Source organism: Bacillus sp. JJ1532, from assembly GCF_036965085.1.
Lineage (GTDB): Bacteria > Bacillota > Bacilli > Bacillales > Cytobacillaceae > Cytobacillus.
The window spans coordinates 1-57671 of the sequence record NZ_JBALOW010000070.1 but is presented as its reverse complement, the minus strand read 5'-3'; the positions used below and the strand labels follow the sequence as shown (position 1 = coordinate 57671).

The window sequence follows — 57671 nt, the reverse complement described above, 5'->3', positions numbered from 1 at the left end:
TTGAGCGATTTCTTCCGTTTTCTCGCGCATCCGTCCTGCTCGCCGATCGACCACGGTTCCTTCCTCATCGACAGTAGCAAAATTACATCGAAACACAACATCACCAGGCATGACATCCATACCGATTCCAAGCGCTTCAATAGGTCCGCGTCCGGGATAATCTTCAGGCTGATAACCGAATAAAATTAAATGTCCCATATCCGTTCCTACAGGAATGCCGGAAGAAATCAAATCCATCATACCTGTAATACCTTCTGCAGCCAGTCGATCCAGATTCGGTGTCCGCGCATATTCCAATGGGGTCTTATCGCCTAACAAAGAATGGGGACGATCCCCTACTCCGTCAGCAATTGCCATGATGACTTTTCTTTTTAACATAATATCCTCCTATTATCATTCAAGGTTTTCTTATCTATTATTTTATAATCCTAGTACTTTGAACCAAGTGAAATAGGCTGCACTGATAACGGAAGCACCAATAAAACATGTAATAACTGCATACTTTACTTGATCTACTATTGTAAAGTAATCTGTTGAAAAATAAATCGTATTAACCTTCGAATGCGGCGGAAGTGTAATCGTAAAGGTCATGGTCATTGCGGCAGCGAGTGCAAGTGGTACAGGATCCATACCTAAAGTTTTAGCTAAAGCAATGAATGCTGGAATCAAAATCGTTACCCTTACAGTTTTGCTTGTAAAGATGAGATGGCTGTACATACTAAGGAATATGACGACTACAGCAACCATGGCATGGCTCATCTTGTCAATCCCTAAACCGTCAACTACTTTACTGATCATCCATACGGCTCCACCAGATTGGTCTAATGCATTTCCAGCGGCATATGCACCCGCTGCGAAAATCATAAGCTCCCATTTAATGTTTGCATCTTTCCACTCTAGCATTCCCACTTTTGGAAGCAAGCAAAGGAGTGCTGCAATAACCGCAGTCTGTTCAGTACTAATTTCAAAACCAAACCAATCTTCATGATAATCGCCAGTCGCCCACAAGAGCACAGTAAGAATGAAGATGACCGATGCTTTCTTTTCATCTAGAGAGAAAGAACCTAATTTCTTCAATTCCCCCTTCAGCGTCCCCATAACATTTTCAAAATTACCTTCATTTTTAATCGAGAATAATTTTAACCCGATCATGAATGTGATTCCCATCGTGATGATGGCTGCAGGCATAGAGGCAAAAAGCCAATCCATATAACCAATATCTCCGCCCGCTTGCTCGTTGATGAAACCGACCGCAATAATATTACCTGAAGTAGCTGTCATAACACCTGAAGTAGCGAGGGCATCTGCTTGTAGACCTTGAAGCATCATAACTTTACCAAGTGGACTTTTTCCCGGAATAGCTTTATAGACTTCTAGCAAAATCAAGCAAATAGGCATCATCAGTGTAGCTCGCGCTGTCGTTGAAGGTACGAAAAACGCCAGAACAAAATTTATAATGACTAAAACAAGCAACGTCCTAGTCGGTGTTTTTCCGAATTTCGTGACCATCCACAGCGAGAATCTTCTACCTAAATTTGACTTCATCATCGCAGAAGTTAGAACGAATGCGGAAACCATTAACCAAATAACGTCAAACCCTAATGTCCCAAAAGCAACTTCCTGATCTTCAACTGCCCCTACTAAAGGAAGCAGCAGAATCGCAAGAAGCGATGTCAAGTATATTGGGATTGGAGTTGTTATCCAAAGGATCAAAGCACCAGTAAATATAGCAATTGATTTTTGCGCCGCAGGTTCCATCCCTTCCGGCGTTGGCATGAATAATAAAAATAAAACAGCAATAATAGCAATGGGAATTCCCCATTTCTTCATTCCTTCTTCAAAACGGCCTTTCTTCTTAATCGGTTGCTCACCCTTTTCTACTTTCGTTGAATTCTCCTTCATCTCGAATCCCCCTTGAATTAGTAATGTATCCGTTTTCAGTATATTCAAGCTATAACTATAATACAATTTGATTTAATTTTGATAATCATAAGGAAACCTTATAGTTAAACTAGTTTTTGAATGAACCCATTTTAAAAATTATTTCACTATAGGGTCGAATTCGTTTATATTACTCTCATTTACTATCATGGAAATGCTATTATTAAATTTGATATAATTTTTATAAATCATAAGGAAACGTTATTATTGGGAGAAGGTGATTAGTGATGAACTTAACGAAGCTCCAAACTTTTATCACATTATCGAATTGTTTAAACTTTACCGAGGCGGCTGAGCGGCTTTATTGTTCTCAACCGGCTGTAAGCATGCAAATTCAAAGTCTTGAGAGAGATTTAGGGTTTCCTCTTTTTGACCGAATAGGAAAAAAACTATACTTAACAAAACAGGGAGAGCAATTCAAACCATATGCAGAACAAATTATTAATCTCATTTCTTCATCCAAAGAGCATATTAAACAACTCGACAATTTAGCTCACGGAACATTATCTTTCGGAGCGAGCACTTTCGTTGGAGTATACCTTCTTCCAGCCATCCTCAGTGACTTTAACAAACAATTCCTTGGCATCAAAATCAACATGAATATTACATCCTCCAACCATTTAATACATATGCTGGAGACGAACAAAGTCGAGTTTTTAGTTCTTTCTGATCGCATACCAATTGATGAAGACCGTTTTCAATTCAATACTTTTTATCAAGATGAGCCTGTTTTAATCGTCAATAGCCAGCACAGACTTGCTGGGAAAACTGAGTGTACTTTAGAGGATTTAGTCTCCGAAACGCTGATCCTGAAGCCTAATAAATCAGCTACCAGAACTTATTTGGAAGGGGAATTTAAAAAATACGGATTCAATTCCCCTAATTATATGGAAATAGGAAACCTAGAAGCAATTAAACAATGTGTTATTCACGGTCTCGGTGTATCGATCGTCTCTAGCTTTGCCATTAAACAAGAAATCAAAAATGGATTATTAACCGTGGTCCCAATCCAAGGGGTAAAATTTATTAGGGGAATTAGGTACGTTTATCAACGCGGTATTCACCTTTCACCAGCAGCCATGAAATTTATTTCTATGTTGGATCAGAAGTCCAATTGAGATTTTATAGGGTGCGATATGGTGAACCGTCCCATAAGTAGGTGCGGTTTTCTTTTTGATGGCATTAATCTCGTAAAATAAACGAATAATTTGTCTTTTAGTAAACAGCGTAGTGTGTGAAATTGTACTACGTTGTTTACTACTATATGTCTAAGTATGGGAAAGCGATGTTCACGGCAGGAGCAATATTCTATAGCGGTATCTGGTACCTATATTTGTTTTTGCCATTATTTTAGGGGTAGAATAAATTTAATTCAGTGTCAGTAGCAGGCATTCTAGGAAGTTTGGCTAGTAATCTGTTGATATTTGGAACATATAAGGAAATGAATCCTAAAGGAAAAGTGGTATGTACTGCCTTTGGAGTAAGTGGAGCATTTATATTTGGTGGTCAACTTGGATTTGTGTCAGGAGTAGCACCAGAAATGATAGGAGCATTTATAATATCAAAGCTTACAGCCGGAATAATTAGTATAATACTAGCCGTATGGCTGTATGACCGTGAAAGTAAAGAATTTAGTTTTAAGGAAAATGGAGGTATTAGTAATGAATATCAGAGATAGGGTCGAAAAGTTAAGGCAGCTAATGAAAGAAAATCAAATGGATGCTTATATAATTCCCAGTTTTGATGCACATCAGAGTGAATATGTAGCAGAACATTGGAAATGTAGACAATGGATATCAGGATTTACAGGGTCTGCAGGTACTGTAGTTATTACATTAGAGGATGCTGGGTTATGGACAGATGGCAGATACTATATTCAAGCCGAAAAGCAGCTTGAGAGCTCAGGAATCAGATTATTTAGAATGGTGGATCCAGGGGTACCATTTTATTCAGAATGGCTAGCAGATGTTCTTAAAGAAGGAAGCATTGTGGGCTTTGATGGAAATGTTTTTTCAATTAATATGGTTAAAAAGATGGAAAAAGATCTAAAAGCAAAGAGAATCGTATTAAAAATGAATCAAGATTTAATTGGTGATCTGTGGGAAGATAGACCGGAGATTCCTAAAGGACCAATTTTTACCCATGACGTAAAATATGCAGGCAAATCACGAGAAGAAAAATTAAATGAAGTAAGAGAAGAAATGAAAAATAAAGGAGCAAATTATTATATTTTATCTTCCCTTGATGACATTGCATGGCTTTTGAATATAAGAGGGGACGATGTGTCTAACAATCCAATTGTAATAGCTAATGTAATCGTAGCAGAACATAAATGTTATTTATTTATTGATTCTTGCAAGGTTCCCCCTTTGGTTAAATTAGAACTGGAGGCTGAAGGAATCGAGTTAAAAGCGAATCATGAAATACAAACATTCTTGGAAAATCTTTCAGGCGGAGATTCCATTATTTTAGATACGAATAAAACAAATATCAGATTATATAATGCCATTAACAGTAATACAAAGAAAATTGAAAGTCCTGACATCACGACTAATTTAAAAGCTATTAAGAATGAAGTCGAGATAAAAAATTTAAAATGGTGTGAAATAAAAGATGGTTTAGCCATGGTGAAATTTATTAAATGGCTAAAAAACTCTGTAGATAAAGAAGAAATTACAGAGATTACTGCAGAAGAAAGATTAGAAGATTTCAGAAGGGCACAGGAAGGATATGTTGGACCTAGCTTTGATACGATAGCAGGTTATAAAGAACATGCTGCGATGATGCATTATAAAGCCAATAAAGAAACGCAATATACTCTTAAGAATGAAGGTCTTTTTTTAATTGATTCAGGCGGACAGTATTATGATGGAACAACAGATATTACAAGAACGATTGTTTTAGGAAAACTTACCGATGAACAAAAAAGAGATTTTACTTTGGTGTTAAAAGGATTTATTGCATTAAGCTCAGTAAAATATTTATACGGAACAACAGGCTCTAATTTAGATGTTTTAGCAAGACAACCAATTTGGCAGTATGGTTTGGACTATAAATGCGGGACAGGACATGGGGTAGGTTTTTACTTGAATGTTCATGAAGGACCACAAAGCATAAGGAATAATAATAATGTTATATTAGAAAAAGGCATGATTATTACGAATGAACCTGGAATATACCTTGAAGGTAAACACGGAATTAGAATTGAAAATATGTTGTTAGTAGTTGAAGACGAGAAAACAGAGTTTGGTCAATTTATGAAGTTTGAAGCAATCACGTATTGCCCTATTGATTTAGCCGGTATCAATAAAGATATGTTAACAGAGAGCGAAAAGCAATGGTTAAACAATTATCATCAAGAGGTATACACAAAGCTAGCTCCTTATTTAAATGAAGAAGAGAGAGTCTGGCTAAGGGAAGAAACTAGGGAAATTTAAATAGGTATTGCCGAATACAAATTCGAATGTAGCACCAATATTAAAATAGAACCGCACTTAGACTAGTCACGGAGAACCGTACCATAAGTAATTGAGGTTTTTTATTTAATAATTTAGGCTAATACCGTTTTTCCTATAAAGATAAATATATATCATACCTATGAGGTCAATATTCTTCGATGTGAAGATATTGTCCTTTTTTATTATTTAATAAGAGGAACATTTTTTTCACAGCTCCGTTAAATCTTAATGTGGATAAATAAATAATAATAATTACCTCATCTTATTCAAATAAAGCAACCTTTACTTTAATTGTAATTCTTCAAATACTTGGCTGCATACAAGTATTTATTCGCTCATATATTATATCAATGTATAAGGGGCACCAATCGCGAAAGTAGTATAGACAAATTGGGGGTATAAAATTGAATAACCAGGAAGAGTATTCTAAAGGCACTGCCAAAAACAGGAATGATATAAATATAAATAACAACTTTAGTCTATCTATTAATTTCGGTGATTCACTAAACTTATTTGCCTTAATTATAGGTTTCTTTATCATTAAAGGGATATCTAAACAATACAAAGTAAACAGGAAATTGCATAAAGAGAGTAAAGAAAAGAATGATTAATGGAGAACAGAAAAATCTGTTCTTTTAGCCATTTTCTCACTTAATGAATTAATAATAACTTTCCAGTCGCATTATTTTTAGAAATTAAGGAGGTAAAATGAAGAAAAAAACTACCAAGCTATTACTTAGTTTCTTAATAATTCTCTTGATCTGTTCAGTTCTTCTTGTATTGGTTTCCTCATTAATATTTTCCCCACAATATGTTTTTAGGACGATAGTAAATGGAAATTCAGATGTAATGGATTACAAAGTATTTCCTGAGCGGATTATTCAAAAAAGCTCTCAGCCCTATCATTACAAATACAACCTGGATGCATCTCTAAAAGTCATGCCAATAGACTATACATATAAAGGAAAAGGCAGAACAAAACCATTGAATACCATACTGGAGGAGACTAATACCACGTCTTTTATTATTGTCTACAATGACAAAGTAGTGCTAGAAGAATATAACAACGGATATGGTCAGGAAACGGTTAATACATCATTCTCAATGGCTAAGTCAATCGATTCGTTGTTAATTGGAATGGCGATTGAAGATGGTTATATTAAAAGTGTAAAACAGTCCATTGCTGATTATATAATTGAGTTCAAAGGAACAAATATGGAGAGGATTACAATTGAAGATTTACTTTTGATGCGTTCAAACATCAGCTATGAGGAAGGGAATATCTGGTTTGGAGATGATGCTAAAACGTATTATATGCCTGATTTACGTAATTTAGCGTTGACTCATAAAAATCTGACGTCAAAATACCAAGGTAAATTTCATTATAATAATTATCATCCTTTATTACTGGGCATTATTCTGGAGCGAAGTACGGGTAAACATGTATCGGAATACTTCGAAAAGGAATTTTGGAATAAAATCGGAGCTGAAAGTGATGCCTCATGGAGTCTAGATAGTAGAGAATCAGGTTTTGAAAAAATGGAAAGCGGTATTAATTTCAAAGCAATAGATTTTATAAAGATAGGCAGCATGTTAATTAATGGTGGTACGTGGAATGGGCAGCATATACTAAATGAAAAATGGATAAAACTATCTACACTTAGCGAATTCCCTTTAAATAATGGTGAATATAAAGGCTCATTCTTAGAAAATAGTAATATAGGATATAAATACATGTGGTATAGTACACCGAATCATAATGGTAGTTTAGACTTTTTTGCAATGGGAAAGTATGGACAGTGCCTATATATGTCTCCGGAAAATAATATTGTTATTTTACGAACGGGTAAATCGCCGGGAAATATAGATAGCTGGCCGGACATTTTTAAAGAAATATCAATAAAAATAGGTAAAGAATAGAAAATCAAATTTAAGTTGATAATGAAAAGTTTGTTATCCACAAAGTAAATAGGGTTGATAAATATACTAATGATTAAAAGTGTGGAGGAAACTCGTGGTATTTAGATTTTTAGGATTCGTATTCCTTTGGCGTACAATCATCTTTACTGTCACACAAAAGAACGACATATTATGGGCTATTTCTGCCTTGTGCTCAATTATTTTAATGCACTTTATATCCAAATGGCTAAGGTTAGGCGGTCTGTCTCAATTAGGGCTACAAGTGAAAAATGGATGGTTGCGTTATTTTCTTTTTGGTTGCTTAATAGGAATACTCTATCAAACACTTCGATTCAGCGTAATGTACAGCACAGGTACAATTAGAATACAATATCTATCTGTAGATACGAATGCACTCATTCTTTCGACTATTATTTTATTGATTTCAACAGCATATATCGGTTTTGCTGAAGAAATAGTATTCCGTGGTTATCTTGTAGGCATGTTACCTCATTCATCCATGTCCGTTGTATTCATTAGTGCAGTTTTATTTACTCTGGCGCATTTGATTGATGGAAATTTCGATATTTCTAGAATAGGCTTTCTTTTCTTTGCAGGATTGTTTTTTGCTATTTGTTATGTCGTGACTCAATCCTTATGGTTTGTGGCAGGAATTCATTGGTTTTGGGATTTTTCATGGTTTTACCTCGGTGCCGATGGCGGAGCCTCAAGTTCTAAAATAGTCGATGTAGCGATTAATAACGACATGTCGCCTTATTATGAATGGATGGATGTCCTAATGGTTCTTTGCTTGCTTTTACTTGTGCTATTTTTAACGAGAAAGTCCTTTTTATTACAAAAGACTTGAAAAATTGTATTTTTAATCGTATTTGTGGAAACGGGAATTGTGATTTTCCCTTTCTTACCGGGTGGGTGATTCTTTACTGTTTGCATGTGGTGCTCTTGCCGCGATGGGGGTAACTTAACATTTTTTTACTATTCATTATCTATTTTTTCGCAGTGGTAATTGGGGATATTGTAAATTATCATATCGGTAGTAAAGCAGGGACAGCCACAGCTTCAACTGCAACTTGCACATCATGTGGAACTGTGCTGCCGTACTCCTACTGCCCCTATAACTTTTCCGTCTTGGACAGAGGAATTCCTCCACCAAGAACGGAAAGTGTAAATTTTTTTAATAACCGTGCTTGGTTGGAAAGAGCTTAAAGTGTAATTTTGAATATTTTTCCTTTCCTCATAAATAACTGATTATCACTACTACTCGTATATTCTCCAATTTCTGTACCTAAACGACAATACATTGAAAATACCTTTTGATGACTTGATTTTACATATATTGTTTTAAAATTTTTTGATTTATAATACGGCATAATGATATCTCTAAACCATATTTGGCCATTCCCTCTACCTTCTTGAGATATATGAAAATAGTTAAATATCAAGACATCTTTATCATTTTTACTTATAGATATAGGCTCTTTAAAAAAGACTTTATAATCGATAATTCCGCTAGTAACAAGAGCAATTCCTAAATAATTTTTATCTTCCATCATTACATGGAAATCCATTTTCATATTCTTATTTTTTCTGACATTCTCAATTAATTGACAGCAGTGATATACTTCATTATAGTCATCCCATTCATTTTCCGCTTTAAGCAATAAATTTTGTATGATCGGAGTAAGATACTTACTATCAAATTGGGTTGCAACCCCAAAATTAATATCATTTATTTTATGAATAACCTCCATAGAATCTCCCCTCTCTATAAAAATATTTTAGCTCAGTAACTTCTACAAAAAAGAGCGTCAATCCTTCTTGGATCAACACCCCGATGCAAAGCAAATTATTAACATCTTACATATTTTCGTTTGAAACCAAGCTTCCCTCTATCAATTTCTTTTTGAATACTTTCATATGCGTTTAGGAAGCTGCTTTTTTTATTGTCACGTTTGACCTCTACTATACCTACGACCTTTGCGGTCTCGACTGCCTTTTCATGAAGCGGCAAATAGGAAATCCCCACGGTATATAGAAAATTATTCATAGCGGATTTCGTGCGTTCTGGCGAATCATGAATGGTATTTTTTACATTATCAAGCATATTGGAAATCTTACTTTCGGAAAACTCATAGTCTTTGCGATTTCCTAAAAGCCAGCAGTAGCAGCTCCAGCCCGCTGACATTCTCAGCTCATCACCGCTTGCAATCCACTTATCAGCAACGTCTTGTGCAATATCTGACTCAGATAAAGTGACTGCCACTACATAATCGGACAACATATAAAAATACGATGCATCTATCCAACGATCAAAATCTGACTCAGTCATGGCTTTTGGGTCTGCAATAATACCTGCAAAGTACATGGCATCATAGTTACCTGTCGCAAAAAGCTCTTCAGCTAAATGTTGATTTATTTTTATTTTCTTTGAGATTGGTTTCATAGCACCTGTAGCCACGCCAAAAACCGGCTCGTGAGCACCATTGGATATGTATATTTTTTTAGTTCGTTCCTTCCCAAGGGCTTCTAGCTCTTGCATAACTGTTTCAAAATCCATAGTTTTGCACTCCCTTTCTTCATCTTAATACCCATTTCATCGTAACCAACTAGTTTATATTCTTTTTCACGTCTTTCATACTTCTCAATTTTATCATTAATCGTATTCAAGTATACTGCTCATTTACATCAATTATAAAGGGTGCTATTCCTTCTTGAAGGAAAGCACCCGTCAGCCCCACTAATTTAGTTTTTTTCAATAAGAAGCGCTTGAATATCACGGCAATCTACAAAAATAGTTAAAGTGATTGTTTGACCCTCTTCTTCTTCTACACCTTCAAACTCGGCGCAGCAATTATTGTTGTCAAAGTTTTTAAAAGTTATATCTTCCAGCCTTACACCGCCTACAATGATGTCTACATCTGTGTTTTCTTCCAACATACTTAGTTGATCGCATATACATTTATCACATTTATTTCTAATCCCCATAGAAAAATTCACCTCTTTCATCACGAAAAATACTTGCATTTCAACATATGAAAGGAAGCATCTAATGGATTGGACAAAAAGGATCGAAAGCCTTTTTTAACCTAGGGATAAATTTATTGCTTAAAAAGTTTTTACTTTCTTCCACTGACCCCCCCAAGTTTAAGTACAAATCTTCACAATTACTTTTGCCCCGTCAATTGCGATATTACTTTAACTACCTTTGAGGCGGATTTTCTGTACGAAGGGGCGTTTTAAACCTTTTATAACTACCTTCATGGTCAACTGTCTATGCAGATGGGCGTTTAAACCTTTAAATACTCTCCTGCTTCAAAGCATCAATAATATTCTCTCTTTTCACTTTCGCACTGGAATATAGCATGGCGGCGCCAACAATTATAAATACAGCGGCGATGACGAAAATAATATCGATCCAAGGAAGCGTGAATTTAAAGCTGAAGCTGTTCATTAACGATTGATGAATGAGGTACATGACAACCACACTAATTGGCAGGCCATAAAGCAATGACTTGATTCCATAAAAAATGCTTTCATAATTAATCATTTTATTAAAGCCCTTTGGTGTCATTCCGACTGATTTCAGCATCGCAAATTCACGTTTTCGAAGGGAAATGCTCGTTGAAATTGTATTAAATATATTTGCGATTGAAATCGCCGTTATTAAAACAATAAAACCGTAAGTAAAGACGGACATAATCATGATCGTTTGTTCTTCCTGCTGTCTTCCTAAATAAATATTGAAGACATACATATAGCTCTCTTTCAATTCTTCAATTTTCTCTTGTGTTTCCATTGGATCTGAGCTTTTTAGAAACAGAGCAGTCTGTATATCCATCACATTATTTTCGCCTACAATCTTTTCCATCACATCTTCAGAAACGATCAAATTCAGTCCACCAGGCCCAGCAGGCATAACGCCCATTGGATGCTGACCTGTCAGTCCGGCAACAACAACTTGATTTAAATATTCTTCTTTTCCTGTTAACGTATCCATATAGTTCAGCTCAATGACATCGCCAATTTCCTTATAAACGGCCTTCATCTCTACAAACTTTTCCGCTTCATTGTCCTCGTATGGAATGGTATCAATGACAATTGCTGCAAATTGATCTTGATTCAATAACTTTTCATACTCCACACCAGCCGTTTGTGCATAGGAGCGAAGATTTTCTTCATCTAAAGATATTAAATTGATATAGTATGGATACTTTCCATCCTTTAATATACTTTTATCGTTTTTGACACTGTCCTTCAGTATATCCGTAATAGATGTTTCTTCTATCCAAGAATTCACATTTCTTATTTTCCTCGTAAAATTAGATTCTGTCACATTGTCCAGATTTGCAAACGATTGTATTAGCTTTACATCATCAGCAGACTCCTTTGAGTTCAATGACACTTGTAGATCATAATTTATACCATCCTGCGATAGAACGAGAGATTTCTTTAAATGATCAGTAAAAAATGAAACAGCTAAAAATAGTACAATGCTGATAATAAGTGAAAAGACGGTTGCCTTGTATCTTCGTTTATTCCTTTTTAAATTCTTTAGCCCTATTTCTGCTTCAAACCCAAATAGCTTGCGAATGAGCTTTGATGTTTTCACAGCCTTGCCAGTCAGTTTGACGTCTGAAGTTTGCCGAATGGCATCAATAGCAGAAATTTTCGAGGCTCTAATCGCCGGAATATACGTTGAAATAAAGATCGTCAAAATGGATACACCACAGGCAATGAAGATCGTCATTGGTGTAAGGGTCACTTCTAATTTCTGAGTAACTCCTAATGCCCCTTGAATAATGGAATTAATGAACAAAAAGGTTATGCTAAGCCCAGCAAGACCTCCTAATATTCCGATTGGGATGCTAATTACACCTATTACAAAGCCCTCAAAAAATACCGAATTCCTCTTCTGCCTTTTCGTTGCTCCAACACTCGACAGCATGCCTAAATGTCGGGAACGTTCTGAGACTGAAATAGCAAATGCATTATAGATGAGTGAAACAGAGCCAACGATAATAACTGTCATAATGACGGCCGATAAAGAAAAAAGCGTAGCATTTAAGTTGTCATTATTCGTTACCCCGTAATAGCGCAATAAATTATTATTAAAATAAACCTTGTTAATCTTGTTGTTTTCAGCGAATTCTTCACCATGAGCATATAAAGAGCGATTTACCTTTTTTAAAATGACCGCCGCATCTGTCTTATCCTCTGCACCTATTTTACTATCTTCTATATAGGTGATAATTGTATATCCTGGTGACCATGTTGGCTCCCATTCAGGCCTCTTCATAATGCCAACAACTGTATAGTTTTCTGTTTTCTTTTCTTCTAATGTTTCAATTATTTTTCCGTTCTCTGTTTGTAATGGATCGGTTTGAGATAGGACTAGTAAGCCTTCCTGATTAGTTATTTGCCTTTCCCCAGCTTGAAGCTTTATTTGATCTCCCAGCTTGTATTCAACCCGAGCATTATTCACAATTTCTTCTGAAAGAACAACCTCATTTTCTGCTTTTGGCAGCTTTCCCCTGCTTAACTCAATAGGGAAATTTTGCAGCCCTTCAGAATTATATGCTTTTATAAATAAATATGGTTTATTTTCATTTTGGCTCCCTGCCAAATAGGCATAGCCAAGATCCTTTGTTAAGATGACTTTTTTTGAATCTTCATCACTTTTTATCGCCTCTAGCTGTTCCTTATTTACGTCCTTATAAAGAACATGCCATTCTCCCTCATTTGCGATTGTCTGTCTTTTCATTAAATCTAAAAAGGAGATACCTAGCGTTGTCACGGCCATAATCATCGCGACAGAAATGATAACACCTATAATCGTAACTAAAGTTCTTCTCTTGTTTTGCTTTAAATGTCTAATTGTTAACTTATTGACAATATTCATGGTCGAATCACCTCGTCCTTGGCGATCCTTCCATCCTCTATAGAAATGACCCGGTCAGCCTGCAAAGCGATTCGTTCATCATGAGTAATAACAATCAAAGTCTGATTAAAGGTTTTATTAAACATCTTTAACAGATCAATAATTTCCCCGCTGTTCTTACTATCAAGATTGCCAGTCGGTTCATCTGCCAGCATAATGGCTGGATTGCTTATAAGCGCTCTGCCAATAGAAACCCTTTGCTGCTGCCCGCCTGATAGCTGATTCGGCAAATGGTTTAAACGATTTTGCAAGTTTAAAATTTTTACGAGCTCATCAAACTGCTTTTTATCAACCTTATGTTCATCTAGAAGCAACGGCAAAGTTATATTTTCTTCAACCGTTAGAACTGGGATTAGATTATAGAATTGATAGATCAGCCCTATTTGCCTGCGTCTGAAAATGGCAAGCTGTGTTTCATTAAGCTGATAAATATCAGTATTGTCCACTAGCGCTCTTCCACTCGTTGGTCTATCCACGCCTCCAAGCATATGAAGCAGTGTTGATTTTCCTGAACCTGATGGACCGATAATGGCTACAAACTCACCTTTTTCGACTGAGAAAGAAACATCATCAAGTGCTTTAACCGCCGTTTCCCCTTTGCCATAAATTTTAGACAGATTTTCTATTTTCAAAATTCCCATTGTAAACCCTCCATTATGTAACTGATGAGTTCATTTTATCTGTCTAAAATGACTATGGAGTGACTTTCAAGTGACAATTTAGTCACTTTGCGAAATGGCTTTATTAATGAATTTTGTTGGCGATCATACTCATGTTTTCGTCCCGAATAAAACCGGTTCGCAAGCATGGCATAATAATCACGAATATAGCCTCCTAAATTACTTGCTTGTAAAACTTTATCGTAAACTGTGTCCCTTTCTCTTTCTCACTTTTCACATCGATTGCACCGTTTTGAGTCGCGACAATGCTATGGGCCATAGCTAAACCAATCCCAACGCTGTCCTCCCCCGCATTTTTTCCTTTGTAAAAACGTTTAAAAATATAAGGCAGATCCGCTTTCGGAATCCCCTTGCCATTATCAGCAATGACAATCTCAGTAAATAAAGCATTCTCGGAAAAAGAGATGAAAATCGTGCCTCCATTTGGCGTATGCTCGATACAATTTTTCAAAATATTAATGAGTGCCTCTGCTGTCCAATTAAGGTCACCACAAAACGAAACATTTTTCTCGCCCTTTATCGAAAGAGTCTGTTCCTTAATATCCATTGGAATAAGCATAGGCTCTAGTGCTTTTTCTATTAGTTTTTCTACTAAGATCTGATCTTTTTTGAATTGAACAGTTCCGGCATCAATTTTTGATAGTTTCAATAAGGATGAAACGAGCCATTCTATTCTTTCAAGCTGTGTTTGGATATTGCGCGTGAATTCTGTTCTTTTTTCAATAGGAAGCTTCGGTTCACTTAATAAATCGGCCATCATAACCATGGAGGTAAGCGGCGTTTTTAGCTGATGGGAAATATCTGATATCGCATTCATTAAACGGATTTTATCCTGCTCTAATAAAGTTCCCTGGGAGGATAACATAAGCGTCACTTTATAAATATTGTTTTTTAGAATACTCAGCTCGCCTTCACGATTATCGCGAACATCTAGTGAATAATCGCCTCCGCTAATTTGCCGTAAATAACCGGATAGCTTTTCGATTTCTCGGTATCTCCAGCCTGTGAACCATAAGCTGACTCCCACTAGCAAAACAGAGGTTACGAAAACAAGAATTACGGCTGCAAAGGAGATAAAAGAGGCTGCGACAATGGCGGCAATGCTAATAGAGCACAATGTAAGTATAAGTACTTTCACTTCATTATTCCGAAGCAAGCTAATCACCAACCTTATATCCCAAGCCGCGTACTGTCTTAATAATCGTTGGATGTTGCGGCTGATCCTCAAGCTTCTCCCGCAATCTTTTAATATAAACCGTTAAAGTATTATCATTCACAAAGTCCCCTGCCACATCCCAAATCTGTTCTAATAACTGATTTCTTGTTAACACTTGTCCGATATGATTGAAAAAGATGAGCAGCAGACGATATTCTAATGCTGTCAAAACAACCTCATTCCCATTTTTATAAACCTTTCCTTCAAGTGTATTAATTTTGATGTTTCCCAGCTCAAGACTAGCTGTCGTGGATTGTTTATTGTACCTTCTTAGCACAGATTTCATCCTGGAAAGAAGCTCGCGAATACGAAAAGGCTTCGTTATGTAATCATCCGCTCCCATATCTAATCCCATTACGACATTCACTTCATCATCAATCGCTGTGAGAAAAATGACAGGAACATCGCTCCGCTCCTTCACTAGCTTGCACAATTCATACCCGCTACCATCTGGGAGAGATAAATCAAACAAGCATAAATGGATCTGATTTAATTCTTTTGTGATCACTTCTTTGGCAACTGCGGCATTGTGACAAATAATGGGGGAATAATTTTCTTGCTGAAGTGAATATTCAAGTCCCGATGCAATCGTCTTATCATCTTCTACGAGTAAAATTTTCATTCAGATGATCATCCTTACTCTAAAAAATTTGGAATCTATGTGATGCCTTACTATCATCATAAAGGCTAATAACCATTTAGTAAAATAAGGGAAACAAGGGGATTTCGAGTAGTATATTTACTTTTAAAGGCAAAAAGGAGGAACTTACGGCAATAAGAGGACTGCTCTTTTACCACTAAAGGCAAAAGCGGGGGCTGACGGGCAATGGAAAGGCAGCTCTTTTACCACAAATAGCAAAATTGGATGATTACGGGCAATGAAAGGACTCCTCTTTTACCACAAAAGAAAAAATACGGGGGCTGACGGGCAATAGAAGCGCTGCTCTTTTACCACAATTAGCAAAAGAGAGATTTGGCGGGTAATGAAAAAGTAGTTCTTCATTAAGTGTAAAGAGAATCCTTGTAGAAATAAAAAATAGAGCATTGTCATTAAACAACGCTCCATTTCGGTTACTCATTTTACTCACCAAAGTCCACATTGTGATACACTTGCTGCACATCATCTAAATCTTCAAGGGCATCAATCATTTTTTCAAATTTTGCTTGTGCATCTTCTGGCAATGGAATTTCGTTTTGGGCAAGCATCGTAATTTCTGCAACTGTAAATTCATTTACACCTGCATTTTTAAATGCTTCCTGCACGGCATGAAATTGATCTGGTTCCGCATAGACGATAACAGCCTCGTCTTCTTCTAAAATATCTCGTGCATCTACATCTGCTTCCATAAGGATTTCAAGCACTTCATCGGCTGATTTTCCTTCAAGGCCAATAACAGCAGTAGCATCAAACATATAAGCTACTGATCCGCTTACTCCCATATTTCCACCGTTTTTCCCGAATGCCGCACGCACATCTGATGCTGTACGATTCACGTTATTTGTCAGCGCATCAACGATGACCATTGAGCCGTTAGGACCGAAGCCCTCGTAGCGAAGCTCGTCATAGTTCTCGTCTGAACCGCCCTTAGCTTTGTCGATCGCACGGTCAATAATATGTTTTGGAACATTGTATGTTTTAGCTCTTTCCAATACAAACTTTAATGCCTGATTGGCTTCCGGGTCTGGCTCGCCTTGTCTGGCAGCAACGTAAATTTCGACTCCGAATTTAGCATATATACGGCTAGTATTTGCATCTTTTGATGCCTTTTTATCTTTAATATTATTCCATTTACGGCCCATATTGACCACTCTCTTTCTACTTTAAATCTACATAAAAAATATTAATACGAAATAGGTTATTTTTTCAATACTTTTTCTTTCCAATTTGGCAAATGCTACTTGTTTTCAGCATATATTATACCTCATATAATTTGTTTTTTTCGAGTATTTATGAGTAACTTACATATTAAAGGAATTCTAAATGAAATAGGGAATTATTTTTATATCAATGAATGAGGGGGATAAATATGGGGGAAAAATCCATTAATTATACAACTGAAGTTCCTACTCCTGACCGACTTTATCAGCTCTACCAGCTTGAAGGCTGGAATGACTTCTTGAAATTGCCGAAGGAGCTTTTACATAGGGCTATGGTTCAAAGCTGGTCAGTTATTAGTGCTTATGATAGAGAACAGCTAATCGGTACCGGAAGAATCATTTCGGACGGACTTATAAACGGATATATTTGTGGGGTCATCGTCCACCCTGACTATCGAAGCCAAGGAATAGGGGGAGAAATTGTCAAAAGGCTTGTAGAAAAGGGTAGAGCCTCAAATTTGCATATACAATTATTAAGCGAAGAAAAGAAAGCTCCCTATTACGAAAAGCTAGGATTTGAAGTTTTTACAGTTGGAATGAAATATAGCAGAGAATAATTAGATTTTGATTTAGAAACAGTTTTTAAGGACATGCTTTCGTGGGTTTTCCCTTTTTTGGAAAAAACATCTCGACTTAAGTGCGGAAACCTGGGCAAAAGTACTCCTGAAAACAGAGGTTAAATAGTCTGAATTTTCCTATTTACAATCCCTAAAGTCTGCGTTATGATAATAACACACTTTTTAGGGGGGCTAGGAATATGAGAAAAACTAAGTTACTTTCAATTGTACTGCTCTCTATATTTTTCTCGTTCCTAATTGCGCAATATCCCGGTGGACATACAAAATGGACAGCAGATCATGAACAACATGCTGTTATTTCATCTGATACGGTAGAAAGTTTTCTTTTAAAGGATGACATAAGAAAGTTTCTTTTTAAGCTGAACTTTAATATTGAAGCTCTTTGGCTTTTTACACTTGCTTTATCACTATTCTGCAGTAAATTAATTGGGTCTTCCCAAAGAGTCATGTTCTTTATTCCGATTTTCTATCAATCCAATTACGTGGTTTTTTCTCCTTCCTATTCATAAAAAAACGAAGGAGGAGAGTAATATGTGGATTCGCTTCTTATTAATCGGTTTATTTTCACTCACTGCATCAAGCTTGTTATTTTACCAGGGAGTCGAAATTTACCAAGCATTCACTGATTATTTTAAAAAGAGTTAGTTAAAAGGCCAGTTCCGTGTTGCTCAAACATTCCATGCACCCCGGAACTGGCTTTACTTATTAACTACTAATACTCAATGTCCTCAAAATCCTTTGGCTGTGGGACTGGTTGCTTTGACTCTGGATTAGTAAATTCTCTAATGAGCTGTTTCTCATTCTCTGCTTCTACATGAGTAATTTCATTTTCTCTTTGTTGCTCCTTCATAGTAATCATCCCCTTTAGATTTAATTAAACGCTTCTTTAAAAGGTTTCACTATTTTTGGAGAAACATGCATAATGCCTTAATGCCCATTCATATAAGTTCCTAATTTCCTCTAGTTTTCCTTTCTACTCATTATTCGAGCCTCTTCATCTTATTTCACTTTACGATTAAAATATTTTTCAATGTTAGTGTTTTAAGTCCGATCTTGCAAATTTCCAACATTGGGCTCTTCTATGTTAAGTTCTAAGCCCGAGCTCTCCAAAACACTTACATTGGACCATTCCATGTTAGTGTTTTAAGTCATATCTTTACAATACCCCAACATTGGGCTCTTCTATGTTAGTGTTTTGAGCCCGTTCCATCCAAAACCCCAACATTGAACCCCTCAACAAGCATTTAATTCTTTCACTTCAAACAAAAGAGGCTAACCAATTGGTTAACCTCCAAAGTCTTATCCTTAACTTGCTTTCCCTTCTGTCGCCATTTCCTTTTTCTCCTTCGAAAAAAACCATCCTCCTGCTGCGATCAAAATGAGGACAGTATAGAAAATGATTTTCCACTCCATGGAGTGTGCAAACGAAGAAGGGAGCACGGATAATGCCGGGTGAGAAAGTGTATAAACCGAAAGCTTAACCCCGACCCAGCCAACAATCATAAACGCTGCAATTTCTAATCCAGGCTTCTTTTGCAGAAGATTAACAAATACATTGGCCGCAAATCGCATAATAATTAATCCTATTAATCCTCCGGCAAAAATGACGATAAATTTTCCTCCGTCAAGTCCTCCAATGTTCGGAAGGCTTGTATCCGGAAGTGCTACCGCAAGTGCAACTGCTGCTAAAATAGAATCAATCGCAAAGGCGATATCCGCTAATTCCACTTTAAAAACCGTCATCCAGAAGCCAGCCTTTTTCTTTTCCTCTTGGGAAGATGCTTTTTCTTTTCCCTTATTCACGATAAGCTTTCTAAATATATGATTGAAGGCAATAAATAATAAATAAAGTGCACCGATTGCTTGAACCTGCCAGATATCGACTAGATATGAAATAGCAAATAAGGATCCGAATCGGAATATAAAGGCACCAGCCAGCCCATAAAATAATGCCTTTCTTCTTTCCTGCTCAGGAAGATGTTTAACCATAATCGCTAGCACTAATGCATTGTCAGCCGCCAAAAGTCCTTCTATCCCAATCAACAGCAGTAATACCCAGCCATATTCTAATAAAATTGATAATTCCATTGTTACTCCTCCATTTTTTCTATAAAGTGACCTACTTCTAAGCGATCGTTTTTTATTTCTTTACTTTATTTGCTAACTCAGCCTTCTTTTCAAGACGTTTTTCAATGATTTCCAATTGAACCTTATCTTTCATGATTTCTTCCTTGTTTTCCTTAAAAAGCTGTTCAAATGAAGTTTTTCTTCTTTTTAACATTTTATTTCCCCCTTTTTTATAAAGCATTTCCTTTTTTGCAAACAAAAAAACCTTTACCAGCAAGCGGTAAAGGTTTAATAAACAAATAAAGACCTTTACCGTAAATAGGTAAAGGTCTTGCTAACAACGATAATAAGTTGCCGACAATGCCGGGAGATCAGATCTCCGAAGTGACGACTTTGCCGTTAAAGCTACTCCCCTTTAGGAGAAACTATTTAATTAATACATTAATCATAATTGAAATAAATGGTTCTGTCAATTACTTTAACAACCTAATTATATTCCAATCCATAACGGCTAGTTTTCTTTTTCGTGATAATATGCTTATCATCAATACGCTTTTCGATTTCCTCAAGCTGATCTCTGTCTCTTAGAAGTTCTTCTCTATTCTTTCTGATTAAACTTGATAATGTTACTCTTTTTCTGCTCATTGTAATATCTCCCTTTATTCATGTTGTATGGTTCATAGAATGTATCCCCATTTATATGCATAGCCCTAAAGGCTGTTACTCAAACACAATTGTTTTATTCCCATGGACAAGAACACGATCTTCTACATGCCAAGCAACTGCCTCCGCGAGAACGGTTCTTTCCACATGGCGACCAGCTACTTTTAAATCCTCTGACGAGTAGCGGTGGTTTACGCGCAGAACATCCTGCTGGATAATTGGCCCTTCATCTAAATCATTTGTTACATAGTGGGCGGTTGCTCCGATCAATTTCACTCCCCTGTTAAAAGCTCTCACATATGGGTTGGCCCCAACAAAGGCTGGAAGGAATGAATGATGGATGTTGATAATTTGGTTCGGGTATTTCGATATAAAATTCGGCGAAAGAATTTGCATATATCTTGCCAGTACAATAAAGTCTACTTTCCCATCTAATAGCTCTAATGTCTTCTGCTCAGCTTCCTGCTTCGTTTCATGAGTCAGCGGGATATGGTAAAAAGGAAGCCCGTAACTTTCAACCTCATCAGCTAAGTGAGCATGATTGCTAATCACTAACGGGATATCCACTGGCAATTCCTTTGACTTCCAGCGCCATATTAGCTCCAGGAGACAATGATCCATTTTGGATACAAAAATCGCCATCCTCTTTCTCTTCTTAGAACTGCTAAGCTGCCAATCCATAGAGTGATTTTGTGCAATATCATGCAGATCCTGTTCAAGTCCTTCAATAGATGTGTCAAAGTTTTGTAAATCAAACTCAATCCGCATAAAGAATCTGCCTGCCTGCGGGTCGGTTGTATGCTGATCAAAGTGAACAATATTCGCTTGATGCTCTAATAAAAAATTGGAAATGATCGAAATAATCCCCGGCTTTTCTGGGCACGAAATCAGTAATACGCCTCTATTTCCTTTTTCTCTCGTTGTCATTGAAACACCTCAATTCAAAATTAAGCATGAATGGCTCTTCCATCTACTGCTAACGCAGCCTCCCCGATTGCTTCTGCTAACGTTGGATGCGGATGAATCGTTCTAGCAATGTCCATTGATGTAGCTTCAAGAACGCGAGCAAGACCTGCCTCTGTAATCATATCTGTCACATGCGGGCCAACCATATGGACACCGAGCAGCTTTTTCGATCCTTCTTCTACAACTATTTTCACAAATCCATCTGATTCACCGTAAACAAGGGCTTTTCCGATTGCACGGAATGAGAATTTCCCTGTTTTCACCTCGTAACCTTGCAGCTTTGCTTCTTCCTCTGTTAGCCCTACACTCGCAACCTCAGGACTGCTATATATACATTTTGATACTAGTGTTGGATCCAGCGGCGTTGGATTTTCACCTGCAATATGTTCTATCGCGATCATTCCTTCATGTGAAGCTACATGTGCCAGCTGTAATCCTCCAATGACATCCCCAATTGCGTAAATATTAGACTCATTTGTTTGATAGTATTCGTTTGTAACGATAAACCCGCGCTCAACGTTAATCGTCGTATTCTCAAGACTTATCGACTCGATATTAGGTAGTCGGCCTACAGAGACGAGAAGTTTGTCTGCAGAAAATATTTTCTCTTCGCCCCGATGCTCAGCCTTGATTGTTACACCATCTCCCTTTTCCAGGGACTGAGGAAGCACCTTAGCACCTGTAACAATCTTAACCCCTTTTTTCTTCATCAAACGCTGTACTTCCTTAGATATATCTACATCCTCTGTCGGAATAATTCGATCAGCAAATTCAATCACTGTTACTTCCAATCCGAAATCAACGAGCATCGAAGCCCATTCAATCCCAATCACACCGCCGCCAACAATAATAATCGACTTTGGCAATTCTTCCATTTGAAGCGCTTCATCCGATGTCATGACATACTTTCCATCGGCTTCTAGTCCTGGAAGTGTCCTTGGACGTGATCCAGTTGCAATTACTATATTTTTAGGAGCAAGAATGATTTCCTCTTCCCCATTATTCAAATCTACCAATATGTTTCTAGACTCTAGGATTCTGCCTTTTCCTTCATAGACATCAATTTTTCCTTTTTTCATTAAGTGCTGAACACCTTTAAACAGGCGGTCAGTAATCTCAGCTTTTCTTGCCTGTACCTTGGAAAAATCAAGTCCAACTTCGGGGGCTATTACACCATATGCTGCTGCATTTTTTGTCGTTGCATAAACCTCCGCGCTTCGAAGTAATGCCTTACTAGGAATACAGCCTGCATGAAGACATGTTCCTCCAAGCTTTCCTTTTTCAACAACCGCAGCTGATAAACCTAATTGAGAGGCACGAATAGCCGCAACGTATCCCCCTGTACCGCCACCAATAATGACTACATCATATTCTTTGGTCAAATCATTCTCTCCTTTGGATATATTGTGAACTTTTTAACAATCAATCCCTAAATTTATCCACGAAAAAAAGGACAGAAAAAGGGTAAGATTGTTTACCCTTCTCTGTCCTTTTACCTGAGAGTTTAAGCCCAAATTAATAATGGGGTCCCCTTGGGTGTCGTCTAGTTTTTACGAGCTCTCCAGAGATGCGTCCCGTTGTGGTTCCTCTACCTGAGAGATTTGTTCCAAGGGTCTTTTTGGAACTTGCTCCTTCGGTGGCTTGTCGTAATGCTCTCTCCCACAACCGTCATCCGCCTGTATTGAATTTTCTATAAATTTAGAATAATACTTTAGCGCTGTAATGTCAAGCATTTTTACAGAATCTTAATCTTTTTTGGGAAAAAGTTCACAAAGTGTTCATTCCTGTATGAAAACCACAAACTTTTTTACAATAATTGTAGATTGACAGCATTTGATCTGCCTATTAGAATATTATCTTTGGGTACCCGCCCACGTGGTTCGTAACCATCCCACGATAAAAAACTAAGGAGAGAATTTAATATGAATGTAAAAACGCTTGTCGGAAATGGCATTTTAGCAGCTTTATATATTGCTGTCTCCATGCTGATCCAGCCTTTTGGATTTACCAATATCCAGTTTCGTGTTTCCGAAATGTTTAATCATCTAATCGTCTTTAACAAGAAATATATTTTCGGAATGGTATTAGGTGTATTTTTAACGAATTTATTATTTTCACCAATGGTCGCGTACGATCTTATTTTCGGTGTCGGACAAACGCTGATTTCATTATTAATCACGATTGCATGCTGCCGATTTATTAAAAATATTTGGGCACGCATGGTAGTAAACACACTTGTTTTCACCTTTACCATGTTCCTTATCGCCTTAGAGCTTCATCTTGCCTTTGGCTTGCCATTTATGTTTACATGGCTCACAACCGCTATTGGCGAATTCATCGTAATGGCAGTTGGAATGCCTATTATGTATGCATTAAATAAGCGTGTAAATTTTGAAAAGGCCATTTAGTAAAAGAGTTGGCGTGTGCCAACTCTTTTTTATATTCATACTGTAACTGCCGCAAAAAATTCGTTATAAAGTGCCCGGACCGCTCGGTTCTCATCGATTTCCTTCACACCAAACATCATGCTCACCTCAGAGGAGCCTTGGTTAATCATTTCGATATTAACCCCCGCTTTTGCCAAAGCCTTTGATGCTCTTGCTGTTGTACCAATATTGTGGCGCATTCCTTCACCTACAACCATGATAAGCGCAAGACTATGCTCAATCACGACTTCATCAGCATCTAGCTCTATCTTAATTCGATCAATGATCTCCTCTTCCATACCAGGAGCAAATTGATTTTCCCTTAAAATAATGGAAATATCATCGATTCCTGACGGTGTATGCTCATAGGAAAGACCATAGCTTTCTAATATCTCCAATAGCTTTCGGCCAAATCCAATTTCTCTGTTCATTAAGTATTTACTAACATAAATACTGCAGAAGCCTTCGTCACTTGCAATCCCAATAACCGGGCCATTTGTATTGTCCCGCTCATAAACAATTCGAGTGCCTGGTGCCGATGGATTATTCGTATTCTTTATATGTACCGGTATCCCCGCTCGGAATGCCGGAACAAGTGCCTCATCATGTAAAACACTGAATCCCGCATAGGAAAGCTCACGCATTTCTCTATAAGTTAATTCCTTGATTTCCTTTGGTCTTTCTACGATAAAAGGATTAACTGAATAAACAGCATCCACATCTGTAAAGTTTTCGTACAAGTCTGCTTTGATTCCATTAGCTAGGATGGAGCCAGTAATATCTGATCCGCTCCGTGAAAAAGTAAAGATCTCACCTTCCTTGCTATAACCAAAAAAACCTGGAAAAATGACAATGCCTGAACGCTCACGCAGTTCAAACAAACGATCATAGGCCTCTGGCAAAACCTGAGCATGACCTGGTTCTGCACTCACCAAAAGCCCAGCTTCCTTCGGGCTTACATAGTGAGCCTCCACACCCTGTTTACGGAAATAAGCCGCAACCAGCTTAGCATTGTTGTCTTCGCCGCTCGCCTTCAGTAAATCCATGAATCTATCTCGGTTGCTTTTATCTGAATTTACCCTTTCAAGTAAATCCTGTTGAATAATGTGAATGATTTCATCTGATAAGTCTAATTCCTCTGCAATTAAAGCATATCTTTCAATAACAGCATCGAACTTTTGCTTTGGATCTTTATTTTGCAAACATAGCTCTGCACATTCAATCAAGAGATCTGTTACCTTTTCGTCCTCTCCAAATCTCTTACCTGGTGCAGACACGACAACTACCTTCCTTGCGGGATCAGAAACAACAATCTGGAAGACCTTTTCTAGTTGTTTTCCGGATGCTAAAGAAGATCCGCCAAACTTTACGACTTTCATCCTGACATCTCCTAACCTGTAAAAAATATATCCCTAATTTTACTCCTATTCAGAAAATAATCAAGAGTTTTTCCTCTCTACAAGGACATTTGTTTACTAGTAACGGACAAGATAGTTCTAAATACCCATTATTATTTCGGCACTTCTAGACACTTCCGAATGTTTTTTTATTAAAAAGGTTTATCATTAACAACTTTACCCATTTTTAAAATATAATAGGATTAAATCAATAAGAAATAAGGGAGCAGACTATATGGGGATTCTTATTGTGGACGACAACCAGGCGAACTTGTTTGTTATCGAAAACATTCTTAAGCGTGCAGGCTATGATGATTACTTATCATTTACTTCAGCACAGGATTTATTCACTTTTTTGCTAAAGGAACAGCCACTAGATATAGGAAAACAGATAGACATTATCTTAATGGATATCATGATGCCTGAAATGGACGGAATTGAAGCATGTAAACAACTCCAGCAAATTCCACATTTAAAGGATATTCCTGTTATATTTGTAACCGCTCTTGAAGATTCTAATAAGGTAGTTGAGGCACTTGATGCTGGCGGCATTGACTATGTGACGAAACCGATAAATAAGACCGAACTACTGGCAAGAATTCGAGTGGCATTAAGACTGAAATACGAGAAGGACTGGCATATTGAGCAAGAAGAAAAGATCCGAAATGAGTTAGAATTATCCATGCATGTCCAGACAGGCTTGTTAAGCGAGCCGGTTTATAAGGATAACCTTTTATTAAAGGCTTCCTACTTACCCGCGTATAAATTAGCAGGTGATATGTACTATTGGCATAAAATAAATGATCATCGTTTTGCTGCTATACAGCTTGACATGATGGGGCACGGGATATCAGCATCACTTGTATGCATGTTTATATCTTCAGTATTAAGGGATTCAATCACAACATATGCCGATCCTGAGTATGTCATGAAGGAGCTTAACCGCTGGATGAATTCTTTAAACCATCGAAACCAGCAAATTCCTTATTATTTTACGGCTATTTATCTTGTGCTTGATACGAAGGAGAAAACGCTGGAATACGTAAATGCAGGTCATCCAACTGGATTTGCTCTTGTCAATCATACCGAACTAAAAGAGCTTGCTAGCAATACTTGTGCTGTTGGATTCTTCGAAGAAATCGAAATCAAAAAATCAATTATTACATATACAGATTCTATTCAATTGCTATTATGTACTGACGGGGTTGAAGAAACCATTGATCATCATGAATCTGACGGCTATGAATTTATTAAGAACATCGCCTCATCCTATTGGCATGATTCTAAAAGCAAAGAACCTATTGATTTTATATTAACGAAAAAACAACAAGTCAACGCAGATGATGACATTTGTGTAGTATTAATTCAAGCGAAATAAATAGAAAAGCGGAAGCGCCTTCGGAACATCAAAGGGCAATGTTCCTGCGATGAATACTCGCAGAAGCTTTCCTTTGTGTCCACCCCCGACAAGCACAAGACGAGCCTCTCGGAAAGGTGAGCTCTACCTTTCAGGATTGGCTTGTGACCTCGAGGTCGACAAAAACGCGACGTCCTCCCAAAAGCTTCACTTTTGGTCGTGCGATGATTACGCTTCCGAAGCGTTCCTTGTCCTGTCGCATTGTCGACACTAGTACGTCCTTCCTGTACGTCGGGGGTAGGCGCTCCTCCTAAAAGCTAACGCTTTTTCTCATGCGATGATTATGCTGCCGAAGCGTTCCTTGTGGAGCTAGACAAAAGGAAGCAATTATTCAATTTGAATAGTTGCTTCCTTTTTTTAAAATATTACAAGTTAACATCCACTTTAATCAATTTTTCCTCATCTTTATCAATGCCGATATACCTTAATGTTTCGGCATGGGTTTGATGATTGTATATGGACATTAAGATGGAAATGGCAATGCCCTTTCGATAGGCATGATAGCCGAATGTTTTTCTAAGTGTATGCATGCCAATCTTGCCGCAAATGCCAACTTCCTTGGCAGCTTGATTAATGATTCGGTAAGCCTGCTGACGCGAAATGGGCAGATCATTCTTTTTGGATTTGAAAAGATAATCATCTTCCATAAAAACAAATGTAGCTAAATAGTTTTGCAAAGCCGCCTTCACTTTACTATTAATATAATGAACCTTTTGCTCATCCCTTTTATCGTCATGAAGATAAAGAAATTCCTTTATTTCCGCACCGTCCCAAATATCTCCGACCTTTAAACATAGCAAATCATGCACTCGAATGCCTGTGTTAATGCCAAATACAAATAGTAAAAAGTCTCTTAATGATTGCTTCTTTAAGTTTTCTTTCATCGCGTTAATTTTTTCGACATCCTTAATAGGATCGACGTATTCCACTGTGGTTCCTCCTGCTATCTAATGTTACTAAAATAAGGTATCAGAAATTGCAAAGACATACAATAAGATATTTCAGCAACTTTCATAGATATATCAGCGACTTTCGAGATTATCAGCGACTCTCATATATATCCACCATTCAGTTTTTCTCACCTTATTTCCCCTCTAGAAATTCCTTCAAATCATCCTGTACACTTTCCTTTGTAAGCTCAACCTTTGAACGATAGGCAGCCCGATTTAATAAATGCGCTACCACTGGAGAGGTTAGAAATACAAAGAAAATGCCTAGTATGAGTCTAATACTGAAGTAGCCGTCAGCCAGCAAGAAGAAAAGAAAGGTCCCGAATAATGTACAAAGCACCCCTAAGCTTGCACTTTTTGATACCGCATGTGAACGGGAATACACATCAGGCAGCCGAATTAATCCGATGGCGCTTAGAAAGCTCAGAACCGTGCCGATTAAAAGAAACACAGCAACAATGATGTCAATGTATACGTTTTCGTTCAATCACAACACCTCTTTCAATGAATCTCGCAAAGGCAATCGTACCAACGAATGAGAGGATGCCAATTAATAAAATGATGTCAAAAAAAGCATGTGTCCTCAAAAGGATCGAAAGGCATGCTACACTAGCAATCAGGTTTACCCCAATATTATCTAATGCCATTACCCGATCTGGTGTAGAGGGTCCTTTTATAACACGATAGAGAGCAGCAAGGATCGAAAGGGACAAGAAGAATAAACAGACTAATAATAATTGATTAAACATTATCGGGTTACCTCCTTAATCGCTTTCTCATATTTTATCTGCGACTGAAAAACAGCATGCTTGGAGTCTGGCAAATTTAAGGCATGGAGATAAAAAACCTTATTGCTTGGAGAAACCTCCATAACAACAGAGCCTGGGGTTAAGGTTAATAGTAAAGCAAGTAACGTAATTTCCAAATCCCCTTCTAGATCCGTCTCCATTTTAAATATCCCAGGGGTGACATCGATCTTAGGCCTGATGACTTCTTTAATAATCGCGATACTAGATGTAACCGATTCACTCAAAAATAGGATAAACAGCTTCATAATGGCGATAAACCGTTTCAAATAAAAGGATGTTGGGAAAAAGCGCCTTAAAGAAAATATCACGATAATTCCCACTAGATATCCGCCAAAAAAGGACAATATACTCCATTCATCCTGAAAAAACATCCATAAAAAGGCGATAAAAAGATTTATTAACACCTGAACTGGCAAGGTTTCTCCTCCCTTCCGGAAATGCGCAAGCGCCTTGGTCACCCCCGACAAGCATAAGACGAGCCTCACGGAAAGGTGTTCTTTCCTTTCTGGGAGGATCGGCTTATGACCTCGAGGGGGTAGGCGCTGGAGCTGGACATAATACTATTTGGCTCCCGCCATTACTGCTTCAATATAAAGTCTTGGATTCAATAACCCATCTGCGGCTATTTGAACATATTCATGAATTCCTTCTGCACCTAATCCTAGTGTAATCGTCAGAGCAGTCAGGCATCCTAATGGAAACATTAAACCTTTCGTTGTTCCCTTTTCCATTTCCTTGCTTAAAGCCGTTTCTCCCCAAAAAACATTCATAAAGATTTTCATAATCGAATACAAGACCATTAGACTCGTTAATAATCCAATTCCGCCTAACCAGTAATACCCTGCTTCAAACGTTCCTCTTGTAATGAAGACCTTTCCCAAGAAACCGCTTAATGGCGGAATACCTGCTAACGATAAGGCGGCAATAAAGAACATCCAGCCTAAATAAGGATGATTGCGAATGAGTCCGCTTATTTCCTTTAGCTTACTTGTACCCGTAATGACGATAATCGCACCGCCTAAAAGGAAAATAAGTGCCTTAATTAGGATGTCATGAATGAGATAGTACAAGGAACCCATTATGCCGTTCGGCGTTAGGGAGGCAAGTCCAGCGATAATAAAACCTACCCCTACTATCACGTTATACGTTAAGATTCTCTTGATATCCCAATAGGCAATTGCTCCAATGGCTCCAAGTAGCATCGTTAATGCGCCAAGAATCCCAATAATGAAATGGGTAACCTCTGGCTTATGATAGAAAACAAGTGTAAACGTCCGAAATAAAGCGTAGATCCCCACTTTTGTTAAGAGCGCCGCAAAAATAGCAGCGATGGCTGTTGGCGGTGCACTATATGCACCTGGCAGCCAGAAGAAAAGAAAAAGTGCTGCCTTCATGCCAAAAACAATTAAAAATAATAGGGAAACCGTTGTCAGCAATCCATCCTGCCCCGCCTCAGCCACTCTCAAAGATAAATGAGCAAAATTTAATGTCCCGAGCATAGCATATAGATAGGCGATAGCCACAAGAAGTAAGGAAGACGATAAAACATTGATCAGGATATACTTGATGGACTCCCGAAGCTGTAACTTTGTTCCTCCTAAGGAAATCAGTACATAAGATGAAATTAACATAACCTCAAAACAGACAAACAAATTAAATATATCACCTGTCAAAAACGACCCGTTCACACCGGTAATCAAAAATAAATAAAATGGGTAAAAATAATGCTTCTCCCTCTCCGCTCCAATTGAATGAAAGGAGAAGATCAAGCAAAAGAGCGCAACGATGCTCGCACTCATAAGCAAAATGGCTGAAAACATATCCGCTACAATACTAATGCCATAAGGAGGGGCCCATCCTCCTGCCTGAAGTGTCTGAATTCCATTCACTTTTATCTGACTCATTAATGAGACAGAGACAACACCTATAGCCATGATGGCCAGTATGCTAAGCAAGCGCTGAAAAAAAATGTTTCTCCGGAATAGGATTAAGACCAGCCCGGCAATAAGCGGAATGATGATCGGCAGTATAACAAGATTATTCATCCTTATGTCCCCTTAATTGATCCATATCATCAGTCCCAACTGTTTTATATGTTCGGTAACTAAGCACTAAAAATAAAGCAGTCACGGCAAAGTTAATGACAATGGCTGTTAAAATAAGTGCCTGTGGCAATGAATCCGTAAATGTTGTGTTGATCCCGCCTAATAAAGGGGGACCGCCCTTCTTTAATCCTCCCATGGTTAGAATTAACAAATTGACACCATGGCTGATAATCGAAGTTCCTAAAATGATCCTAATTAAGCTTTTACTTAAAACTAAATAAGTGCCAATCGAAAAAAACAGGCCAACTAGAATTGATATAAGTGTTTCCATCTCTACCCATCCTCACTTATACTCAGAATGATCGTGACAGCTGTGCCAATAACAGCTAAGGCAACACCCACATCAAAAAGCACAGCCGTAGCAAGCTCTGTTTTTCCGAAAACAGGAAGGTTAAAGTAACCAAAGGTTTGGTTTAAAAACGGTTTCCCGAAAAAAAATGAGATCATCCCAGTAAGAACAGCAAGCAGAACGCCGAAACCCGCTACTTTCTTGAAATCGACTGGAATGTTTTTTCGAACGGTTTCAATATCGAATGCGAGGTAGAGAAGTACGAGCCCTGCAGCTACACTCAAGCCGCCGATAAATCCCCCTCCTGGATTATGATGGCCTCCGAAGAATAGATATATAGAAAAGGTTAGAATAATAACGATGGCCATTTTAGTCACAGAACGCAAAATTACATCATTCGGGTTCATTCCTTAGGACCCCTCCCTGCTAATTGAAGCTTTATTAACGTATAGACTCCTAGACCTGCAATACATAGGACGAGAATTTCCAGCATTGTGTCTAATCCACGGAAATCAACAAGAATAGCATTCACGATATTCTTTGCCCCTGCAAGCGTGTAAGAATCCTCAAAGAAATTCGAAATAGATGCGAAAAGCCGATGATTATTTGCGGCCAAAGCAAGTAAAGTGACGATGACGCCAACCCCAAGAGAAATAATGAAATTCGTCATCTTAAATGATATTCTGCTTACTTCCTTTCGCAATTCCGGCAAATGATAGAAGCATAGCAGGAATAAAGCAGCCGTCACGGTCTCTACAACGAGCTGTGTAAGCGCCAGATCAGGTGCCCGGAAAATAACAAAGAACAAGGAAACGAGATAGCCTAGTCCGCCAAGGGCAATAATGGCCGTTAATCTTGATTTTGAAAGAAGGACAGCAAAGGCTGAAAAGACCATTGCGATTATTAATCCGCCTTCATAGATGCTAACCTCTGCATTATTTAAATATTGCATGGTAAACCCTTTTGAAAGCCATAGGGAACTGCCTAGAACTAGTATGAAGAAGCCAAAAATATAGACTAAATAATCTCTGATAGACCCTGTCATATATCGATTGGTTACCTTTAATGAAGATCTTTCCGTTCCTTCTAACGATAGGTTATACAAGTGATTCAGTGATAAGGATTTAGGAAAGAAATCATAAAGAAACGTCCAGCGCTTAATAAATTTATACATAATGGAACCAACGATAATCACACCGAGTGTCATATATAATTCTGTATTCCATCCATGCCACGGCTTGATCGTTACATCCATCTCACTTAATGAAAGTCCAGGCAAAACCGCCATTAATGCAGGCTGAAGAAAGTTTTTCGAAACGACATTTGGGAAAAAGAAAATAATAATGACAAGCAAGGCTAAAATGATCGGCGGAATCAACATGCCAATTGGTGCTTCATGGGCAACTTTATCTAATTTCTCTGGCCGATGTTTGCCAGTGAAGGTTTTAAAAACAAGAATCATACAATAAATAAACGTAAACACACTTGCAATCCATGCAACCCATGGAATGATCAGACCAAATGACTTCATCCCAAAAACCGGATGCTCTGCTGCCGTTAATACACTTGTAAAAAACATCTCTTTACTCAAATATCCATTAAATGGAGGAAGCCCAGCCATCGAGAAGCTTCCGATAATTGTTAGAGTAAATGAGATAGGCATCAGGCTCATTAATCCGCCTAATTTGCGTATATCACGCGTTCCTGTTTCATGGTCAATAATCCCAATTACCATAAATAGACTACCCTTAAAGGTGGAATGATTAATTAAATGAAACATAGCCGCTAATACCGCAAAAGCATAGACCGTTGACTCATCCCCAAGACCAAAATACAAAGAAGCAGAACCTAATCCAAGAAGAGACATAATCAAACCTAATTGGCTGATGGTCGAATAAGCTAGTAATGCCTTTAAATCCTTCTGATTGACAGCGTTAATGGAGCCATAAATTAACGTGATGATCCCAACCCCTGAGACGATCCAAAACCATTCACTGCTTCCGCCGAAAACAGGTGTAAATCTAGCTACTAAATAAATGCCGGCCTTCACCATGGTTGCTGAATGTAAATAGGCACTTATTGGAGTAGGTGCCTCCATTGCATCTGGGAGCCAAATACTAAATGGAAATTGGGCTGATTTTGTAAAAGCTCCTAAAAGCAGCAAAATCATAGCAGGAAGAAATAATGAATGGTCTGTAACAACATGAACTATGTTCAATATTTCACGTATACTATATGTATCTGTCATTATGGAAAGCATAATGAGACCCGATAACATCGCAAGTCCGCCAAATATCGTAATCAGCATTGATTTGAGGGCACCATATCTAGAGTTTTTCCGTTGATACCAATAGGCAATCAGTAAAAACGAAGAAATACTCGTTAATTCCCAAAATACATATAAAACTAAAATATTATCTGAAAAAACGAGACCTAGCATTGCACCCATGAATAAAAGCATATAAACATAGAAATTATGGAGTGCTTCACGCTCTTTTGACATGTAATAAATCGAATAGAGCACAACAAGCGTCCCAACTCCAGAAATTAACAGTCCAAAAATAAGCGCCAAGCCATCCAGATAAGTTGAAATATTAATATTTAATGAAGGCATCCATGGAAGCGATTGGGAAATTGTTTGTCCATTGGAAATTACAGGAATATACTGTAGTAAATACAGAAATACTGTTAGCGGGACAAAAACGACAAACCAGCCCGTATGAATTCGTGGTGTAACATTTTTATAAATAAAAGGTGTTATTATAGCAAAAATAAACGGCAGAAAGATCATGAAAGGTAGCAAAGACACAATCAAATCCCCTCCTAACAAAGATTTTATTTCTATTAATATTTGTTTCATCATTCATTATTAGTCTTTGACAGCTACTTCTTATATAATGGCTACATTAGTGATTATGGTTATTAGCCTTGTGCATGTGAACGGGTTTTATTCGGGACGAAAACAAGAATGAGCAAGAATATATAAAGCGGATTGATCACCGACATTATTCATGAACAAAGCTTATATAATAATGGAAATAGATTGACTTGACACAGCTGCATGAGATATATTCAAACATAGTTTAATCGAATCTAATTTCTATTAAACGCATCTAACTCGAGGTGAAATGAAAATGAAAAAAGTAAAGGGACGTATGGACGAAAGCATCCTCGTCTGTGTATACTATGGACCAAATGGTGAACGCCTTATTCAACGCGGCTGTAAAATTGCGAGCATGCTTAATTGCCCTCTGTATATTTTAACCATTGATCCTTTGCCCTTTGATGACCTGGATGCAGAAAAATCAGATTATATTACTAGATGGCAGCAAATAGCTGAACATCATCGCATTGAGGAATTTATTTTAAAAGATAATGAAAAGCGGCCTGTCTCTAAAGTAATTGCAGAGGTTGCCCGTGAAAAGCATATTACTCAAATTATCCTAGGCCAGACTGCCCAGAGTCGCTGGGAACAAATAGCTAAGGGCTCCATTATTAACTCCTTGCTGAAGGAAATTCCATTTGTTGACCTGCACATCATTTCTGTTTCCCGTGCTCTTAGAGATCAAGAAGGACTTTTCGAAAAAGGGGTCCGTGCATACCTAGTTAAAGAAGAGAATTTTTATCGCCTAAGCTTTATTCATACAAAAGAAGCCGAATTTGAAGGGATATTCTTTAAGGAACAAGGTACAGACTTCAATAATGGTGTTTTCAAATTCATGAAGGGCAAAGAAACACTGCAAGTCGTTGTAACAGAAGACATTGTCAAGGACCTTAAAAATGTTAGAATGACTGACCCAATTGATGCAGATAGCGATTTACAATAATAAGATTTAGAACACTTCCAGTTGCTTTCATGAAACTGGAAGTTTTTTTGTTCTGCCGATCATCTAATGTTACATAAAAATAACTTACCAAAAAATAAGTAACATTACAATGAAAAAGTCCTTGAATATAGTAAAAAAAAAAATACAGCTTCTATCAAAAGAAGCTGTTCTAATATTTGGAAAGTGATGATTTCTTTCGGAATAACTTTTCTATTGGGTTGAAGTCTTCGAAGCTGTAATTGTCTTTACGAATAGATTCCTTGCTGCCGAGCCCAAGGAATCCTCCCTGACTTAGGCTTTCATTAAATAATTGAAGCACATGTCCCTGAAGGTCAGTATTGAAATAGATAAGGACGTTCCGGCAAATGATGACATGAAACTCATTAAATGATCGGTCCGTTACTAAATTATGCTGAGCAAAGACGACATGTTTTAGTAATGCAGGATTTAAATAAGCAGCCTCCCAATCAGCTGTATAATATTCGGAAAACGACTTTTTGCCTCCTGAAAGCAAGTAATTCCTTGTATATAACTGCATTTTCTGCAGAGGAATTATTCCTCGCTCTGCTTTGGCTAAGACTTTTTCATTCATATCGGTTGCATAGATTTTTGTTTTGTGCCCAAGCCCTTCCTCCTCCATCAAAATGGCCATGGAATATACCTCTTTCCCAGTAGAACAGCCAGCATGCCAAATTCTAATTTCAGGAAAATCTTTTAGAAATGGAGTAACCTCATTCCTAAATGTTTTGAAGAAGGTAGGGTCCCGAAACATCTCCGTCACATTAATCGAAAAATCGCTTAATATTTTTTCTAAATATACTTCATCATGAATAATTTTCTCCGTCAGACTGGTAATACTCGGTAAACGTTCCTGGGTTAATCGGTATTGCACCCGTCTCATGATTGAAGATCTCATATATTGGCGAAAATCATAGCCTGATAGACGAAAAATAGCTAATAACAATAGTTCAAGCTCTACATCCTCTTTACTAACTTTAAACATTCTTCATCATCCCAATAATTTTCTTTCTAAGATAACCACACTCGCATAACTGACAATAGCTGATCTAGTTTTAGCGGCTTGCTGATATAATCTGATGCGCCAGATTCTATGCATTTTCTGCGGTCATAATTCATGGCTTTTGCTGTTAGAGCAATAATGGGCAAATCCTGATATTCTTCAAGCTCACGGATTCTCCTCATCGTTTCATAGCCGTCCATAACAGGCATCATAATATCCATTAACAAAATATCCACTTTTTCTTCTTTTACCATCGTGTCTAAACACTCCATGCCATTTTCGGCTGTTAGAACATGCATGCCTTCTTTTTCAAGTGCATTTTTTATCACATAAATATTCCGATGATCATCGTCAACAACGAGAACCGATTTTCCTTGTAAAACCGTAGAAGATGGGCTAACTTCCTGTTCATCATTAGGCAGATTTTTAATGGATGCTTCAATAATAGATTCAAAATCTTTGGCGGAAGCAGCTTCAGTAATCACTGTTTCCTCTGCTTTTTTCGGTAAACCATCAGGCAGGCTTGGAATAAATAAAGTGAAACTGCTGCCCTTCCCTTCTTCACTCTTTACTTTACATACCCCGCCAAGAAGCTGAGCAAACTCTTTTGTTATAGATAATCCGAGCCCTGTTCCACCATACCTTCTCATTGTTGCTCCATCCACCTGCTGGAAGGCTTCGAATATCTCCTCCTGCTTCTCTATAGGAATTCCAATTCCTGTATCTGAAACAATCACCTTTAACCATGTATCTGAGGAATTCGCTTGAGGGAAGCTGCTGATCTCATGGCTGTGCGCTTTTTCAAAAGTAACAGAAACAGAACCGGAATCAGTAAATTTAAAGGCATTTGAAAGTAAGTTTTTAATCATTTGCTGAAGGCGCTGTTCGTCTGTAAATATTACTTCTGGTACACCTTCAATCTCAGTAACAGTGAATTCAAGATTCTTCTTCTTAGCGAATTGAACAAAGTTCCGTTCCAAATGATCAGTAAAAACACTCATATTCACTTCTTCAAAGTGTATCTCAAGCTTCCCAACCTCCACTTTAGAAAGGTCAAGAATATCATTTATTAAGTCTAGCAAATCCTGACCGGCTGAATGAATAACCTTAGTAAATTCGACTTGTTCTTCATTAAGGCCATGATTCGGATCATCAATCAGCATTTCTGAGAGCAGCAGAATACTATTCAATGGTGTACGAAGCTCATGAGACATGTTGGCAAGAAATTCAGTCTTGTATTTCGAACTCAGCATTAGCTCTCTAGCCTTTTCTTCAAGTGCTTCCTTTGCAGACCTCAGTTCCTCCGACTTCAGCTCTGCATCATTTGTGCGTTCTTCTAATTGCTCATTAATCATTCGGAGCTCTTCCGCTTGAGTTTGTAGCTCCTCTGATTGTGACTGCAATTCCTCAGATTGCATTTGCAGTTCCTCTGTCTTTGTCTGCGAGTCCTCCAGTAAACGGGCAATTTCCATTCTGCCTAATATATTTGTAATGGCGATGCCTAGCGTGTCCAGCACTTCCTCCAATAGTTTTAAATGAGTAGATGTAAACTCGTTTAGACTTGCCAGTTCCACAACCGCTACGACTTCATCCTTCACCAAAACTGGCGCCATCATAATGCTTCTTGGTGCCACACTTCCAAGGCCAGTATGAATTAGATGATACGTACTTGGAACATCTTTTAGAATATAGTGCTTCTTTTCAACGGCACATTGCCCTACTAGCCCCTCGCCTGGATAAAAAAACTCTCTCCCGACATGTTGACCGTCTTCTGCATAGGAGGATTTTTTTCGATAAACCGGCTTTCCATTATCCGTTTCTTTCACATAGAAAACACCAAGATTGGCATTGATTGCATGGGACAATTGGCGAATGAGCTCTTCACCGAGGGAATGAATATTGACATGGTGGCTATACAGATGAATGATGTCGGCAGAATGGCTTTGTATCCAATTTTGCTCCGTTATTTCTGAAATATATTTTCTTTCTTTTTCATTATAGGTTTCTAAAGACGCTGCCATTGTATTAAAGGACTTTGCTATATCTCCGAATTCATCATTTGTATGAATTTCTACCCTTGGGAGCTTGGACAGGTTTTTATAATCAATAAGATTGAGCCCCTTTAATATGATTGCCATCGTTTTACTTGTGCTTCGAATGAGTGAAAGTGTAACAAGGACAATCATCAATAGGGCTAGAGTAACAGCTGATATTAACACAATGACGAGCTGGGAATGTGTTTTTGTAGCACTTTGGAGTGATTCATCCATTAATGTTTCCTGGTATTCAATAAATTCACCTAAATCGAGTAGAAGCCGATCGCGATTGATTCGTTCACTATCATAAATGGTTTGCATTTCATCAAATTTACCGCTTTTGAATTTTTCAATAAATTCCTTCTCCATCTGATTGTAGGCATTGTAAGATTTTTCGATTTCATTTAGAACCTCTCTGCCTCTAGTTGTATTAATGGATGATTCTAATTTAATTATTTCTGATGTAATGCCTTCTTCATTGTATTTTAGAGATTTCTCAATCAATTCAGGGTTCATTTCTTCTTTAACAATTAATATCCGTAGAAGCTGGCGATCGGTTTGATCGAATAGCCTTCTAATTTCTGTGGTTTGGTTTACCTTATAGTATCGATCCTTCACAATTTCTAGCATATTCGCTTTTATTAAATTTGCCATAAAGAGGATGACAAACATCAATAGAAGCATAAAAAATACAGTCAAGCCTAAGCTGAGATATTGCTTCCTTTTAAAACTCACTAAATACGCCTCCTTCAAGATGAAATAGGTTTAAGAGGTTGAATTATTTATGAGTGGCAGAATGACTGCTAAAACGTTATGTATGGCCATTCGGCTAAAATGCTAGCCGAGCGGCCTATTATGGGCTTTTACTGGTTTTGATAAGTCGCTTCCCGGACATCCGTCATCCATTCAAGCTGAATGAGCTTAAGGTGGAATAAGGTGATCGGATCACGGTATAGTTCAGGATTTTCCCTAATTTCCTTCAAAGACTCTTTATTGAATTCAATCTGACTTCCTGATTCCTTCACTGCTTCCTGCAGTTCAGTTAACGGCGGACTAAAAAACATGCTGACATCTCTATCTATCGATTTTTCAAAAAGTTCAAATGGCTGGAAGAATTGTTCTGCAACCGATGCAGCCACTTCGCTGTAATCCTCATTTTCAATAAATTGTTTATATTTGTTATGGAGCATTGATTTATTTTGCTGAATAGCTCCGAGCAATCTGCCAGCGCTCTTTAAAATAAACTGTGATGGTGTAAAGCGGTTTAATATATTTATATTTTCTAGATGCACTTTACCTCTCGTCATCCGATCTGCATCTCTGCGCCAATCATCTAACACTTTAAAATCACATGCGAGACTTAGTTTTTCTTCCTCATACAGATCATTAAAGCCCGCACCCATTTCATTCAGGAATTCTTGAGCCTCGGTGAATTCATCACTTGCCTCGTTAATCCACTGATGAATCCCCTTATGGAAGCTTGGCATAATCATTTCATCTAAATGATGACGAATACGATTATTCATTTCAGCATTCAGCTGAACATGGACCTTCCCAAAATCGCTGTCCTCATGTATTAATTCTGAACTCCCTTTAAGCAGTTCAGGAATATCCTCCATTAGCTGAAGCTTTAGATCGTCTTTTATCTTTGTAAAGGACCTTTTCATGACTCGGGCTTTTTCTTCCTCCAAATCACGTAATTGATTGGTCGCTCCTGTTAATTTGGTTACCATCTCATCATTCCATTTAATGGATTCAATGAAACCATTCTCCATTTCCACGCGTCTTTCCAGTAGGAACTTAATCGTTTTGCGAATATAATGCTGAACCTTAGACGTTCTTTTTTCTTCAAGATTGTCGTTATTCGTGATAGATTTCAAGAATTGAGTTAAAGGCTCAAGCTGTTCATCACGGCCAGAATAGGCAAATACTCTTGCTTTTGAAAAATAAGTATTCACTTTCGAAGTGGCACTGTCTATCACTTCCTGCTCCATCTCATTAGAATCTACCCCATTTAACAAGAAGTGAATAGGAAGGTCAGGTGCCTGCTCACGAATTTTCACAACCATTTCAAGCTCTTCCTCTGTGAAAGCATGATTGGCATTAAGTACGAATAGCAGACTATCCGCGAGCTGCAAATATTGGAATACTTCATTTCTGAATCGGTTCAGACCCGTTATGCCAGGTGTATCAATAAAGGCAAGCTGCTTTTCGCGAAGAAAAGGTGTAGGCTTTTTATACAGGATCACAGTCTGTGCGTTGTCGCTAACATCGGATAAATGAGAAATTTCTCTTTCTCCTTCATCGCCAATCTCCTGTATGCCAACCGTCTCATCATCCTTGAACATCACAGTTGTTGAAATAGAGTCATCGATTATTGTTTCACCAAGTAAATGATTGATAAATCCCGATTTCTCATTGCCAGCGGCTCCGGCAATTAATAGATAAGGAGCCTGAAGATCAAGAAGCTCCTTCACCATCCATTCAAATCGGTGTCCAATCTCGATACCATTCTTCCTTGCCCAAGAGACAACGGACTTGAATAACTCGAATCCATCCGTTAAGCCATTTCGGTCGCGCATTTCTTGGCTAACCTTTTTCTCGGCTAAATTAATCGCTGAATGCTCGATACTCGAAGGGAAGATTTCACTCCATGCTAGGGCAGAAGCAGCTGCAATGGATGAATAAGCAGAATCAGCCATTTTCACCCAGTTGCTTAAATGATTCGGAATTAAATGTGAAATTTCTCTTATTAAATACTTCCCATTAATTAATTCGAAATATGTATCATGATAAACGGCCGAAAGCTCTTTCCATGAATGGGAGCTTCCGCCTTCCATATGGAGAAGGATGTGATTTAATTCTTTAACCCAAGTAAAATATAAGTCTCCATTTCGATATTGATTCCATAAGGAAACAGCCAGTCTTTCAAACTTTGCCAAATCCGCCTTAAATAAAGTGACCAATGCTTCATTGAAATAATTTGGTTCTGTCTTCTTTATCTTTCCCTCCTCGACATAAGATTGCAGAATGTCGAACCAAGAAAGATCTCCTGTCCGGATGGATTCATTCACAGCAAGTTCAATGGCATTTTTCCAATCCTGATGCTTTTCAAAAAACGCTTTAGCAATGCTCGTTACATCCCGATAGTCTGGGTTAAAGGAAACAGCCTCCTTGATCACCTCAACTGCAAAATCAAGCTTTCCGCGTGCTACATAAGTGGAAAACAACTGTAATAGCACTTCCATTTTCAGATATTCTGAGTCTGTTTGAATGGACCGGTACAAATCCTCAGCTGTAGCAAGAATCTCTAGTTTAAAATAAGCATCTGCCATATTCTTCTTTGCCCATGGCTCAAGTTCATTATTAATATTCTCCCATTTAAAAATGGCTGCTTCATAATCACAATTTTGGAAGTAAATCTCCCCTTGAGCAAAGCGAATAAAGGAAAGTTCCGATATTGCTTTCCTTTGCTCCTCCATATACAGCTCACCTAATGCCTTGATGGGATGGACATTCTCTTTCCCTTCCACTAATGACTTGTAATAACTTTTTCCTATTAATTGTTCATCTATGATCATCATGCTACCCCCGCAGAATATTTTCACACACTTGATATTTTCACTAATATCAAAACAAGCCGAAACGGCTAAAGCCCAAGAAGCTTCATCTACTTTTTTTCCTATCTTTTATTCTAACAAAATATTTTTATGGCAAATTTTCAATTTTGATTACAATATTGTATTCTTATGTAACAAATTAAATAATGGGCAAAAGTCCTAATGCGTCTATCCTAGTTCTTTACCCCAATTGCTTATTTGACAAACCATTTCATTGCGCTTTTCTTTTCATTCTAAGCAAAATTCATTATGATTACAATTTCAGCAGGTCTAATTCATCATAGATGCTAAGGTTATTCCCTTCGATTGATTTACTTGGGTAATAACAGTAAAATAAGAATTAACTACCTACATATAGAAAGGCTGATACCGGTTTGGAACAAAATTCGTCAAACTTTATTAAAAATATTATTATCGAGGATTTGGAATCAGGAAAACATAAAGAAATCATTACTCGTTTTCCTCCCGAACCGAACGGGTATCTTCATATCGGTCATGCGAAGTCCATTGTCATTAACTTTGGTCTCGCCGATGAGTTTAACGGAAAGACACACTTGCGATTCGATGATACCAACCCATTAAAAGAAGATCAGGAATATGTTGATTCTATTAAGAACGATGTAGCATGGCTTGGCTATGAGTGGGATGATCTCCGCTTTGCCTCCGACTATTTTGAGGAAATGTATGATCGTGCAGTTCTACTTATCAAAAAAGGGAAGGCCTATGTAGATGATTTATCTCAGGAAGAAATCCGTGAATACCGCGGCACCCTGACAGAGCCAGGAAAGGAAAGTCCTTATCGCAATCGTCCGGTAGAAGAAAATCTAGATTTATTCGAACGGATGCGTAATGGCGAATTTGAAAATGGCAGCAAGGTGCTGCGTGCAAAAATTGATATGGCTTCGCCGAATTTGAATATGCGTGATCCTGTCATTTATCGAATTTCTCATGCTTCACACCATAATACTGGGGACAAATGGTGCATTTACCCTATGTACTCCTTCGCCCATCCATTAGAGGATGCGATTGAAGACGTCACTCATTCCATTTGTACGACTGAATTTGAGGATCAGCGTCCTCTTTATAATTGGGTTATTGAAGAATGTGAAACGAAAAGCAAGCCGCAGCAGATTGAATTCGGGCGTCTTAACATTACGAATACAGTTATGAGTAAAAGAAAGCTTAAGCAGCTTGTGGACGAAGGCTTTGTTGATGGCTGGGACGATCCGCGTATGCCGACGATTTCTGGACTAAGAAGAAAAGGTTTTACACCCGGAGCTATTCGCGAATTTGTTAAGGCAACAGGCATTTCCAAAGGTTATGGCGCAGTTGATGAGGCTATGCTTGAGCATTTTGTCAGAGAAGATTTAAAGCTGACTGCACCACGAACAATGGGCGTATTGAACCCGCTTAAAGTAGTCATAACCAATTATCCGGAAGATCAAGTCGAAATGCTTGATGCGGAAATTAATCCAGAAAATGAGGAAATGGGTATACGACAAATTCCATTCTCCCGAGAAATTTATATTGAGCAGGATGACTTCATGGAAGACCCGCCAAGCAAATATTTCCGACTTTACCCAGGTAATGAGGTCCGTCTAAAGCATGCTTATTTCATTAAGTGTAATGATGTGATTAAAGATGAAAACGGCCAAGTGGTTGAAATTCACTGCACATATGATCCTGAAACAAAAAGCGGGACAGGCTTTACAGGACGTAAAGTGAAAGGAACTCTTCACTGGGTTGATGCTAAACATGCCATTCCAGCTGAATTTCGTTTATATGAGCCATTAATTCTTGATTCAGAATTGGAAGCAGGAGCAATGGACGATTCTGCAGAAGAAAAGACGTTTTTGGATTATGTAAATCCAAATTCGCTTGAAATCGTTCAAGGCTTTATTGAACCTAATATGAAGGATGTTAAAGCACAGGACAAATTCCAATTTTTCCGTCATGGCTATTTTAACGTGGATCCAAAGCATTCAACGGCTGAGAAACACGTATTTAACCGTATCGTTTCGCTAAAAAGTTCATTTAAGCTATAATGAGTAGCACATTTTTGCACTTTTAACACATCAAAGGGAGGAACCCATAATGACAAACGAAAATGAAAATCAAACACTGCCGCCAAAAACCTGTACAATTGAGCGACTAATCACTTTACCAGCAGACATTGAATTGGTGTTAGCAGGAAAGAAAACGGCTACGCGCCGCAATGGCCGCTATGCAGACGTTGGTGAGATTATGGATCTTCAAGGTCATAAATTTGTCGTTGAAAAAGTATATTCACAATCTTTAGGTGAATTAACGGATGAGCATGCCAAGCAAGAAGGATATGAAACCGTTGAAGATTATAAGCAATCCATTCTATCCTATCACCCTGGCATGCCATGGCTGCCACAAATGAGAGTATGGGTGCATGAGTTCCGTCCAGTCTCGGAATAATCAAATTTTTCATGGATACACTATACCGCTTCATCCTATACATCCATGTAGGCAGTGCTGTTCTATCCATTGGTCCATTTTTCGTTTTAATTCCGATTGCGAAAAAATTGCGGGCAGCCGAACATGAAGTCCAGCTAGCCTACTTGGATATATTCCGCTATTCTGTCCGGCTTGTGAAGCACGCCGGACATCTCCTTGTCGGGAGTGGTGCATTACTCATAGCTATGGGGCATTGGACGTGGAAAACATCATGGATTATTGCAACGTTAGCTGTAATGTTTGGTTCCGTATTTTTTCTAGCCAGGGCTTTTACTCCTATTTTCCGAAGATTTCATGAGCCTGGACAAGATACACAGCAGCTTGTCCAAAAGCTTTTAAAATCAACCTGGCTTTATTTAATCCTATTAATGGTCATGCTCTGGCTAATGGTTGTAAAGCCTTCACTTTGGTAAAAGTCGGTTTGCATTTCAAGACTATCTAACTCTCACTTTTCCATATAATAATCTCAAAATGGTCAGCCTCGGATTAGAGCCTGGCCATTTTTCTTAGGAATCTGAAAAATTTGGAGGCATTATGCTCTTTGTTTCCAGTTTTCCATGGAAGCCTAAAAATTTTGGAAACATCGCGCTCTTTGGTGCCCTTTTTTCTATAGGAATCTAAAAAAATGAAAGCATCTCCTTTATGGTTGACTGCGTTCATTTTTTGCATAAAACTCACTGTATACCATTTAAAATAAAAGCCAGGATGTTATCATTTTCCTTTTGATTCCATTCTGCATTATAATAATAATTGAAATTAAAATTCAGAGAAAAGTTACTTAATTATATGAATCTATAGGGATTGGAGTGGTTTTTAAAGTGGGTGTTACGTTACGAAAAGGACAGAAAGTTGATTTAACAAAGGCTCATCCAGGTCTTGAGGCTGTAGTGGCTGGTTTGGGCTGGGATGTTAGCCACAGTCATTCACAATATGATTTGGATGCCTCAGCATTTTTAGTTGGCCCTTCTGGCAAGGTCCAAAGCGACATGGATTTTGTATTCTATAATAATCCTAGAGGCGGAAATGGTTCGGTTATTTACAGCGGCGATAATCGCACCGGAGCTGGTGCCAGTGATGATGAACAAATTACAATCGAATTAAATAAAGTTCCTCCTTCTATTCACCGAATTGCATTCACCATCACAATCCATGATGCACATGTAAAACAGCAAAACTTCGGACAAGTTTCTAATGCCTATGTGAGAATTTTTAACGCTATGACAAATGAGGAATTAATTCGTTTCGACCTAGGACGTGATTTTACAGTAGAAACGGCCATTGTGGCAGCTGAACTATATCGCCATAACGGAGAGTGGAAATTCAATGCCATTGCAAGTGGCTTTCAAGGCGGGTTAGCCGCACTTTGCAGAAATTTTGGCGTTCATGTAGATGATGAGCCTGCTCCTGCACAACCTGCTTATCAAGCTCCGCCCATCAATCAAACATACGGAAGCTCTCAGCAAGCACAATCATTTTCAGGCCAACAACATACATCCTATAATCAACCGACTTTCGGTCAAACAAATACACACAGTCCTTCTTATAATCAACCAAGCTATAATCAATCTGGGCATCAGAATCAGCCTTACAATCAGCAAGCCTATGGACAGCAGGCGAGCTATAATCAGCCTACATATGGTCAAGGATATTCCTCAGGGCAATCTTATGGCGGAGACAATATTAATTGTACCCGATGTGGATCTTCGAATGTAAGAACTGGTGAGAAAGGCTTTGGTCTGGGAAAGGCAGCAATTGGCGGGTTAATTCTTGGTCCTATCGGGTTATTGGGTGGTTTTATTGGAAAAAATCAGCTTAAATTCACATGCAACAGCTGTGGAAACGTCTGGTCTCCTAATCAAACTGATTATACACAATGGGCCAATCAGCAAAAAAGAAAAGCTCAAGAATTATTTGCCCGCTATAAAAGCCAGGATGTTATGGATGCTGTTGTTGCCGCATGTGCACTCGTATCATTAGCAGATGGAAGACTGGACCCATCCGAGCGACAAAAAATGATGGAATTTGTCAATCAAAGCGAAGAATTGCGCGTTTTTGATACAAACAAAGTGATGCAGCAATTTAATTACTTCGTCCAAAAAATCGAACGTGATTCTATTATCGGGCGTGCCGAGGCATTTAGAGCTTTAGGACGTGTCAGATCGAAGCCTGAAATTGCTCGCCTTGTTGCTCGTTATTGTATCGCACTTGGCTATGCAGACGGTCATTTCGATCCTAGTGAAAAGCAGATCGTTTCAGAAATCTGTATGGAATTAGGGTTAAATCCCCAAGAATTTTTATCATAATCTGTCTTCATGACTCTACAAAGAGCCTTTTAAAAGGGCTCTTTGTTTTTTTGACAGGAATTCTCTTTTCATTCGTATACCCCACCTCGACATTAATTTTTTCCTTTGAAGCTTGGCGGACACCAGTTCCCTTATTTATACAAAAATAAGGGAATTCCCTATGTTTGCGGACATAGGTTCCTCTATTTTGTAAAAAGCAGTCATTTCTTTCTGTTTTTCATAAATAACGTACACAGTGTCCGCTTAGCCTATAAATTAAGGTCATTTAATGAAAATAACGGATTTTATGTCCGCATTTATTTCTTCAACTAGCATATTTGAAAAAATGAATGCTCAGCTTTTCTCCACGGAACTATTTATCCTTATTGGAACCTCCTTTTTTTGCTATGATATACATATCATGAATTAGGGGGAGTCTTTGTGGAGAAACGAAAGCTAATCGTTACCCAAAATTTAAGTGAGGATTTAGTTGAAGCCATAAAAGAAGTTATTCCAGACTGGGAGCTTATTGTTGGAAAAGATAATACAGTTTGGCAAGATCATATACAAGAAGCGGAAATTATTGCAGGCTGGAAAAAAGAATTAACTGAACATGTGCTATCCCATGATTCTAAGCTGCGTTGGGTTCAATCTTGGTCTGCAGGTATAAATAGCATGCCTTTGAAAGAATTCAATAATCGTCATATCCAGTTAACATCGGCCAATGGGGTTCATTCCTTCCCAATTTCCGAGACTATCTTTGCACTGATGCTCGGGCTTACTAGAAAAATACATACATATGTGAAAAATCAGCAAACAAAAACATGGCATCATTCTGGGTTAAAGCTTGAACTGCATGGCAAAACAATGGGTCTCTTTGGGGTAGGGGCCATTGGCAAGGAAACAGCCAAAATTGCCAAGGCATTTGGCATGAATGTTTTAGGATTCCGCCGTTCTGACTTACCCGAAGAACATGTTGATACGATGTATTCGCTCGATCAGATAAATGAAGTATTACCTATATGTGACTATGTAGTTGTAACGCTTCCGCTAACGGAGGAAACAAAGCATTTATTTGGAAAAGAACAATTTGGCCTCATGAAGCCTTCATCCTTCTTCATTAATATTGGACGAGGCGATATTGTTGTAGAATCAGAGCTTATCAAGGCTCTAATTGAAGGAAAAATCGCTGGTGCAGGCTTAGATGTATTTGAGAAAGAGCCTCTTAGTGAAGAGAGTCCTTTATGGGAAATTGAAAATGTGATCATCACACCACATACAGCAGGATCGACTGAGAATTATGATAAACGGGTCATTAAAGATATTTTGATCCCAAATTTAAAAAGCTATTTAAAAGACGAGAAGCTGCTAATTAATTTAGTTGATTACCACAAAGGTTATTGAAACGGCAAAAGGGATTACCTCCTTAGAGGAATCCCTTTTTGGCGTTTTGTGTCTGCCCCATTCCCCTTTTCTTCCGTTTCCGGAGCAATTCCTCCAATGCACCTGATCCAAGAACAACACCGGAAACAATGAATAGCAAACCTAATAAGTGGGTTGAGGTGATGATTTCTCCCAGAAGAACAGCCGAACCAACTAATGAGAAAAACGTACTTAAATTAATGAAAATGGATGCTTCTGCAGGTCCGATTTTTTTAATTGCTGCATTATAAAACATATGCCCCAAGGCTGTTGAAAGCAATGCCGATGAAAAGAAGGCAACCCATAGGAGGATAGGGGCTCCGAATAACCCTTCAAACCCTTTTGGCTCCTGCCACAAACTAATAAAAAATAAAAGAACACTTCCCAAGACCAGCATATATCCGGTTAAAAGCCGTGGATCCATTGATTTCGCTGCCTTGCTAATAAGAATAAAGCTTAGGGCTTGTGAAAGAATCGAAAAGAATATATGTAAGTCACCTATCGAAAGACCTGATAACCCTCCTTCACCAGATAAAACGATAAAGGAAACCCCTGCACTTCCAAATAGGAATCCTAGAATTTGAATCCACGTTGCCCGATTACGCAGGATAACTGACGAAAGAATGGCCGTTAATAATGGGCCTGTTCCTAAAATGAGGGCCCCATTTGTAGCTGTTGTATTCGTAAGACCTACTGATAAGAAGAAATGATGGCCGACCACGTTGAACAAGCAGCCAAAAATAATAAACTTCCATTCTTCCTTATTCGGCCTTCGAATTTTCCGCATCAAACCCATAATGAGAAAGACTGAGATCCCTGCCGTAAAAATTCGCAAAGAGGTAATGGTAACGGGCGGAAAATAACCTACAAGTATCTTGACAACTGGCACATTAAATCCCCAAGCCATCATAATCGCTATTAGCAAAAGATAGGTTTGTATATTTTTCAAAATGATTTCCTTCTTCCTTAGCTTTCACATAATTAAACCTATTTTAGCATGGAAATCTTTACAAAATCATTTTATTTGAATCCATGAATAAAAAAGCCAGCTCTCCTAATAGAGAACTGACTTCATTATTCAATACTATTGGATATTCTGCTCATGGCGCTGATCTTTATCAGCTTTTACTTTAGGGCCTTTTTTCGGCTTTGGTCCCATGTTGTCGAACCGAGCTAGGTCATAAACTGCTGCTCCCACAATCTCTGCTACATCCTGAAGCTTTTCTTTGCTGATTTTATCAATGGAATCTTCAGGTGTATGGTACCAAGGCTCAGATGGGCTGTGGATGAATAAGGCTGCCGGGATTCCAGCTTCAGCAAATGGAACATGATCACTGCGTCCGCCTTGGCCATATGGAGTTGGTTCTCCGTTAAGTCTTGTGCTTGAAGCCTGGGCAAGCTCAGTCACTAGGTTAGGCTTCCCATCAAGAGTAAGCAAGACTAAATCTCCCGCATCCCTGCTTCCAACCATATCAAGGTTAAAGTTAGCAATCGTGCGCTCTTGTTCGTCATCTGATAGATTGTTAACATAGTAGGTTGAGCCAATTAATCCAAGCTCTTCCGCGCCAAATGTAATAAATTTAATTTCTGTATCAGTCGGCACGTTTTTAAATACACGCGCGAGCTCAAGTGTCGTTGCCGTTCCGGAGGCATCATCATTTGCTCCTGGTGCACCTGCAACTGAATCGTGGTGAGCCCCAACGACAATTACTTTACCGGTATCTTTTTGTTTATTTGTCGGTTTTTTCGTAGCGATTACGTTATGGGAAAGACTTTCTCCCGCTTTAGCACCCTCAATTTTCAAGCTTGTCCTTAATTCGGTTCCTGCATTTAGCTTAGCAAGAAGTGCCTCGCCCTCCGCTTGCGTTAAAGAGACAGCCGGAACATATTTATCATTGGCTTCGCCAAGCGTTCCGTTTACTGCACCGCCCGTATTATTAAAAATAATAACTCCTGCAGCACCTTTTTCAGCCGCATTTAACACTTTTTCAGCGAAACTAATATCACCACGTTTGATGAGAGCAATTTTTCCAGTCAGATCTGTATTGGCAAGCTCCTCTTTCTTTCCTAAGTTTGCATAAACAAGATCACCCGAAACATTGCCGCTTACTGTGTATGTAAAAGAACTTGGTTTAAGCACTCCATCATAGCCATTTACGTTCAATTCAATCGAACTTGGAGGTGTATAGCCATAAAAAGTAAACGGCTGTAATTCAACATCATATCCATATGACTCGAATTGTTCTTTAATATACTTGACTGCTTGTTCCTCAGCTTCTGTACCAGCCACACGTGGTGTTTTAGATAAATGTTCAATATTTTTATAAATATTTTCTGCATTAATCTTATCGATGACTTTGTGATCAAATACATTAACTGGCTGAGCTTGTCCAACTTCATTCGGCTTCGCAAATACAGCCGAAGTGCCGACCGCACCAAAGGCTAATGTGGTTGCTAACGCCATAGATAATAATGGTTTTTTCATAGAATCCCTCCTAAGACATAGATTAATAAAAATATTAAACTATTCTAAATATTAAGGAAGGGAATTTGTAACTACTCCGAGGTAGGACAAATAAGCTATTTTTTCCATTTTTGTTTAACTTAGGATAAAAGACACGGGTAATAAAGCATGACTTGCAGCTTTATCGAAAAATAAGCACGAAAAAAGCCAGCCCATTAAAGGCTGGCTCATCCAAATTATTTTAAAACATCGTGGTCAACATAACGTTCACCATTTAACTCACTAATCACATTAATGGCAACTTTTGCGCCGTCTCCTGCTGTGATGATCGTGTGCACGCTTACCCCTGCAGCAGTGCCTGCTGCCCATATTCCATCAATATTCGTTTTTCCGGCTGCATCCACATCAAAAATCGTTTTAACTCTCGGTTCTGTACCATCTTTTGTTTTTAATCCTGCTTTTTCGGCAAGATCTGTTAAAAAGCCTGTTGCGAGAATCACATGCTTAGATTCATATGTCTGATTATCTGTTTGAACCGCGAATCCAGCCTCTGACTTTTCAATATTTTCAACGGATGCTTCAACAATTTCAGCACCGAATTTAGCAGCCTGCTTCTTCCCAACCTCGACTAAATCTGGACCTGAAATCTCAAGCACGCCATAATGGTTCTCTAACCATGCACGCTTCGTTACACTTTTATCATTATCAATGACTAATACCTTTTTTCCTGCTTTAGCAGCGAATAATGCCGCACTTCCTCCTGCTGGCCCTGCTCCAATTATTGTAATATCGTACATAACTTGTTTCCTCCTAAATATAATTTCATAATATTAGATTAACTAAATAAAGGCTCTTTGTAAAATAATGTGACTTATACAATTCAGCCCTATTCTTCTCTACTATTATGGACTTCATGAAGGGAAGAAAACTCTAGTCCTCGTCTTTAATATCTCGATCCTCTGGAATTGGTTCATTTTCCAATTCCTTGACTAAATTTTTATATTTCTCCAGCTGTTCAAAATGTGTCTTAAACTGATCCCTATAGACCAATACCGCCCCTTCACTATCATGTAAGACTCGAACTTTTCCTTGTAAAATTAAGTTCTCCACATATGTTACTGAGACAGATAAATATTCTGCTGTTTCTTCAATGGTTAAATACAATATAATGTCACTCCAGTAATTTTTTTTGTCTTTTACTGTCTATCAAACTAGGATAAAATGTTTATGGACTGGAAATTTATTTTTCTAGTTATAACTATACCATTACGAACATAGGGAAATGGAATGATTATTTTCTCCATTCGGGTATGGAACAGGAGTTACACGAATCAAATGAACAAAAAGAAACTCTTTATCCTATACATAATGATAAGTATTATTTGGATTTTTGGCACCAACTATCTTCTTAGTCAATTTCAGCCTTCTTCACTTATCAATACGATCGAAAGAATGAAGGAACTGCTTTATATACTTACAACCGGCTGGCTATTTTATTATTTTATGGAAAAGATGGAACGATCAAACAAACTTAAAGGAGAAGAAAGGCGATTATCAACCCTTATCAACTCAATGGTTGACTTCGTGAACTTCAAGGACGGGGAAGGGCGCTGGATCGAAGCCAATGAATTTGGCTTAAAATTATTTCAGCTTGAGGATGTAGATTACAAAGGAAAAAAGGACTCGGAACTAGCGGAATACACAGAGTTTTACCGGGACGCGTTAATCTACTGTGAGGTATCGGATGAAGAGGCTTGGAAGAATAAAGGGATTACACGTATTGAGGAAGTCATCCCTCTTCCGAATGGTCTGCAAAAAACGTTTGACACGATTAAAGTCCCTCTCTTTCATGAAGACGGAAGCCGCAGGGGGCTTGTCATTATTGGAAGAGATATAACAGAAAGAAAGATCGTTGAAAACCTGCTAAAAAGAAGCAGGCAAAAGTATAAATCCCTTTTTGAATATAATCCTGATATTGTTTTTATGCTCAATTTGAACGGGATCATAACAAATGTAAATCCGCAATTTAAAGCTGTTACTGGCTATGATGATCAAAGAATAATTGGCAAAAATATTAAAGACTCGCTGCCATTAGAAGGACAAAAGGCAATCCAAAAGGCGATTTCTAATATCCTAAAAGGAGAATGTGTTCAAAAGTATGAGCTTAAGCTGCCCCATAAGAACGGCGAAATCATCACATTGCAATGCACGAATCTTCCGATCATCGTAAATGGGACAATCGATGGGATTTTCGGTTACGGAAAGGATGTCACCCATATTAGGCAAACGGAGGAAAGACTAAGACGAACAGAAAAGCTGTCCGTTGTTGGTGAACTAGCTGCAAGTGTGGCACATGAAATTCGCAATCCGCTTACCTCGCTCATCGGATTTGTTCAACTGCTTCAGAAAGAGAACGAAAAAGATCATTTATATCATAAAATTATGCTAGACGAATTAAACCGAATTAATTATATAGCTGGGGAGCTGCTCCTGTTGGCTAAGCCCCAGCAGGTCCAGTTTACCCGTGCCGATATCCATCTCATTCTATTTGAGGTCATTTCATTGCTTCAATCTGATGCCAATTTATATAATGTCCAAATTGATTTTATTTCAGATATTCAAGAATATACGATAGACTGCGAACCAAATCAATTAAAGCAGCTTTTTATCAATATCATCAAGAATGCCATTGAGGCATCCCCAAGCAAAGGAAAAGTGGACGTCTATTTAAAACCGGAAGAGAATGGCGAAGTCCCCATTTTTGTGAAGGATAAGGGCTGTGGTATTTCTGAAAAACGGCTGGAAAAAATCGGCGAGCCGTTTTATTCTTCCAAAGAAAAAGGAACAGGATTAGGTCTGACTGTCAGCTACAAGATTGTGCAATCTCATAATGGTTCAATCGTATTCAATAGTAAAATAAATGAAGGAACAGAGGTCCTAATCAAATTACCAGTAACGAATGAAAAAAGTGTAGAACAAACAACTAATTAATAAAAGAAGATCTATTAATCAAGCGTTTGATTAGTAGATCTTCTTCCTTTTTAAAGGCTATATTTATCCTTTGATTTCAAGCAGTTTTTGTCTTAAGTCGCTTTCCATTGTTGCCAGCTCTTGCTCAGCTAGGCGGCGCTTCTGGCGTCCTTCCTCCTGAATTCTTAAAGTCTCTTCCAGTGTAGAAATTAAATTTTCTTGAGTTTTCTTTAATGTTTCAATATCAACAATGCCACGTTCATTTTCTCTTGCAGTCTCAATGGTGTTCGTTTTTAACATTTCAGCGTTTTTCAACAAGAGCTCATTCGTTGTCTTAGACACTTGCTTTTGTGCCTCTACCGCATGGCGTTGCCTAATCAGCGTTAGGGCAATGGCTACTTGATTTTTCCACAACGGGATAGCAGTCATAATAGACGATTGGATCTTTTCAACAAGCGCCTGATTCGTATTTTGAATTAGACGGATTTGCGGAGCGCTCTGAATCGTAATTTCTCGGCTTAATTTCAAATCATAGAGTCGTTTATCTAGCCTGTCTGCGAACTGAATCATATCATTGACTTCTTGGAACTTCATTTGGTCGTTCGACTCTTCGGCTTTTTTCCTTAATGCTGGAATCGTTACATCATGCAATTCCTCGAGCTTAATTTCACCCGCTGCAATATAGACATTTAAGGCATGGAAATATTCTTTGTTATTCTCATAAAGCCTTTCAAGCATGACCACATCTGAAAGCAGGATATTTTTGCTGCGTTCAAGCTTTACGCTAATTCTGTCAATTTGTGCGCCAGTTTTCTGGTATCTGGACAAAGTCTCTTGTATCGAGCTTGAGATTCTGCCAAACATACGTGAAAGAAAGGATGATTTCTCCCCCTTCAAATCATCTGGATTCACTTCATTAAATTTCATCATTAATTCACTAATGATTTCCCCTACTTCCCCGATGTCCTTTTTTTGGACTTGTTCGAGCATCGAGTTGGAGAAGGACAATAGCTTTGACTGTGCAGGCGTCCCGTAAGAGATCATCGCCTGATGATTTGTCGGATCAATTTGCTTAGCAAGCTCGTATGCCATTTGTCTATTTTCTTCTGGAATCACGTCAATCAGCTTAACAGGTTTTTCTTTTATCGGTTCATTTTTGCTAGTCAGCTCAAGATTTTCCCCAAATGGATTAGATAGCAGATCATCCATTAAGTTTGTACTGCTTGTGTTTTTTAAAAGAGATGGATTGTGCTCACTCATTTTAATCTCCTGCTTTCATCGATAATTCGTGAATCCTTTATGGTTTTAATTGTATGCTTGGCGACATCAATTTCGAAGTTCAGCTGGTCAATATCATCTGAGATGACTTTATATAAATCCTCTTCTACCATAGCCGTCAACTGTTCAAGGGTACGGCGTGTTTCATAAAGTGACTGGTCGAGCTCATATGTTTTCTTGGGCTGAGCGGATAAAAACACATATTTCTCCGAAAGCTCAACGGCTGAATCTAAATGGGAAAAATAAAATTGTTCCGCTTTGTAAAAACGTTTTGGCTCCTTTTTCGTTAGCCTGTATATTTTTCTCGTTGTTCGCATTAGCTCCATTCTTTGCTTCAAAGAAGGAATATGACGAATAGAAAAAAGTGCCTTATGCAAGCGAGAAATCTTTCGTTTTGCATCATCGATGTTTTTCTTAATAAATTGGTATTCCTTCCTTGTCAAATGATGGCTTTTTAAGAACCTTCGCTTCTGAATCATTCCTGTCATTAAATAAACAAGAACTCCTGCCCCAAAGCCAATGGCACCTGAGAGCCAGAATGTTTGGTTAAAGGCAAAATAGCTTAGCAGCCATACACTGGACGATGTTGGAAGAGCAATTAACATTCGTAATAGAAATGCTAAAAATTGATTCATATTTAATCGACTCCTAAAATCAAATTCGCCTGGGCGAATTTGCGCCCAGATTTTTATCGAGCGAGCTCGATCATTTCCTCTTAAAAATCTGAGGCATCCGCCGGAGGCTTATCTTTATTCAGCTAGGGCTTAACTCCCCCTGCTGAATTGAATACCTGTTTGCATTAATCTTATCACTTTAGAAGTGAAAGACTAATGCTGAATAAAGTTTAAATTCTTAATATATATACGTATGAAGTAAATACAGGTTTCAGCTATAAAAAATTCCTTCTCTTCTTTAAAGATACAGGAAAATTTCACTTACATCTATAGACCTCAACCTTAAATTATTATAGGACTTGAGACGTAGCAAAACAAAATTAGCGAGCGAGAATTACTTTCGGAAACATATAAAAAAACCATTCACGGCCAGCGTTCTAGCCATGAATGGTTTCTGCTCAGAAACTATTTTATTGAATTTTTAATCGCTTGCTCAAAGGCTGCAATAATATCTTCCGGATGTTCGATGCCAACAGAGATCCTTACGACCTCTCTCGTAATACCTAACGCTTCGCTTGCTTCAGGTGGAAGGGCACGGTGAGAGGTCAGTAAAGGATGCGAAACCGTTGTCTCAACTCCGGCAAGGGTCGGAACTAATTTTACCCATGAAAGGGATTTAAAGAATTGATTAACATCTATACTTTTTGAAAGCTCGATCGTAACCATTGCGCCATATCCTGTCTCTGCTTCATTAAAAGGATAATACACCTTGGATATATTTATATTCCCCTGAAGAGCCTCAGCTAGTTTTCTTGCATTAGTGGTTTGGGTTCGCATACGAAGGGCCAGTGTTTTAAGCCCACGGCATGTAAGCCAAGCTTCAAATGGACTTACATTTGCGCCGAGATTTACGACTTTCGCTTTCGCCTTTTCTACTAAATCTGCTCTTCCGACAACGACCCCGGCAGTAACGTCACTATGACCGCCAATATATTTCGTTGCACTATGAACGACTAAATCTGCGCCGAGCTTAAATGGGCTGCAATGTAAGGGAGTTGCAAATGTGTTGTCAACAAGCACAGCTAATTGATGCATTTTCGCAAAATGAACAACAGCTTCAATGTCCTCCACTCTTAAAAGGGGATTGGTGATCGATTCTGTATACAATAGCTTTGTGTTTGGCTGAATAGCCTGTTCCACATGCTGCAGATTGGAGAAGGACACAAATGTTGTTTCAATCCCCAGTTGACTTAATTCTTCTTTTAATAAGTGGAAGCTGCCCCCATAAACATCTTCCGCAGCAATGATATGATCACCGCTTTTTAGCACGGTAAGAACCGCTGCCAATATAGCTGAAAGCCCTGATGATGTGGCAACACCTGCAGGGGCGCCTTCGAGTGCTGCAACCGCCTGACCAAGTTCATCGGTATTTGGATTGCCAACACGAGAATATAAGTAATTCCCTTCCCCTTGGTAATACCCCTCCATGTCATCTAAATCTTCAAAAGTAAACGCAGAAGTTTGATAAATAGGTGTTACCTTGCTTTTTATCGGTTTCTTTGATTTTTCTACACTATGCAAAACTAATGTTTCAAATCTCTTTTCCAAAACAGGCACCTTCTTTGTAAATATAAATTATTTTAATAAAAGTTCGATTAATTGAATTTTATCAATATTTCACCTGAAATCCAATTAAAATTCTTATATGATTCATCAATTAACTAGGATATATTTCTTTTTGACTAAAGACCGTTATTTGTGGGACCAAATATTAAACCCTCACTATAAAAGCTCTATGGCGCTTGTTTTCGAGTTGCTCTATCGAAAACGCTCACCATGAATGATCTATGGCGCTTGTTTTCGCGTTGCTCTACCTAAAACCAAAACACTCACCATAAACAAGCTTAGTCAATTGAATAACGATAAATCAAAAATCTCTCATTTGGATTATGTCTAGATTCCGGTAATAATATCTCTCTCATTAAATCGAAGGCAGTTTGATTTTCCAAAAAATAAATATAATCCTCTGATGGATAATATAATATTAGCTCGATGTCGCGTTTATATTTTTCCACAGACAACAAGATATTGTTGATAACCTTCATAAAAATTTGGATTGAAAACGGATTGAAAAAATAAAACCGATTGTCCGCGGGACCAATTTCGTATTCTTCAGCTAAACAACAATGAAAGTGAATATCATCCTTTCTATTTTTAAATTTCTTTCCATACCTCTGAAGATTTTCAAGCGCTTCTGCATAATATCCTTCATTCATCTCCACCCCAACCGCTGTAGAATGGAATAAATAATTTGTAAAAAAGTTTAATCTACCTTTTCCACACCCAAAATCTACTAGCCTGTCACTGCTTTTCAGTTCATATTGGTTAAATAATAGGTCAAGTGCACTGTATGGAGTTGATTCATATCGATGGTAGTGAAAGGATTGATTGAAGCCCTTTTGATCCCCACTTGTCCTAATATTTAATAATCCGTCAAAATAACGTTCGTTCATAAAAATGATCTCCTATTCTAACAACATTACCCATTTGAAATAATTTACTCTCTACCCATATTTAGCTATAATTAAATAGTTATAAACTCCTACTTACAACTGCACTCTATAAAACTTCTAAGTAATTACCTTGGATTTCTATTTATAAACAATTACTTCATATACTCTCATTGCAACAGGAAAAGTATCCATCCAATGGCACTTACTACAAAAATCGCACCCTCTACATGCATGAATCAATTTCACCCTAATGATGACTAGTCAAAATGATCTATAAAACAATTCACTAAACGGAGAATACAATAATTCCTGCTATTTTTTTATCATATGATTCATTATAAGTGAAACTTCAATCAGTGGGGGTTTTCGGGCACACAGGACGTGCTAGCGTCGACAAAGACATTAGGACGTGGCGATCTTAGTCGGCCTTCATCCCCCACTG

At 38.1% G+C, this 57671-nt stretch carries 53 protein-coding genes, 1 pseudogene and 3 riboswitches (1 of these 57 running past the window's edge); of the genes and pseudogenes, 18 read left to right on the top strand and 36 right to left on the bottom strand.

The genetic code is table 11. The features are described from left to right. Both V7122_RS20320 and V7122_RS20315 read right to left on the bottom strand, forming a co-directional pair. On the bottom strand, positions 1-378 hold the 5' end (the start) of the coding sequence (locus tag V7122_RS20320; protein ID WP_335528649.1) for a 2,3-bisphosphoglycerate-independent phosphoglycerate mutase. The gene continues 864 nt to the left of window position 1, outside the view; 378 of the gene's 1242 nt are visible here — the first part of the coding sequence; its start codon is at positions 376-378; the stop codon falls past the left edge of the window. 42 nt (positions 379-420) lie between these two features. Further along, the gene (locus V7122_RS20315; RefSeq protein ID WP_335528647.1) at positions 421-1902 is read right to left on the bottom strand and encodes an SLC13 family permease; all 1482 of its coding nucleotides are present in this window, start codon (positions 1900-1902) and stop codon (positions 421-423) included. A 266-nt stretch (positions 1903-2168) separates the two neighbouring features. Between V7122_RS20315 and V7122_RS20310 the strand changes: the two genes are divergently transcribed. The 7 genes and pseudogenes from V7122_RS20310 to V7122_RS20280 all read left to right on the top strand — a co-directional run. Next, positions 2169-3059, top strand: coding sequence for a LysR family transcriptional regulator (locus V7122_RS20310; RefSeq protein WP_335528646.1), 891 nt, complete (start codon positions 2169-2171; stop codon positions 3057-3059). 257 nt (positions 3060-3316) lie between these two features. Then, positions 3317-3619 (top strand): ethanolamine utilization protein EutH, encoded by a 303-nt coding sequence (gene eutH / locus V7122_RS20305; protein WP_335345029.1) that lies wholly within the window; start codon positions 3317-3319, stop codon positions 3617-3619. Continuing rightward, positions 3603-5378, top strand: coding sequence for an aminopeptidase P family protein (locus tag V7122_RS20300; RefSeq protein WP_335528642.1), 1776 nt, complete (start codon positions 3603-3605; stop codon positions 5376-5378). Before eutH ends, V7122_RS20300 begins: the two co-directional genes overlap by 17 nt. 425 nt (positions 5379-5803) lie before the next feature. Further along, positions 5804-6010 (top strand): hypothetical protein, encoded by a 207-nt coding sequence (locus V7122_RS20295; RefSeq protein WP_335344007.1) that lies wholly within the window; start codon positions 5804-5806, stop codon positions 6008-6010. A gap of 97 nt (positions 6011-6107) precedes the next feature. Next, positions 6108-7319 (top strand): serine hydrolase domain-containing protein, encoded by a 1212-nt coding sequence (locus tag V7122_RS20290; protein WP_335344006.1) that lies wholly within the window; start codon positions 6108-6110, stop codon positions 7317-7319. A gap of 94 nt (positions 7320-7413) precedes the next feature. Then, positions 7414-8166, top strand: coding sequence for a CPBP family intramembrane glutamic endopeptidase (locus V7122_RS20285; RefSeq protein WP_335344005.1), 753 nt, complete (start codon positions 7414-7416; stop codon positions 8164-8166). A 3-nt stretch (positions 8167-8169) separates the two neighbouring features. Continuing rightward, a pseudogene (locus V7122_RS20280) lies at positions 8170-8372 on the top strand (cytochrome O ubiquinol oxidase); the annotation flags it as partial. Between the two features lie 149 nt (positions 8373-8521). Here V7122_RS20280 and V7122_RS20275 read toward each other — a convergent pair. The 8 genes from V7122_RS20275 to V7122_RS20240 form a co-directional block, all read right to left on the bottom strand. Next, positions 8522-9070: a hypothetical protein gene (locus V7122_RS20275; protein ID WP_335344004.1), complete on the bottom strand. Its 549-nt coding sequence runs from the start codon at positions 9068-9070 to the stop codon at positions 8522-8524. 98 nt (positions 9071-9168) lie between these two features. After that, a complete protein-coding gene (locus V7122_RS20270; protein WP_335528638.1) occupies positions 9169-9876 on the bottom strand; it encodes a DNA alkylation repair protein in 708 nt (235 codons plus the stop codon). A gap of 185 nt (positions 9877-10061) precedes the next feature. After that, complete coding sequence (locus V7122_RS20265; RefSeq protein ID WP_335344002.1) at positions 10062-10304, bottom strand: penicillin-binding protein; 243 nt, start codon at positions 10302-10304, stop codon at positions 10062-10064. A 310-nt stretch (positions 10305-10614) separates the two neighbouring features. After that, positions 10615-13218 (bottom strand): ABC transporter permease, encoded by a 2604-nt coding sequence (locus V7122_RS20260; protein WP_335528634.1) that lies wholly within the window; start codon positions 13216-13218, stop codon positions 10615-10617. Beyond that, positions 13215-13898: an ABC transporter ATP-binding protein gene (locus tag V7122_RS20255; RefSeq protein WP_335344000.1), complete on the bottom strand. Its 684-nt coding sequence runs from the start codon at positions 13896-13898 to the stop codon at positions 13215-13217. The genes V7122_RS20260 and V7122_RS20255 overlap by 4 nt, the downstream gene beginning before the upstream one ends. Positions 13899-14091: 193 nt before the next feature. Beyond that, positions 14092-15093 (bottom strand): sensor histidine kinase, encoded by a 1002-nt coding sequence (locus V7122_RS20250; protein WP_335344008.1) that lies wholly within the window; start codon positions 15091-15093, stop codon positions 14092-14094. Position 15094: 1 nt separating this feature from the next. Continuing rightward, a complete protein-coding gene (locus V7122_RS20245; RefSeq protein WP_335343999.1) occupies positions 15095-15775 on the bottom strand; it encodes a response regulator transcription factor in 681 nt (226 codons plus the stop codon). A 458-nt stretch (positions 15776-16233) separates the two neighbouring features. Further along, a complete protein-coding gene (locus V7122_RS20240; protein ID WP_335343998.1) occupies positions 16234-16953 on the bottom strand; it encodes a YebC/PmpR family DNA-binding transcriptional regulator in 720 nt (239 codons plus the stop codon). 227 nt (positions 16954-17180) lie between these two features. Between V7122_RS20240 and V7122_RS20235 the strand changes: the two genes are divergently transcribed. Next, the gene (locus tag V7122_RS20235; protein ID WP_335343997.1) at positions 17181-17588 is read left to right on the top strand and encodes a GNAT family N-acetyltransferase; all 408 of its coding nucleotides are present in this window, start codon (positions 17181-17183) and stop codon (positions 17586-17588) included. Positions 17589-17788: 200 nt separating this feature from the next. Beyond that, entirely contained in the window at positions 17789-18118 is a 330-nt protein-coding gene (locus V7122_RS20230) for a hypothetical protein (protein WP_335346441.1), read from the top strand. Positions 18119-18321: 203 nt separating this feature from the next. Here the strand turns inward: V7122_RS20230 and V7122_RS20225 are convergent, their stop codons facing one another. The 6 genes from V7122_RS20225 to lpdA all read right to left on the bottom strand — a co-directional run bounded on the left by V7122_RS20225 (position 18322) and on the right by lpdA (position 22687). Next, a complete protein-coding gene (locus V7122_RS20225) occupies positions 18322-18459 on the bottom strand; it encodes a hypothetical protein (RefSeq protein ID WP_335346440.1) in 138 nt (45 codons plus the stop codon). Between the two features lie 455 nt (positions 18460-18914). Further along, complete coding sequence (locus V7122_RS20220; protein WP_335353684.1) at positions 18915-19697, bottom strand: TerC family protein; 783 nt, start codon at positions 19695-19697, stop codon at positions 18915-18917. 52 nt (positions 19698-19749) lie between these two features. After that, positions 19750-19890, bottom strand: a complete 141-nt coding sequence (locus V7122_RS20215; RefSeq protein ID WP_335353683.1) for an FbpB family small basic protein — start codon at positions 19888-19890, stop codon at positions 19750-19752. A 272-nt stretch (positions 19891-20162) separates the two neighbouring features. Continuing rightward, positions 20163-20321: an FbpB family small basic protein gene (locus V7122_RS20210; RefSeq protein WP_335346437.1), complete on the bottom strand. Its 159-nt coding sequence runs from the start codon at positions 20319-20321 to the stop codon at positions 20163-20165. A 75-nt stretch (positions 20322-20396) separates the two neighbouring features. Beyond that, a complete protein-coding gene (purU, locus tag V7122_RS20205) occupies positions 20397-21266 on the bottom strand; it encodes a formyltetrahydrofolate deformylase (protein WP_335528629.1) in 870 nt (289 codons plus the stop codon). 20 nt (positions 21267-21286) lie between these two features. Further along, complete coding sequence (gene lpdA / locus V7122_RS20200) at positions 21287-22687, bottom strand: dihydrolipoyl dehydrogenase (protein WP_335528626.1); 1401 nt, start codon at positions 22685-22687, stop codon at positions 21287-21289. A 92-nt stretch (positions 22688-22779) separates the two neighbouring features. Next, positions 22780-22875: riboswitch (glycine riboswitch) on the bottom strand. Next, a riboswitch (glycine riboswitch) is annotated at positions 22876-22977 on the bottom strand. A 197-nt stretch (positions 22978-23174) separates the two neighbouring features. Continuing rightward, positions 23175-23219: riboswitch (PreQ1 riboswitch) on the top strand. A gap of 8 nt (positions 23220-23227) precedes the next feature. On the opposite strand from lpdA, the gene V7122_RS20195 reads away from it, so the two are divergent. Then, the gene (locus V7122_RS20195; RefSeq protein ID WP_335528623.1) at positions 23228-23713 is read left to right on the top strand and encodes a QueT transporter family protein; all 486 of its coding nucleotides are present in this window, start codon (positions 23228-23230) and stop codon (positions 23711-23713) included. 35 nt (positions 23714-23748) lie between these two features. On the opposite strand, the gene V7122_RS20190 is transcribed toward V7122_RS20195, so the two are convergent. Then, entirely contained in the window at positions 23749-25110 is a 1362-nt protein-coding gene (locus V7122_RS20190) for an aspartate kinase (RefSeq protein ID WP_335528620.1), read from the bottom strand. 253 nt (positions 25111-25363) lie between these two features. On the opposite strand from V7122_RS20190, the gene V7122_RS20185 reads away from it, so the two are divergent. Continuing rightward, entirely contained in the window at positions 25364-26506 is a 1143-nt protein-coding gene (locus tag V7122_RS20185; RefSeq protein WP_335528618.1) for a PP2C family protein-serine/threonine phosphatase, read from the top strand. Between the two features lie 404 nt (positions 26507-26910). Here V7122_RS20185 and V7122_RS20180 read toward each other — a convergent pair whose 3' ends face one another. The 8 genes from V7122_RS20180 to V7122_RS20145 form a co-directional block, all read right to left on the bottom strand. Continuing rightward, positions 26911-27474: a tyrosine-type recombinase/integrase gene (locus V7122_RS20180; protein ID WP_335528615.1), complete on the bottom strand. Its 564-nt coding sequence runs from the start codon at positions 27472-27474 to the stop codon at positions 26911-26913. Between the two features lie 154 nt (positions 27475-27628). Then, the gene (gene mnhG / locus V7122_RS20175; RefSeq protein ID WP_335346430.1) at positions 27629-27982 is read right to left on the bottom strand and encodes a monovalent cation/H(+) antiporter subunit G; all 354 of its coding nucleotides are present in this window, start codon (positions 27980-27982) and stop codon (positions 27629-27631) included. Further along, entirely contained in the window at positions 27960-28244 is a 285-nt protein-coding gene (locus tag V7122_RS20170; protein ID WP_335346429.1) for a Na(+)/H(+) antiporter subunit F1, read from the bottom strand. Before V7122_RS20170 ends, mnhG begins: the two co-directional genes overlap by 23 nt. Then, a complete protein-coding gene (locus V7122_RS20165) occupies positions 28244-28720 on the bottom strand; it encodes a Na+/H+ antiporter subunit E (RefSeq protein WP_335346428.1) in 477 nt (158 codons plus the stop codon). The genes V7122_RS20170 and V7122_RS20165 overlap by 1 nt, the downstream gene beginning before the upstream one ends. 144 nt (positions 28721-28864) lie before the next feature. Beyond that, positions 28865-30349 carry a Na+/H+ antiporter subunit D gene (locus tag V7122_RS20160; protein WP_335528613.1) on the bottom strand — a complete coding sequence of 495 codons (1485 nt, stop codon included), beginning with the start codon at positions 30347-30349 and terminating at the stop codon, positions 28865-28867. After that, positions 30342-30680 carry a Na(+)/H(+) antiporter subunit C gene (locus V7122_RS20155; protein ID WP_335528611.1) on the bottom strand — a complete coding sequence of 113 codons (339 nt, stop codon included), beginning with the start codon at positions 30678-30680 and terminating at the stop codon, positions 30342-30344. The genes V7122_RS20160 and V7122_RS20155 overlap by 8 nt, the downstream gene beginning before the upstream one ends. 2 nt (positions 30681-30682) lie before the next feature. Beyond that, positions 30683-31105 carry a Na(+)/H(+) antiporter subunit B gene (locus tag V7122_RS20150; protein ID WP_335528610.1) on the bottom strand — a complete coding sequence of 141 codons (423 nt, stop codon included), beginning with the start codon at positions 31103-31105 and terminating at the stop codon, positions 30683-30685. Beyond that, complete coding sequence (locus V7122_RS20145) at positions 31102-33507, bottom strand: Na+/H+ antiporter subunit A (RefSeq protein ID WP_335528608.1); 2406 nt, start codon at positions 33505-33507, stop codon at positions 31102-31104. Before V7122_RS20145 ends, V7122_RS20150 begins: the two co-directional genes overlap by 4 nt. A gap of 325 nt (positions 33508-33832) precedes the next feature. Here V7122_RS20145 and V7122_RS20140 point away from each other — a divergent pair, with 325 nt between their 5' ends. After that, a complete protein-coding gene (locus tag V7122_RS20140; RefSeq protein WP_335346423.1) occupies positions 33833-34525 on the top strand; it encodes a universal stress protein in 693 nt (230 codons plus the stop codon). Positions 34526-34694: 169 nt separating this feature from the next. Here the strand turns inward: V7122_RS20140 and V7122_RS20135 are convergent, their stop codons facing one another. The 3 genes from V7122_RS20135 to V7122_RS20125 all read right to left on the bottom strand — a co-directional run bounded on the left by V7122_RS20135 (position 34695) and on the right by V7122_RS20125 (position 41163). Further along, positions 34695-35528 carry a CheR family methyltransferase gene (locus V7122_RS20135; RefSeq protein ID WP_335528606.1) on the bottom strand — a complete coding sequence of 278 codons (834 nt, stop codon included), beginning with the start codon at positions 35526-35528 and terminating at the stop codon, positions 34695-34697. A gap of 26 nt (positions 35529-35554) precedes the next feature. After that, on the bottom strand, positions 35555-38317 hold the full coding sequence (locus V7122_RS20130) for a response regulator (protein ID WP_335528605.1): 2763 nt from the start codon (positions 38315-38317) through the stop codon (positions 35555-35557). A 128-nt stretch (positions 38318-38445) separates the two neighbouring features. Then, positions 38446-41163, bottom strand: coding sequence for a dynamin family protein (locus tag V7122_RS20125; RefSeq protein ID WP_335528601.1), 2718 nt, complete (start codon positions 41161-41163; stop codon positions 38446-38448). 413 nt (positions 41164-41576) lie between these two features. Between V7122_RS20125 and V7122_RS20120 the strand changes: the two genes are divergently transcribed. From V7122_RS20120 to V7122_RS20100, 5 genes are all read left to right on the top strand, one after another. Continuing rightward, positions 41577-43247 carry a glutamine--tRNA ligase/YqeY domain fusion protein gene (locus V7122_RS20120; protein WP_335528598.1) on the top strand — a complete coding sequence of 557 codons (1671 nt, stop codon included), beginning with the start codon at positions 41577-41579 and terminating at the stop codon, positions 43245-43247. 49 nt (positions 43248-43296) lie between these two features. Next, positions 43297-43647 (top strand): ASCH domain-containing protein, encoded by a 351-nt coding sequence (locus V7122_RS20115; protein WP_335346418.1) that lies wholly within the window; start codon positions 43297-43299, stop codon positions 43645-43647. 11 nt (positions 43648-43658) lie between these two features. Further along, complete coding sequence (locus tag V7122_RS20110; RefSeq protein WP_335528597.1) at positions 43659-44099, top strand: hypothetical protein; 441 nt, start codon at positions 43659-43661, stop codon at positions 44097-44099. A 405-nt stretch (positions 44100-44504) separates the two neighbouring features. Beyond that, a complete protein-coding gene (locus tag V7122_RS20105; RefSeq protein WP_335528595.1) occupies positions 44505-45989 on the top strand; it encodes a TerD family protein in 1485 nt (494 codons plus the stop codon). Positions 45990-46409: 420 nt separating this feature from the next. Then, a complete protein-coding gene (locus V7122_RS20100; protein ID WP_335487453.1) occupies positions 46410-47372 on the top strand; it encodes a D-2-hydroxyacid dehydrogenase in 963 nt (320 codons plus the stop codon). Between the two features lie 22 nt (positions 47373-47394). On the opposite strand, the gene V7122_RS20095 is transcribed toward V7122_RS20100, so the two are convergent. The 4 genes from V7122_RS20095 to V7122_RS20080 form a co-directional block, all read right to left on the bottom strand. Then, a complete protein-coding gene (locus V7122_RS20095) occupies positions 47395-48339 on the bottom strand; it encodes a DMT family transporter (protein ID WP_335487450.1) in 945 nt (314 codons plus the stop codon). Between the two features lie 135 nt (positions 48340-48474). Then, a complete protein-coding gene (locus V7122_RS20090; protein WP_335528593.1) occupies positions 48475-49875 on the bottom strand; it encodes a M28 family peptidase in 1401 nt (466 codons plus the stop codon). 215 nt (positions 49876-50090) lie between these two features. Beyond that, positions 50091-50651 carry an FAD-dependent oxidoreductase gene (locus V7122_RS20085; protein WP_335487445.1) on the bottom strand — a complete coding sequence of 187 codons (561 nt, stop codon included), beginning with the start codon at positions 50649-50651 and terminating at the stop codon, positions 50091-50093. Between the two features lie 133 nt (positions 50652-50784). Beyond that, on the bottom strand, positions 50785-51018 hold the full coding sequence (locus V7122_RS20080; protein ID WP_335346412.1) for an excisionase family DNA-binding protein: 234 nt from the start codon (positions 51016-51018) through the stop codon (positions 50785-50787). Positions 51019-51189: 171 nt separating this feature from the next. Here V7122_RS20080 and V7122_RS20075 point away from each other — a divergent pair, with 171 nt between their 5' ends. Next, positions 51190-52845, top strand: a complete 1656-nt coding sequence (locus V7122_RS20075; protein WP_335528591.1) for a PAS domain S-box protein — start codon at positions 51190-51192, stop codon at positions 52843-52845. Between the two features lie 63 nt (positions 52846-52908). Here V7122_RS20075 and V7122_RS20070 read toward each other — a convergent pair whose 3' ends face one another. The 4 genes from V7122_RS20070 to V7122_RS20055 form a co-directional block, all read right to left on the bottom strand. Then, positions 52909-54084, bottom strand: a complete 1176-nt coding sequence (locus V7122_RS20070) for a toxic anion resistance protein (protein ID WP_335487437.1) — start codon at positions 54082-54084, stop codon at positions 52909-52911. Continuing rightward, positions 54081-54737 (bottom strand): 5-bromo-4-chloroindolyl phosphate hydrolysis family protein, encoded by a 657-nt coding sequence (locus tag V7122_RS20065; protein ID WP_335528588.1) that lies wholly within the window; start codon positions 54735-54737, stop codon positions 54081-54083. The genes V7122_RS20070 and V7122_RS20065 overlap by 4 nt, the downstream gene beginning before the upstream one ends. A 444-nt stretch (positions 54738-55181) precedes the next feature. Then, complete coding sequence (locus V7122_RS20060) at positions 55182-56324, bottom strand: trans-sulfuration enzyme family protein (RefSeq protein ID WP_335353673.1); 1143 nt, start codon at positions 56322-56324, stop codon at positions 55182-55184. Positions 56325-56620: 296 nt separating this feature from the next. After that, positions 56621-57229, bottom strand: a complete 609-nt coding sequence (locus tag V7122_RS20055) for an SAM-dependent methyltransferase (RefSeq protein WP_335528585.1) — start codon at positions 57227-57229, stop codon at positions 56621-56623. Positions 57230-57671: the final 442 nt, after the last annotated feature.

Coding starts and splice junctions, on each gene's coding strand:
- V7122_RS20110 (WP_335528597.1), top strand. CDS start 43,659: ATGGATACACTATACCGCTTCATCCTATACATCCATGTAGGCAGTGCT.
- V7122_RS20255 (WP_335344000.1), bottom strand. CDS start 13,898: ATGGGAATTTTGAAAATAGAAAATCTGTCTAAAATTTATGGCAAAGGG.
- V7122_RS20085 (WP_335487445.1), bottom strand. CDS start 50,651: ATGTACGATATTACAATAATTGGAGCAGGGCCAGCAGGAGGAAGTGCG.
- V7122_RS20220 (WP_335353684.1), bottom strand. CDS start 19,697: ATGGAATTATCAATTTTATTAGAATATGGCTGGGTATTACTGCTGTTG.
- V7122_RS20070 (WP_335487437.1), bottom strand. CDS start 54,084: ATGAGTGAGCACAATCCATCTCTTTTAAAAAACACAAGCAGTACAAAC.
- V7122_RS20155 (WP_335528611.1), bottom strand. CDS start 30,680: ATGGAAACACTTATATCAATTCTAGTTGGCCTGTTTTTTTCGATTGGC.
- V7122_RS20260 (WP_335528634.1), bottom strand. CDS start 13,218: ATGAATATTGTCAATAAGTTAACAATTAGACATTTAAAGCAAAACAAG.
- V7122_RS20245 (WP_335343999.1), bottom strand. CDS start 15,775: ATGAAAATTTTACTCGTAGAAGATGATAAGACGATTGCATCGGGACTT.
- V7122_RS20115 (WP_335346418.1), top strand. CDS start 43,297: ATGACAAACGAAAATGAAAATCAAACACTGCCGCCAAAAACCTGTACA.
- V7122_RS20210 (WP_335346437.1), bottom strand. CDS start 20,321: ATGAGCAGAAAAAGAGTAACATTATCAAGTTTAATCAGAAAGAATAGA.
- V7122_RS20195 (WP_335528623.1), top strand. CDS start 23,228: ATGAATGTAAAAACGCTTGTCGGAAATGGCATTTTAGCAGCTTTATAT.
- V7122_RS20315 (WP_335528647.1), bottom strand. CDS start 1,902: ATGAAGGAGAATTCAACGAAAGTAGAAAAGGGTGAGCAACCGATTAAG.
- V7122_RS20185 (WP_335528618.1), top strand. CDS start 25,364: ATGGGGATTCTTATTGTGGACGACAACCAGGCGAACTTGTTTGTTATC.
- V7122_RS20065 (WP_335528588.1), bottom strand. CDS start 54,737: ATGAATCAATTTTTAGCATTTCTATTACGAATGTTAATTGCTCTTCCA.
- V7122_RS20275 (WP_335344004.1), bottom strand. CDS start 9,070: ATGGAGGTTATTCATAAAATAAATGATATTAATTTTGGGGTTGCAACC.
- V7122_RS20135 (WP_335528606.1), bottom strand. CDS start 35,528: ATGTTTAAAGTTAGTAAAGAGGATGTAGAGCTTGAACTATTGTTATTA.
- V7122_RS20265 (WP_335344002.1), bottom strand. CDS start 10,304: ATGGGGATTAGAAATAAATGTGATAAATGTATATGCGATCAACTAAGT.
- V7122_RS20125 (WP_335528601.1), bottom strand. CDS start 41,163: ATGATCATAGATGAACAATTAATAGGAAAAAGTTATTACAAGTCATTA.
- V7122_RS20235 (WP_335343997.1), top strand. CDS start 17,181: ATGGGGGAAAAATCCATTAATTATACAACTGAAGTTCCTACTCCTGAC.
- V7122_RS20290 (WP_335344006.1), top strand. CDS start 6,108: ATGAAGAAAAAAACTACCAAGCTATTACTTAGTTTCTTAATAATTCTC.
- V7122_RS20230 (WP_335346441.1), top strand. CDS start 17,789: ATGAGAAAAACTAAGTTACTTTCAATTGTACTGCTCTCTATATTTTTC.
- V7122_RS20190 (WP_335528620.1), bottom strand. CDS start 25,110: ATGAAAGTCGTAAAGTTTGGCGGATCTTCTTTAGCATCCGGAAAACAA.
- V7122_RS20270 (WP_335528638.1), bottom strand. CDS start 9,876: ATGGATTTTGAAACAGTTATGCAAGAGCTAGAAGCCCTTGGGAAGGAA.
- V7122_RS20150 (WP_335528610.1), bottom strand. CDS start 31,105: ATGAACCCGAATGATGTAATTTTGCGTTCTGTGACTAAAATGGCCATC.
- V7122_RS20090 (WP_335528593.1), bottom strand. CDS start 49,875: ATGAAAAAACCATTATTATCTATGGCGTTAGCAACCACATTAGCCTTT.
- V7122_RS20055 (WP_335528585.1), bottom strand. CDS start 57,229: ATGAACGAACGTTATTTTGACGGATTATTAAATATTAGGACAAGTGGG.
- V7122_RS20215 (WP_335353683.1), bottom strand. CDS start 19,890: ATGTTAAAAAGAAGAAAAACTTCATTTGAACAGCTTTTTAAGGAAAAC.
- V7122_RS20170 (WP_335346429.1), bottom strand. CDS start 28,244: ATGTTTAATCAATTATTATTAGTCTGTTTATTCTTCTTGTCCCTTTCG.
- V7122_RS20300 (WP_335528642.1), top strand. CDS start 3,603: ATGAATATCAGAGATAGGGTCGAAAAGTTAAGGCAGCTAATGAAAGAA.
- V7122_RS20160 (WP_335528613.1), bottom strand. CDS start 30,349: ATGAATAATCTTGTTATACTGCCGATCATCATTCCGCTTATTGCCGGG.
- V7122_RS20140 (WP_335346423.1), top strand. CDS start 33,833: ATGAAAAAAGTAAAGGGACGTATGGACGAAAGCATCCTCGTCTGTGTA.
- purU (WP_335528629.1), bottom strand. CDS start 21,266: ATGACAACGAGAGAAAAAGGAAATAGAGGCGTATTACTGATTTCGTGC.
- V7122_RS20240 (WP_335343998.1), bottom strand. CDS start 16,953: ATGGGCCGTAAATGGAATAATATTAAAGATAAAAAGGCATCAAAAGAT.
- V7122_RS20225 (WP_335346440.1), bottom strand. CDS start 18,459: ATGAAGGAGCAACAAAGAGAAAATGAAATTACTCATGTAGAAGCAGAG.
- V7122_RS20310 (WP_335528646.1), top strand. CDS start 2,169: ATGAACTTAACGAAGCTCCAAACTTTTATCACATTATCGAATTGTTTA.
- V7122_RS20075 (WP_335528591.1), top strand. CDS start 51,190: ATGAACAAAAAGAAACTCTTTATCCTATACATAATGATAAGTATTATT.